The organism is uncultured Microbacterium sp., assembly GCF_947489255.1.
GTDB classification, from domain to species: Bacteria; Actinomycetota; Actinomycetes; order Actinomycetales; family Microbacteriaceae; genus Microbacterium; species Microbacterium phycohabitans.
This window is the reverse complement of the sequence record NZ_CANLCY010000002.1, coordinates 170,942-227,334: the sequence shown is the minus strand read 5'-3', so window position 1 is coordinate 227,334 and position 56,393 is coordinate 170,942. Positions and strand designations below refer to the sequence as shown.

52 protein-coding genes, 2 tRNA genes and 1 other RNA gene (2 of these 55 running past the window's edge) are annotated in these 56,393 nt (G+C 71.1%); 19 read left to right on the top strand and 36 right to left on the bottom strand.

The annotated features are described in order from the left end of the window. The 5 genes from Q0818_RS04990 to Q0818_RS04970 all read right to left on the bottom strand — a co-directional run. Positions 1-726, bottom strand: the 5' portion of a protein-coding gene (locus tag Q0818_RS04990) for an MFS transporter (RefSeq protein WP_298872210.1). Its footprint begins 531 nt before the window's first position; 726 of the gene's 1,257 nt are visible here — the first part of the coding sequence; the start codon lies at positions 724-726; the stop codon falls past the left edge of the window. Next, positions 719-1,486, bottom strand: coding sequence for a fumarylacetoacetate hydrolase family protein (locus tag Q0818_RS04985; protein ID WP_298872208.1), 768 nt, complete (start codon positions 1,484-1,486; stop codon positions 719-721). The genes Q0818_RS04990 and Q0818_RS04985 overlap by 8 nt, the downstream gene beginning before the upstream one ends. Before the next feature lie 183 nt (positions 1,487-1,669). Further along, complete coding sequence (locus Q0818_RS04980; RefSeq protein WP_298872205.1) at positions 1,670-2,776, bottom strand: branched-chain amino acid aminotransferase; 1,107 nt, start codon at positions 2,774-2,776, stop codon at positions 1,670-1,672. A gap of 54 nt (positions 2,777-2,830) precedes the next feature. Further along, positions 2,831-3,880: a 3-isopropylmalate dehydrogenase gene (locus Q0818_RS04975; protein ID WP_298872201.1), complete on the bottom strand. Its 1,050-nt coding sequence runs from the start codon at positions 3,878-3,880 to the stop codon at positions 2,831-2,833. Between the two features lie 25 nt (positions 3,881-3,905). Continuing rightward, positions 3,906-5,444 carry an MFS transporter gene (locus tag Q0818_RS04970; protein WP_298872198.1) on the bottom strand — a complete coding sequence of 513 codons (1,539 nt, stop codon included), beginning with the start codon at positions 5,442-5,444 and terminating at the stop codon, positions 3,906-3,908. Positions 5,445-5,523: 79 nt separating this feature from the next. Between Q0818_RS04970 and Q0818_RS04965 the strand changes: the two genes are divergently transcribed. Continuing rightward, positions 5,524-6,066, top strand: a complete 543-nt coding sequence (locus tag Q0818_RS04965) for a TetR/AcrR family transcriptional regulator (protein ID WP_298872195.1) — start codon at positions 5,524-5,526, stop codon at positions 6,064-6,066. A 511-nt stretch (positions 6,067-6,577) separates the two neighbouring features. Here Q0818_RS04965 and serA read toward each other — a convergent pair. The 9 genes from serA to otsA form a co-directional block, all read right to left on the bottom strand. Then, complete coding sequence (gene serA / locus Q0818_RS04960) at positions 6,578-8,182, bottom strand: phosphoglycerate dehydrogenase (protein ID WP_298872192.1); 1,605 nt, start codon at positions 8,180-8,182, stop codon at positions 6,578-6,580. Positions 8,183-8,615: 433 nt separating this feature from the next. Continuing rightward, complete coding sequence (locus Q0818_RS04955) at positions 8,616-8,954, bottom strand: bacitracin resistance protein (RefSeq protein WP_298872190.1); 339 nt, start codon at positions 8,952-8,954, stop codon at positions 8,616-8,618. Next, positions 8,951-9,541 (bottom strand): DNA polymerase III subunit gamma/tau, encoded by a 591-nt coding sequence (locus Q0818_RS04950; RefSeq protein WP_298872187.1) that lies wholly within the window; start codon positions 9,539-9,541, stop codon positions 8,951-8,953. Before Q0818_RS04950 ends, Q0818_RS04955 begins: the two co-directional genes overlap by 4 nt. A gap of 132 nt (positions 9,542-9,673) precedes the next feature. Further along, positions 9,674-10,699 (bottom strand): ketol-acid reductoisomerase, encoded by a 1,026-nt coding sequence (ilvC, locus tag Q0818_RS04945; RefSeq protein ID WP_298872185.1) that lies wholly within the window; start codon positions 10,697-10,699, stop codon positions 9,674-9,676. A 208-nt stretch (positions 10,700-10,907) separates the two neighbouring features. Further along, on the bottom strand, positions 10,908-11,417 hold the full coding sequence (gene ilvN, locus Q0818_RS04940) for an acetolactate synthase small subunit (protein WP_298872183.1): 510 nt from the start codon (positions 11,415-11,417) through the stop codon (positions 10,908-10,910). 1 nt (position 11,418) lies between these two features. After that, on the bottom strand, positions 11,419-13,227 hold the full coding sequence (locus Q0818_RS04935; protein ID WP_298872180.1) for an acetolactate synthase large subunit: 1,809 nt from the start codon (positions 13,225-13,227) through the stop codon (positions 11,419-11,421). Positions 13,228-13,270: 43 nt separating this feature from the next. Further along, entirely contained in the window at positions 13,271-14,989 is a 1,719-nt protein-coding gene (ilvD, locus tag Q0818_RS04930) for a dihydroxy-acid dehydratase (protein ID WP_298872177.1), read from the bottom strand. 252 nt (positions 14,990-15,241) lie between these two features. Continuing rightward, entirely contained in the window at positions 15,242-16,021 is a 780-nt protein-coding gene (gene otsB / locus Q0818_RS04925) for a trehalose-phosphatase (RefSeq protein WP_298872173.1), read from the bottom strand. Positions 16,022-16,067: 46 nt separating this feature from the next. Continuing rightward, a complete protein-coding gene (gene otsA, locus Q0818_RS04920) occupies positions 16,068-17,555 on the bottom strand; it encodes an alpha,alpha-trehalose-phosphate synthase (UDP-forming) (RefSeq protein ID WP_298872170.1) in 1,488 nt (495 codons plus the stop codon). 215 nt (positions 17,556-17,770) lie between these two features. Between otsA and Q0818_RS04915 the strand changes: the two genes are divergently transcribed. After that, a complete protein-coding gene (locus tag Q0818_RS04915; protein WP_298872167.1) occupies positions 17,771-18,025 on the top strand; it encodes a hypothetical protein in 255 nt (84 codons plus the stop codon). Between the two features lie 60 nt (positions 18,026-18,085). Here the strand turns inward: Q0818_RS04915 and Q0818_RS04910 are convergent, their stop codons facing one another. The 3 genes from Q0818_RS04910 to Q0818_RS04900 are packed head-to-tail and all read right to left on the bottom strand — an operon-like array spanning position 18,086 to position 20,776. Next, positions 18,086-19,273: an acetyl-CoA C-acetyltransferase gene (locus Q0818_RS04910; RefSeq protein ID WP_298872164.1), complete on the bottom strand. Its 1,188-nt coding sequence runs from the start codon at positions 19,271-19,273 to the stop codon at positions 18,086-18,088. Further along, complete coding sequence (locus tag Q0818_RS04905; RefSeq protein ID WP_298872162.1) at positions 19,270-19,935, bottom strand: CoA transferase subunit B; 666 nt, start codon at positions 19,933-19,935, stop codon at positions 19,270-19,272. The genes Q0818_RS04910 and Q0818_RS04905 overlap by 4 nt, the downstream gene beginning before the upstream one ends. Position 19,936: 1 nt before the next feature. Next, a complete protein-coding gene (locus Q0818_RS04900; RefSeq protein ID WP_298872159.1) occupies positions 19,937-20,776 on the bottom strand; it encodes a CoA transferase subunit A in 840 nt (279 codons plus the stop codon). Positions 20,777-20,885: 109 nt separating this feature from the next. Between Q0818_RS04900 and Q0818_RS04895 the strand changes: the two genes are divergently transcribed. From Q0818_RS04895 to Q0818_RS04885, 3 genes are all read left to right on the top strand, one after another. Continuing rightward, positions 20,886-21,707: an IclR family transcriptional regulator gene (locus Q0818_RS04895; protein WP_298873134.1), complete on the top strand. Its 822-nt coding sequence runs from the start codon at positions 20,886-20,888 to the stop codon at positions 21,705-21,707. A gap of 221 nt (positions 21,708-21,928) precedes the next feature. Continuing rightward, positions 21,929-22,399: a MarR family transcriptional regulator gene (locus Q0818_RS04890; RefSeq protein ID WP_298872156.1), complete on the top strand. Its 471-nt coding sequence runs from the start codon at positions 21,929-21,931 to the stop codon at positions 22,397-22,399. Further along, a complete protein-coding gene (locus Q0818_RS04885; protein ID WP_298872153.1) occupies positions 22,396-23,628 on the top strand; it encodes an MFS transporter in 1,233 nt (410 codons plus the stop codon). The genes Q0818_RS04890 and Q0818_RS04885 overlap by 4 nt, the downstream gene beginning before the upstream one ends. A 121-nt stretch (positions 23,629-23,749) precedes the next feature. Here the strand turns inward: Q0818_RS04885 and Q0818_RS04880 are convergent, their stop codons facing one another. Beyond that, positions 23,750-24,811, bottom strand: coding sequence for an alpha/beta fold hydrolase (locus tag Q0818_RS04880; RefSeq protein WP_298872148.1), 1,062 nt, complete (start codon positions 24,809-24,811; stop codon positions 23,750-23,752). 224 nt (positions 24,812-25,035) lie between these two features. On the opposite strand from Q0818_RS04880, the gene Q0818_RS04875 reads away from it, so the two are divergent. Beyond that, a complete protein-coding gene (locus tag Q0818_RS04875) occupies positions 25,036-26,622 on the top strand; it encodes an HNH endonuclease signature motif containing protein (protein WP_298872146.1) in 1,587 nt (528 codons plus the stop codon). Positions 26,623-26,861: 239 nt separating this feature from the next. Here the strand turns inward: Q0818_RS04875 and Q0818_RS04870 are convergent, their stop codons facing one another. Next, positions 26,862-27,395: an NUDIX hydrolase gene (locus Q0818_RS04870; RefSeq protein WP_298872143.1), complete on the bottom strand. Its 534-nt coding sequence runs from the start codon at positions 27,393-27,395 to the stop codon at positions 26,862-26,864. 356 nt (positions 27,396-27,751) lie between these two features. Further along, positions 27,752-27,827, bottom strand: a tRNA-Lys gene (locus tag Q0818_RS04865). 103 nt (positions 27,828-27,930) lie between these two features. Between Q0818_RS04865 and Q0818_RS04860 the strand changes: the two genes are divergently transcribed. Together Q0818_RS04860 and Q0818_RS04855 are read left to right on the top strand one after the other, a co-directional pair. Then, positions 27,931-28,758 carry an inositol monophosphatase family protein gene (locus tag Q0818_RS04860; protein WP_298872140.1) on the top strand — a complete coding sequence of 276 codons (828 nt, stop codon included), beginning with the start codon at positions 27,931-27,933 and terminating at the stop codon, positions 28,756-28,758. Further along, positions 28,755-29,372 carry a hypothetical protein gene (locus Q0818_RS04855; protein ID WP_298872136.1) on the top strand — a complete coding sequence of 206 codons (618 nt, stop codon included), beginning with the start codon at positions 28,755-28,757 and terminating at the stop codon, positions 29,370-29,372. Before Q0818_RS04860 ends, Q0818_RS04855 begins: the two co-directional genes overlap by 4 nt. 178 nt (positions 29,373-29,550) lie before the next feature. Here the strand turns inward: Q0818_RS04855 and Q0818_RS04850 are convergent, their stop codons facing one another. Continuing rightward, positions 29,551-29,847 carry a hypothetical protein gene (locus Q0818_RS04850; RefSeq protein WP_298872133.1) on the bottom strand — a complete coding sequence of 99 codons (297 nt, stop codon included), beginning with the start codon at positions 29,845-29,847 and terminating at the stop codon, positions 29,551-29,553. Positions 29,848-29,951: 104 nt separating this feature from the next. On the opposite strand from Q0818_RS04850, the gene Q0818_RS04845 reads away from it, so the two are divergent. Next, entirely contained in the window at positions 29,952-30,491 is a 540-nt protein-coding gene (locus tag Q0818_RS04845) for a YaeQ family protein (protein WP_298872130.1), read from the top strand. 242 nt (positions 30,492-30,733) lie between these two features. On the opposite strand, the gene ssrA is transcribed toward Q0818_RS04845, so the two are convergent. Next, positions 30,734-31,104, bottom strand: a transfer-messenger RNA (tmRNA) gene (ssrA, locus tag Q0818_RS04840). Positions 31,105-31,299: 195 nt separating this feature from the next. Here ssrA and Q0818_RS04835 point away from each other — a divergent pair. After that, entirely contained in the window at positions 31,300-31,953 is a 654-nt protein-coding gene (locus Q0818_RS04835) for an SIMPL domain-containing protein (protein WP_298872127.1), read from the top strand. A gap of 44 nt (positions 31,954-31,997) precedes the next feature. On the opposite strand, the gene smpB is transcribed toward Q0818_RS04835, so the two are convergent. The 4 genes from smpB to prfB form a co-directional block, all read right to left on the bottom strand. Further along, complete coding sequence (gene smpB, locus Q0818_RS04830; RefSeq protein ID WP_074696877.1) at positions 31,998-32,474, bottom strand: SsrA-binding protein SmpB; 477 nt, start codon at positions 32,472-32,474, stop codon at positions 31,998-32,000. Positions 32,475-32,548: 74 nt separating this feature from the next. Further along, positions 32,549-33,466 carry a permease-like cell division protein FtsX gene (gene ftsX, locus Q0818_RS04825; RefSeq protein ID WP_298872122.1) on the bottom strand — a complete coding sequence of 306 codons (918 nt, stop codon included), beginning with the start codon at positions 33,464-33,466 and terminating at the stop codon, positions 32,549-32,551. Beyond that, positions 33,463-34,485: a cell division ATP-binding protein FtsE gene (gene ftsE, locus Q0818_RS04820; protein ID WP_298872120.1), complete on the bottom strand. Its 1,023-nt coding sequence runs from the start codon at positions 34,483-34,485 to the stop codon at positions 33,463-33,465. The genes ftsX and ftsE overlap by 4 nt, the downstream gene beginning before the upstream one ends. Positions 34,486-34,610: 125 nt before the next feature. Beyond that, complete coding sequence (gene prfB / locus Q0818_RS04815; RefSeq protein WP_298872117.1) at positions 34,611-35,723, bottom strand: peptide chain release factor 2; 1,113 nt, start codon at positions 35,721-35,723, stop codon at positions 34,611-34,613. Positions 35,724-35,794: 71 nt separating this feature from the next. Between prfB and Q0818_RS04810 the strand changes: the two genes are divergently transcribed. Then, the gene (locus Q0818_RS04810; protein WP_298873132.1) at positions 35,795-37,027 is read left to right on the top strand and encodes an MFS transporter; all 1,233 of its coding nucleotides are present in this window, start codon (positions 35,795-35,797) and stop codon (positions 37,025-37,027) included. A gap of 107 nt (positions 37,028-37,134) precedes the next feature. Next, entirely contained in the window at positions 37,135-37,770 is a 636-nt protein-coding gene (locus Q0818_RS04805; RefSeq protein WP_298872114.1) for a DUF1275 family protein, read from the top strand. A gap of 112 nt (positions 37,771-37,882) precedes the next feature. Here the strand turns inward: Q0818_RS04805 and Q0818_RS04800 are convergent, their stop codons facing one another. Then, complete coding sequence (locus Q0818_RS04800) at positions 37,883-38,908, bottom strand: NADPH:quinone reductase (RefSeq protein WP_298872112.1); 1,026 nt, start codon at positions 38,906-38,908, stop codon at positions 37,883-37,885. Positions 38,909-39,057: 149 nt separating this feature from the next. Here Q0818_RS04800 and Q0818_RS04795 point away from each other — a divergent pair. Then, positions 39,058-39,139: transfer RNA gene (locus Q0818_RS04795), tRNA-Leu, on the top strand. Positions 39,140-39,187: 48 nt separating this feature from the next. Beyond that, a complete protein-coding gene (locus tag Q0818_RS04790; RefSeq protein WP_298872110.1) occupies positions 39,188-39,937 on the top strand; it encodes a VTT domain-containing protein in 750 nt (249 codons plus the stop codon). 270 nt (positions 39,938-40,207) lie between these two features. Here Q0818_RS04790 and Q0818_RS04785 read toward each other — a convergent pair whose 3' ends face one another. Next, on the bottom strand, positions 40,208-41,059 hold the full coding sequence (locus tag Q0818_RS04785) for a Ku protein (RefSeq protein WP_298872109.1): 852 nt from the start codon (positions 41,057-41,059) through the stop codon (positions 40,208-40,210). Between the two features lie 361 nt (positions 41,060-41,420). On the opposite strand from Q0818_RS04785, the gene Q0818_RS04780 reads away from it, so the two are divergent. Next, entirely contained in the window at positions 41,421-43,922 is a 2,502-nt protein-coding gene (locus Q0818_RS04780) for an ATP-dependent DNA ligase (protein WP_298872107.1), read from the top strand. 177 nt (positions 43,923-44,099) lie between these two features. Here Q0818_RS04780 and Q0818_RS04775 read toward each other — a convergent pair whose 3' ends face one another. From Q0818_RS04775 to murI, 5 genes are all read right to left on the bottom strand, one after another. Further along, the gene (locus tag Q0818_RS04775) at positions 44,100-45,017 is read right to left on the bottom strand and encodes a cation diffusion facilitator family transporter (protein WP_298872105.1); all 918 of its coding nucleotides are present in this window, start codon (positions 45,015-45,017) and stop codon (positions 44,100-44,102) included. Between the two features lie 68 nt (positions 45,018-45,085). Next, positions 45,086-45,904 carry a glycosyltransferase family 2 protein gene (locus tag Q0818_RS04770; RefSeq protein ID WP_298872101.1) on the bottom strand — a complete coding sequence of 273 codons (819 nt, stop codon included), beginning with the start codon at positions 45,902-45,904 and terminating at the stop codon, positions 45,086-45,088. A gap of 17 nt (positions 45,905-45,921) precedes the next feature. Next, positions 45,922-46,518 (bottom strand): RdgB/HAM1 family non-canonical purine NTP pyrophosphatase, encoded by a 597-nt coding sequence (gene rdgB / locus Q0818_RS04765; RefSeq protein WP_298872098.1) that lies wholly within the window; start codon positions 46,516-46,518, stop codon positions 45,922-45,924. Position 46,519: 1 nt separating this feature from the next. After that, the gene (rph, locus tag Q0818_RS04760) at positions 46,520-47,245 is read right to left on the bottom strand and encodes a ribonuclease PH (protein WP_298872095.1); all 726 of its coding nucleotides are present in this window, start codon (positions 47,243-47,245) and stop codon (positions 46,520-46,522) included. A 33-nt stretch (positions 47,246-47,278) separates the two neighbouring features. Next, complete coding sequence (gene murI, locus Q0818_RS04755; protein WP_298872092.1) at positions 47,279-48,097, bottom strand: glutamate racemase; 819 nt, start codon at positions 48,095-48,097, stop codon at positions 47,279-47,281. 460 nt (positions 48,098-48,557) lie between these two features. Between murI and Q0818_RS04750 the strand changes: the two genes are divergently transcribed. Continuing rightward, positions 48,558-49,883 (top strand): nicotinate phosphoribosyltransferase, encoded by a 1,326-nt coding sequence (locus Q0818_RS04750; RefSeq protein ID WP_298872090.1) that lies wholly within the window; start codon positions 48,558-48,560, stop codon positions 49,881-49,883. Between the two features lie 326 nt (positions 49,884-50,209). Here Q0818_RS04750 and Q0818_RS04745 read toward each other — a convergent pair whose 3' ends face one another. From Q0818_RS04745 to Q0818_RS04735, 3 genes are read right to left on the bottom strand one after another with little or no spacing between them, the layout of a single operon-like run. Further along, on the bottom strand, positions 50,210-50,476 hold the full coding sequence (locus tag Q0818_RS04745) for a DUF3039 domain-containing protein (protein WP_243498275.1): 267 nt from the start codon (positions 50,474-50,476) through the stop codon (positions 50,210-50,212). A 51-nt stretch (positions 50,477-50,527) separates the two neighbouring features. Then, positions 50,528-52,054, bottom strand: a complete 1,527-nt coding sequence (locus Q0818_RS04740; RefSeq protein ID WP_298872080.1) for a hypothetical protein — start codon at positions 52,052-52,054, stop codon at positions 50,528-50,530. An 11-nt stretch (positions 52,055-52,065) separates the two neighbouring features. Beyond that, positions 52,066-53,901, bottom strand: coding sequence for an ATP-binding cassette domain-containing protein (locus Q0818_RS04735; RefSeq protein ID WP_298872078.1), 1,836 nt, complete (start codon positions 53,899-53,901; stop codon positions 52,066-52,068). A gap of 142 nt (positions 53,902-54,043) precedes the next feature. Between Q0818_RS04735 and Q0818_RS04730 the strand changes: the two genes are divergently transcribed. The 3 genes from Q0818_RS04730 to Q0818_RS04720 all read left to right on the top strand — a co-directional run. After that, the gene (locus Q0818_RS04730) at positions 54,044-54,808 is read left to right on the top strand and encodes a hypothetical protein (protein ID WP_298872076.1); all 765 of its coding nucleotides are present in this window, start codon (positions 54,044-54,046) and stop codon (positions 54,806-54,808) included. Positions 54,809-54,833: 25 nt separating this feature from the next. Continuing rightward, the gene (locus Q0818_RS04725) at positions 54,834-55,526 is read left to right on the top strand and encodes a phosphocholine cytidylyltransferase family protein (RefSeq protein ID WP_298872073.1); all 693 of its coding nucleotides are present in this window, start codon (positions 54,834-54,836) and stop codon (positions 55,524-55,526) included. Between the two features lie 80 nt (positions 55,527-55,606). After that, positions 55,607-56,393 carry the 5' portion of a hypothetical protein gene (locus Q0818_RS04720; RefSeq protein ID WP_298872070.1) on the top strand. 167 nt of this gene lie beyond the right edge of the window, so the window shows 787 of its 954 coding nt (coding positions 1-787); the start codon lies at positions 55,607-55,609; its stop codon lies off the right edge, out of view.

Here is a 56,393-nt window from a genome sequence, read left to right as displayed (position 1 = left end):
CGACGCGGCGACGGCGAGCATCGCGAAGCGCGCGAGCGCGGGCCGGTCCGTCTGGGGTGCCACGGGGGCGGAGGCCGCCCTCTCGCGGTCGAGACGCTGGGCCAGCAGCAGCGGGTCGGGGCGCAGGACCAGGACGTACAGTGCGAAGGCGCACGCCTGAGCGGCGAACGAGAACAGGTACGCACCGGTGAGGCGCGGCATCCCGATGCTCGCCCCGAGGAGTTCGCCGGGCGCCAGCAGGAGCGGACCGACCACCCCGCCGACCGTGGTGGCCCACACGACCGTGGCGAGGTCGCGACCGCGTCGTGCGGTGGGAGCGAGGTCGGTCGCCGCGAATCGCGATTGCAGGGTGGCGGCGTTACCGGCCCCGATCAGCGCGATACCGACGAGCAGGAGGGGGAACGCCCGTGTCGCGGCCGCGGCGATGACGACGGCGATGCCCGTCAGCGCAGCAATGTTGCCGGTGGTCAGGGCGAGGCGACGCCCGCGGCGCGCGGCGAGTCGCGCGAGCGGGATCGCGGTGAGGGCGGCCCCCAGCGTGACCGACGCCGTGGCGAAGCCCGACAGGGCTTCCTGCCCCGACAGGTCGGCCGCGAGCAGGGCGCCGAGGGAGAGGGTCGCTCCGAACGCCACGCCGGTGAGCACCTGGCCCGCCGCGAGCACACGCACCGTGCGGCGCTGTGTCGCGGCGAGATCGATGCCCGCCGGCGCGGCGGTGTCAGGCATCGCGGGCGGTGTTGCGCAGCACCCCGATGCCGTCGATCTCGACCTCGACGACGTCGCCGGCGACGAAGGACCCGATCCCGGCGGGGGTTCCGGTGAGGATGAGGTCGCCCGGGAGCAGCGTGAACACGGCCGACGCGTAGGCGACGAGGGTGGGGATGTCGTGGATCATGTCGGACACGGGACCCTGCTGGCGCACCTCCCCGTTGACGCGAGTGGTGATCGACGCGGCGGACACGTCGAGATCGGTCTCGATGACGGGCCCGACCGGGCAGAAGGTATCGAAGCCCTTGGCGCGCGACCACTGGCCGTCGGTGCGCTGGAGGTCACGGGCCGTGACGTCGTTCGCGACGGTGTAGCCGAAGATGTACTCCCCCGCCCGTTCGGCGGGCACGTTCTTCGCGATGCGCCCGATGACGACGGCGAGCTCGCCCTCGTAGTCGGTCTGGGAGCTGAGGCTCGTGGGACGCACGATGACGTCGTTCGGTCCGATCACCGAGGTGTTGGGCTTGAGGAACATGAGCGGTTCGGCCGGCGCCTCGCCGCCCATCTCCGCCGCGTGATCGTGATAGTTCTTCCCGATGCACACGACTTTCGACCGCGGGATGACGGGCGCGAGCAGCGTCACGTCGGCGAGCGGGATGCGCTCGCCGGTGGTGCCGAACCCGGCGAACATGGGGTCGCCCTCGAGCACGACGAGGTGATCGTCGTCGACGATCCCGTAGCGAAGGGCATCCTGGTGGCTGAATCGAGCGATCTTCACCGGGCCAGCCTATCCGCGGGGTCCGACACCGGCCCGGGCCGCCCGCCTCTTCGCACGCTTGAACGCGATCCGCGCCGGGAAACACGAGGGCAGCGCGTCCATGCGTGCGACCAGGCCGATATCCCCGGCGCAAACGATGGAGGGGCCCCCGGCATCCGGGAGCCCCTCCGAGGACGACGCGGGTCAGGCGTCGAGGCGGTACAGCCAGCCGTGCTTGTCTTCGGCGCGGCCGTACTGGATGTTCGTGAGCTCCTCGCGCAGCTCCAGGGCGAGCGTGCCCGAGGGCTGCTCGTCGATGAAGTCGCGTCCCTTGAGCATGCCGATCGGCGTGACCACAGCCGCGGTGCCGCACGCGAACACCTCGACGATGTCACCGGATGCCACGCCCTCGCGCCACTCGGTCAGCGAGACGTTGCGTCCCTCGACGTGGTGGCCGCGGTCGCGCGCGAGCTGCAGGAGCGAGTCGCGCGTGATGCCCTCGAGGATCGAGTCGGACTGCGGGGTGACGATGGTGCCGTCCTTGTAGACGAAAACGACGTTCATGCCGCCGAGCTCCTCGACGTTGCGGTCCTGGTCGAGGAAGACGACCTGGTCGCACTCGTTCTCGTAGGCCTCGGACTGCGGGAGCAGGCTCGCGGCGTAGTTGCCGCCGGTCTTGGCCGCACCCGTTCCGCCCTTGCCGGCACGCGAATAGTCCTCGCTGAGCCAAATCGAGACCGGCTGCACGCCGCCCTTGAAGTAGGCGCCGGCGGGGCTCGCGATCAGGTAGTACGCGACCTTGTGCGCGGGGCGGACGCCGAGGAACGCCTCCTTGGCGAACATGAACGGTCGCAGGTACAGGCTCTGGTCTTCACCCGAGGGGACCCACGCGCCGTCGACGGCGATGAGTTCGCGCAGCGACTGCAAAAAGTAGGGAACGGGCAGCTCGGGCAGGGCGAGACGGCGAGCCGAGCGCTGCAGACGCCGACCGTTCTGATCGGGGCGGAACGTGTGGACCGAGCCGTCGGCGTGCCGGTAGGCCTTGATGCCCTCGAAGATCTCCTGGCCGTAGTGCAGCACCGCGGCCGCGGGGTCGAGGGAGATGGGGCCGTAGGGTGAGACGCGCGGGCGGTGCCATCCGCCACGCACCGACCAGCAGATGTCGACCATGTGGTCGGTGAAGTTCTGCCCGAAGCCGGGGCTGGCCAGGATGGCATCGCGGTCGGCCGCGCTCTTGGCGGCGAGGTTGCGGGTGACCGCGAACTCGAGCGGGTCGAGTCCGGTGTCGGGGTCGGTGTCGATGGTCGTCATCTGTGATCCAAAACTCTTCGTGTGCCGGGGGCGATGCGGGCCGATCGGTCCAGGTTACGCCTGGACGCGAGCGGCGATGGCGTCGCCGATCTGAGCGGTGGTGCGGGCGCCGTCACGGCTCGCGATGTCGTCCTCGACCGCGCGGGTGACGCGGGCGGCTTCGTCGGTCAGCCCGAGGTGATCGAGCAGCAGGGCGACGGAGAGGATCGCGGCCGTGGGGTCGGCCTTCTGGGATCCCGCGATGTCGGGCGCCGATCCGTGCACGGGCTCGAACATCGAGGGGAAAGCGCCGTCGGGGTTGATGTTGCCCGAAGCGGCGAGGCCGATGCCACCGGTGACGGCGCCGGCCAAGTCGGTCAGGATGTCGCCGAAGAGGTTGTCGGTGACGATCACGTCGAAGCGGCCCGGGTTCGTGACCAGGAAGATGGTTGCCGCGTCGACGTGCAGGTAGTCTACGTCGACCCCCGGGAACTCGGATGCCACGGCATCCACGATCCGCTTCCACATACCCCCGGCGTGCACGAGCACGTTGGTCTTGTGCACGAGGGTGAGCTTGTGCCGACGACGCTCGGCCAGGGCGAAGGCGTAGCGCACGACGCGCTCGACGCCGTACGCCGTGTTGACCGATGTCTCGTTCGCGACCTCGTGCGGGGTGCCGCGTCGGATCGCGCCGCCGTTTCCGACATAGGGGCCCTCGGTGCCCTCGCGCACGACGACGAAGTCGATCTCGCCGGGCTCGGCCAGCGGCCCGGTCGCCCCGGGGTAGAGCTTCGACGGACGGAGGTTGACGTAGTGGTCGAGCTCGAAGCGCAGCTTGAGCAGGAGACCGCGTTCGATGTTCGCGTCCTTCAGTCGCGGATCGCCCGGCACTCCCCCGACGGCGCCCAGGAGGATCGCGTCATGCGAGGCGATGGCGGCCAGGTCGTCGTCGGTGAGGGTGTCGCCCGTCTCGAGGTAGCGGCCCGCTCCGAGCGAGAACGGCGTCTTCTCGAACGTCACTCCCGAATCGGCGGTGACCGCGTCGAGGACCTTCACGGCCTCCCCCACGACCTCGGGACCGATGCCATCACCGGGGATGACGGCCAGCTTCACGACACGCGACATCGCTCTCCTCAGAGCTCGGGGCACGTCACTTCGTCGACGTGCCGCGGGACCCTCCCAGGGTAGTGGCAGCGATCACCGCGGCCACGACGATCAGGCCCGCGCCGATCAGCGCCGTGATCACGACACCGGAGTCGAACGCGTGCGCGGCGGCGAGACGCAGGGCCTCGGCCAGCGCCGGATCGTCGAGCGTCTGCGACACGGCGACGGCTCCGGCGAGGGTCTCTCGCGCCCCCTGGGCCGCCGCCTCCGGCAGCCCGTCGGGAAGGACGAGCTCCGCACGGTAGAACGCGGCCAGGATGCCGCCCAGCACGGCCGTGCCGAGCACGGCGCCCACTTCGTAGGCTGTCTCGGACACGGCGCTCGCGGCGCCCGCCTTGGCCGACGGAGCGCTGGAGAGGATGAGTTCGTTCGACACCGTCTCGGCCGCACCGATGCCGATGCCGAGCAACCCGAACGCCACGATGAGCTGGACGAGGTCGGCGGTGGACAGCGCCACCATCACGTATGCCACGACGGAGAACGTCAGCGCGACGGGCACGACCACGCGAGGCGCCATGCGTTTGGCCACGGGCACCACCGCCAGTCCGGCGACGATCATGAGCACGAGTCCCGGCAGCAGGGCGAAGCCGGCCACCATGGGTGAGAGCCCGACCACGAGCTGGAGATGCTGGGCGACGAAGTACAGGAACCCGACGAGTCCGACGACGCTGAGGAGATTGACCAGGATCGCACCGGAGAACGTGCCCCGGCGGAACAGTGTCATATCGAGCATGGGGGTGGGAAGCGAGCGCTGGCGGCGCACGAAGAGCCACCCGAAGACGATGCCGACGACGAACAGCACGGGGGCGAGCGAGAGCGGACCGTCGACCGCGAGCTTCTTGATGCCGTAGACGATCGGCACCATCGTCGCGAGCGACAGAAGCACGCTCGCGGGGTCGAACCGGCCCGGGTGCGGGTCGCGGCTCTCGGGCACGAAGAACGGGGCCAGGATCAGCAGCGGGACGAGAACCGGCACCGCCATGAGGAAGACCGACCCCCACGAGAAGTGCTCGAGGAGGAAACCGCCCACGATCGGCCCGAGCGCGGCGCCCGCCGAGAAGCCCGACGCCCAGATCGCGATGGCGAAGCGCCGCTGATCGCGATCGCGGAAGATGCTGCGCAACAGCGACAGCGTCGAGGGCATGAGCATGGCACCGAAGACACCCATGAGCGCGCGCCCCGCGATGAGGAGCGCCGCCGTGGGAGCGAAGGCCGACAGCGCGGACACCGCGGCGAAGCCGGTGGCGCCGATGAGGAGCAGCCGCCGACGACCGAACCGGTCGCCCAGGGTCCCCATCGTGACCAGCAGACCGGCGAGCACGAGCGGATAGACGTCGATGATCCAGAGCTGCTCGATGCTCGACGGCTGCAGCGACAACGCGATCTCGGGCAGGGCGAAGCTCAGCACCGTGTTGTCGACGGAAACGAGCAGCACGGGCAGCATGAGCACCGTCAGCGCGAACCAGCCACGCCAGCCGGCGCGGGTCACGGCAATCTCCGAGGTGGGCAACGACGAGGTGAGCATGCTTCCGATCCGTTTCTTAACCGTCCAGCCGGTATAGTAACAGAGAAGCACAGCCGTCCGCCATTACGATCGAGGAGTCATGAGCCGCCCCCCACTCGCCCGCGAAGCCGTCCTCGACGCGTTCACGAAGATCCTCGTCGACGAGGGTGAACGAGCCGCGACCATGGACGCCACGGCCCGCGGCGCCGGAGTGTCGAAGGGCGGGCTGCTCTACCACTTCAACTCCAAGAGCGCCCTCGAAGCGGCCCTCGTCGAACGCCTCGAGCGCCTGGCTCAAGAAGACGTCGACGAGATCGAGAAGTCCGCAGAGGGGGTCGTCGCCGCTCACCTGCGCTCGTCGCAGAACACCGGCTCGCCCCTCGACGTCACGATCCTCGCGGTGTCCCGTCTCGCGCAGAACGGCAACGACACGGCATCCGCCTCCCTCCGCCGCGTGCGGGAGCTGTGGGAAGAGAGCCTGCGTGCGCACACTCGCGACGAGACGGCCTTGCAGATGGTGCTGCTCGTCAGTGACGGTCTCTACTTCAACGCCGTACTCGACCTGAACGCGCTCCCCGGCCCGGCTCTCGAGGGGCCCGCGCTCGACGCGCTCATCGACGCCGTGGTCGCCGCGACCACCTGACGCAACGCCTCTTGCGTACGCGGCGGTGGTCGTCGCGACGGCTCAGCGGCATCGCATCCGCCGGTACGCGACTCGCGGCGTCGTGTCCGCGGAGCCCTCGGCGACGCCCCGCACACAACCTCCGCGATTCGCACAACCCCCGCCCGAACAGGACGCCGGCGACGGAGGTCGCGCACATCGCGGAGGTTGTGCTCACCCACCCCGCGCACACAATCTCGGTGATGCGCACAACCTCAGCCCCGAACGGGACGCATCCGACTGAGTTCCTGCACATCGCGGAGGCTGCACCCACCACCCCTCGGCTGCCCCGGACACAACCTCCGCGATTCGCAGAACCTCCGTCCGAACGGGACGCCTACGACGGAGGTCGTGCACATCGCGGAGGTTGTGCTCACCCACGTTTCGGCCCGTCCGCGAGCCTCGCCCCAACCGGCCCTCGGCCGCAACGCGCCGCCGGATGCCGAAGAGGGGGCCGCCCCAGCGACCCCCTCCCCCGTCACACGTTCGGGTCTCAGCCCTCGACGATCTCGATCTGACGGAACAGATCGGCGCCGACGGCCTCGCGCATCGCGCCGAGGATCTCGTCGGGAACCGGCGAGTCGACCGTGAGCACCGAGAGTGCGCGGCCCGTGGCATCCTGAGCCGCCACCTGGAGACCGGCGATGTTGATGCCGGCTTCGCCGAGCTTCTGGCCGTAGATGGCGACGATGCCCGGGCGGTCGGCGTAGCGCATCACGATGTGGTGCTGTTCGATCGGCACCTCGATGTCGTAGCCGTTGATCGCGACGACCTTGGGCACCATCCGGGTGCCGGCGAGCGTGCCCGCGACCGTGAGCGTCGAGCCGTCGGCGAGGGTTCCGCGCAGGATCGTGATGTTGCGGTACAGCGGGCTCTCGGCCTCGACCACGAGACGGGCCTCGACCCCGCGCTGCTCGGCGAAGAGCGGCGCGTTGACGTACGAGACGCTCTCGCTCACGATGCGGCTGAAGTATCCCTTGAGCGCCGCGAGGCGGTACACGCTCACGTCGTACTGCGCGAGCTCGCCGCGCACCTCGATGTCGAGGCTCGTGAGGGCGCTGTCGGCGAGGCCGCTGAAGAACTGGCCGAGCATCTCGACGAGCGCGATACCGGGGCGCACGAACGGGTCGATCGCGCCACCGGCGACGTTCACGGCATCCGGGACGAGGTCGCCCTCGAGGGCGAGCTTGACGCTGCGGGCGACCGAGACGCCGGCCTTCTCCTGCGCCTCTTCGGTGCTGGCACCGAGGTGCGGCGTGACGACGACGTTCGGGAGGTCGAGGAGCTTGCGGGCGGGGCCACCCTCGGCGGGGGGCTCGGTCGAGAAGACGTCGAGGCCGGCGCCGGCGATCTCGCCGGTCGTCAGCGCCTCGAACAGCGCCTCTTCATCGATCAGGCCGCCGCGGGCGACATTGATGACGTACGCGCTCTTCTTCATGCGGCGCAGCTGCTCGGCGCCGATCATGCCGGTGGTCTCGGGCGTCTTCGGCATGTGGATCGTGACGAAGTCGCTCTGCTCGAGAAGCTCGTCGAGCGAGACGAGCTGCACCCCGAGCTGCTGGGCGCGGGCGGCCGTGACGTAGGGGTCGTACGCGATGACGCGCATGTCGAAGCCCTGCAGGCGGGCGGCGATGAGGGCGCCGATGCGGCCGAGGCCGATGATGCCGATCGTCTTCTCGAAGAGCTCGGTGCCGGTGAACGAGCTGCGCTTCCACAGGCCCTGCGCGAGCGAGGCGTGCGCGGCGGGGATGCGACGGGCGAGGCTGAGCACGTGTCCGACGGTCAGCTCGGCGGCCGAGATGATGTTCGAGGTGGGGGCGTTGACCACCATGACGCCGGCCGCGGTGGCCGACTTGATGTCGACGTTGTCGAGGCCGACGCCCGCGCGGGCGACCACCTTCAGCGACGGCGCCGCGGCGAGGGCCTCGGCGTCGATCTGGGTGGCCGAGCGCACGAGCACCGCGTGGGCTTCGGCCAGGGCCGAGAGCAGCGCGGGGCGGTCGGTCCCGTCGACGTTGCGCACGTCGAAGTCGGGGCCGAGCGCGTCGATCGTGGCGGGAGAGAGTTCTTCGGCGATGAGCACGACGGGCTTCGTCACGGATGCGTCCTTCGAAACGGTGCTGGGGACCGGCGCGCACCGCCGCGCACCGCCGGCGCGAACCGGGCGCACGACCCGTGCGGGCCGTGTGCCAGCCTAGCGCGGCCCGGAATGCCCACCCGACCGTGTGACGCGCGACGCCGCCCTCCGCGGCGACAGCGCCGCCCTCGGCGATCCGCCGCCACCCCGAGCGCAGCGACCGCGCCGCGAGACGGCATCCCTCAGACCGCCAGGCGTCAGCCGGCAAGCGGGAGGTCCGCCGGCGAGCGGGAGGTCAGCCGGCAAGCGGGAGGTCCGCCGGCAAGCGGGAGGTCAGCCGGCAAGCGGGAGGTCCGCCGGCAAGCGGGACGTCGACCCCGCGCCGTCTCGCGGCGCACCCGGCGCACACCAGCCCGCGCTGGACGAATCAACGGATGCCGGGAACCCCGGCACCTCAGCCCCCGTACAGCCCGTACGACGTCGCTCCGTAACCGACGATCGCGAGCCAGAACGCCGCCGAGAGGGTGAGGCCCGCGAGCATCGCCAGAGCGAACTCCCCCGCGGCCCGACGCGCGCCGATCCCGAAGGCGACGGCGAACGCGATGAGGGGGAAGACGATCGGCAGGATGTAGACGACCCACCCGAGGGCGTTGAGGCCGAGAGGACCGGTGGCCTGCGTGATCAGCAGCGCGACCGAGCTCCATACGACGTAGGCGTAGAACAGTCCGAAGAGGCCGGCGATGGTGACCACCAGCCAGGTCGGCAGGACGCGTGTGCGGGTGGCGGTGCTCATGCGAGGGCTCCCACCGACAGGAACGGCCAGGGAACGAGGAGCACGATCCCCACGATGAGAAGCAGGAACCGCTGCCACGTGCGCCACGAGCGGGTGAGCACGAGGACCGCGACGAACCACACGAGCGGCGCGAGCACGGCTCCCGCGGTGAGGGCGATCACCGTGACGTCGGGGATCGGCAGACCGAGTTCGCGCAATCGCAGACCCGCGAAGAGCCAGCCGAGGGCGAAGAGCAGGAACGTCGCCGCGACCATGCCGATGCCGACGAGACCCACGTTGCCCAGCGGCGCCGAGGAATCGGCATCCGTGTCGTCGTCAGCGGCGACGGCGTCGTCCTGCACCGTCGGAGGCGCGACCTGCGGGCGTCGCGACGTCGCGGTCTCGGCCGGCTGCAGAGGCTCGGGCTCGGGAGTCGGTTGCAGCGGCTCGGGCTCGCCCGACGCGCGCTGCGCCCCACCCTGCTCCCGCGGCTCGAGACCGACGCGATCGTGCGGGACCGCCTCGGGCACGCGCTTGTCGCCGACGTCGAGCGTCGGGTCGTCGTCACCGCCCCACGAGAGGGCGTCGTCATCGCGCGGAGTGCTCACGGCTCCACGGTAGCGGGGCTCCCCCGCGACCGGGCCGCGCCCCGCCGATCACGGACGCTGACGGCCTCCGGACCCGGGGAACGGCGAACGCCCCGTGGCCGGAGCCACGGGGCGTTCGAGACGATCGACGGATCAGCGCGCGGCCGAGCCCTCGACGTAGTCGGAGTCCTGCTGCTTCCACGCGAACAGACCGCGCAGCTCCTTGCCGGTGGCCTCGATCGGGTGACCCTGCTCCTTCTCGCGCAGCGCGAGGAACTCGGGGGCGCCGTTGTCCTGGTCGGCGATGAAGCGCTCGGCGAACGCGCCCGACTGGATGTCGGAGAGGACGGCCTTCATGCTGTCCTTGACGTCGGACGAGATGACGCGGGGGCCCGAGACGTAGTCGCCGTACTCGGCGGTGTCGGAGATCGACCAGCGCTGCTTGGCGATGCCGCCCTCCCACATGAGGTCGACGATGAGCTTGAGCTCGTGCAGCACCTCGAAGTACGCGATCTGCGGCTGGTAGCCCGCCTCGACGAGGGTCTCGAAGCCGGCCTGCACGAGGTGGCTCATGCCACCGCACAGCACGGCCTGCTCGCCGAACAGGTCGGTCTCGGTCTCTTCGGTGAAGGTCGTCTTGATGACGCCGGCGCGGGTGCCGCCGATGGCCTTCGCGTACGACAGAGCGGTGTCCCAGGCCGAACCCGAGGCGTCGCGCTCGACGGCGATGATGTCGGGGATGCCGCGGCCCGCGACGTACTCGCGACGCACGGTGTGGCCGGGAGCCTTGGGGGCGACGAGGATGACATCGACACCCTCGGGGGCGTCGATGTAGCCGAAGCGGATGTTGAAGCCGTGCGCGAAGGCCAGCGTCTTGCCCGCGGTCAGCTTGTCCTTGATCGAGTCGGCGAAGATCGAGCGCTGGTGCTGATCGGGCGCGAGGATCATGATGAGGTCGGCCCACTCCGCGGCATCCGCCACGTTCTTGACCTCGAAGCCGTCTTCCTGCGCCTTGGCGGCCGACTTGGAGCCGTCCTTGAGCGCGATGACGACCTCGACGCCCGAGTCGCGCAGGTTCTGCGCGTGGGCGTGGCCCTGCGAGCCGTAGCCGACGATGGCGACCTTCTTGCCCTGGATGATCGAGAGGTCGGCGTCGTCGTCGTAGAAGATCTCTGCCATGGGGATGTTCTCCTTGGATTCAGGTCCCTGAGCGAGTCGAAGGGACCGGGGGTTGTGGGACGTACGAGATTCGGGGAGTCGGGCCCTTCGACAGGCTCAGGGACCGACGTGATTCGGGGAGTCGGGCCCTTCGACAGGCTCAGGGACCGACGTGATTCGGGGAGTCGAGCCCTTCGACAGGCTCAGGGACCGACGGGGGCCGACGGGGTCAGCCGCGAAGGACGCGCTCGGTGATGCTCTTGCCGCCGCGGCCGACGGCGAGGAGCCCGGACTGCGCGAGCTCCTTCACGCCGAACGGTTCGATCGCCTTGAGGAAGGCGCTCACCTTGCCCGAGTCGCCGGTGATCTCGATGACCATGGCGTCGGGCGCGTAGTCGACCACCGACGCGCGGAAGAGGTTGACGACCTCGAGCACGTTGGAGCGGCTGGCGTTGTCGGCGCGCACCTTCACGAGCACGTGTTCGCGCTGGACGGATGCCGCGGGGTCGAGCTCGACGATCTTGATGACGTTGATCAGCTTGTTGAGCTGCTTGGTCACCTGCTCGAGCGGGAGGCCTTCGACGTCGACGACGACCGTGATGCGCGAGAGCCCCGGCACCTCGGTGACGCCCACGGCGAGCGACTCGATGTTGAAGCCGCGGCGGGCGAAGAGACCGGCGACGCGGGTCAGCAGACCCGGCTTGTCCTCGACGAGGAGGCTCAGAACGTGACGAGACATCTCAGTCTTCCTGCTCGGCGAAGGCGGGCGAGTGATCGCGCGCGTACTGGACGTAGCTGTTGCTGACGCCCTGCGGGACCATCGGCCACACCATCGCGTCGGCGCTCACGACGAAGTCGATCACGACCGGGCGGTCGTTCGTGTCCAACGCTAGCTGGATGGCGGCGTCGATCTCGTCTTCCTTCTCGACGCGGATCGCGAGGCAGCCGTAGGCCTCGGCGAGCTTGACGAAGTCGGGGATGCGACGCGTGCCGTGACCGGTGTTCAGGTCGGTGTTGGAGTGGCGTCCGTCGAAGAACAGCGTCTGCCACTGGCGCACCATGCCGAGCGAGGAGTTGTTGATGATCGCGACCTTGATCGGGATGTCGTTGATGACGCAGGTCGCGAGCTCCTGGTTGGTCATCTGGAAGCAGCCGTCGCCGTCGATCGCCCACACGGCGCGCTCGGGCTGGGCGACCTTCGCGCCCATGGCCGCGGGCACGGCGTAGCCCATCGTGCCGGCGCCACCGGAGTTGAGCCAGGCGTTGGGGCGCTCGTACTTGATGAACTGCGCCGCCCACATCTGGTGCTGGCCGACACCCGAGGCGAAGACGCCCTCGGGACCGGTCATCTCGCCGATGCGCTGGATGACGTACTGCGGCGAGAGCAGACCGTCGGTGGTGGGCGTGTAGCCGAGCGGGAACTCCTCGCGGAGGCCGTTCAAGTAGGTCCACCACTCGGTGTAGTCGTGCGGGTGCTCGGCGTCGGCGGCGCGGAAGGCGGCATCCAGGTCGACGAGCACCTCTTTGAGGTCGCCCACGATCGGCACGTCGGCGGTGCGGATCTTGGAGATCTCGGCCGGGTCGATGTCGACGTGCACCACCTGGGCGTTCGGCGCGAAGAGCGCCGCCTTGCCGGTGACGCGATCGTCGAAGCGGGCGCCGAGCGAGACGATGAGGTCGCTCTCCTGCAGCGCCAGCACCGCGGGCACGGTGCCGTGCATGCCCGGCATGCCCAGGTGCTGCTCGTGCGAGTCGGGGAACGCGCCGCGCGCCATCAGCGTCGTGACGAGCGGCGCACCGGTCGCCTCGGCGAGGGCCTTGAGCTCGGCCGACGCCCGGGCGCGGATGACACCTCCACCCACGTAGAGCACGGGCTTCTGCGCGGTGGCGAGCAGCTGGGCCGCGGCCTGGATCTGCTTGCCGTGCGCCTTGGTGACCGGGCGGTAGCCGGGAAGGTCGATCTTGGGCGGCCACACGAACGGCGCCTCGTTCTGCTGGGCGTCCTTCGTGATGTCCACGAGCACCGGGCCGGGGCGACCGGTCGAGGCGATCTCGAAGGCCGCGGCGATCGCGCCGGGGATCTCCTCGGCCGACTTCACCAGGAACGAGTGCTTGGTGATCGGCATCGTGATGCCGACGATGTCGGCTTCCTGGAAGGCGTCGGTGCCCATGAGCGTCGAGAACACCTGGCCGGTGATGCACACCAGCGGCACCGAGTCCATGTAGGCGTCGGCGATCGCGGTGACGAGGTTCGTCGCGCCGGGGCCCGACGTCGCGATCGCGACGCCGACCTTGCCGGAGGCGGCGGCATAGCCCTCGGCCGCGTGGCCGGCGCCCTGCTCGTGCCGCACGAGGATGTGCCGGACGTGCTCGTCGTCCATGAGCGGGTCGTAGACGGGCATGATCGCCCCGCCCGGCAGGCCGAACACGTCGGTGACGCCGAGCAGGTCGAGGGAACGCACGACCGCCTGCGCTCCCGTCATCACGGGCGCCGGAGCGGTGCGGGCCGGCGGCCGGGGCACGGCTGCCGTGGGGGAATCGATGGACATGGGAGTACCTCGAGAACCGTAAGAAGGTGAAAGGGGACGGCCGTCAGCCCGTGACCGCGCCCTCCGCGGCGGAGTGCACGAGCTTGGAGTACTTGGCCAGAACGCCACGGGTATAGCGCGGGGGAAGCGGTTCCCAGCCGTCGCGGCGGGAACTCAGCTCGTCCGGCTCGACGATCAAGTCGAGAGTGCGAGCGGCGATATCGACCCGTATCAGATCACCATCGCGCACGAAGGCGATAGGACCTGCGTCCACCGCTTCGGGAGCTATGTGGCCGATGCACAGTCCGGTTGTGCCGCCTGAGAATCGACCGTCCGTCAAGAGTAGTACATCTTTTCCGAGGCCCGCGCCCTTGATGGCGGCGGTGATCGCCAGCATCTCGCGCATGCCGGGGCCGCCCTTGGGACCCTCGTAGCGGATGACGACGACGTCGCCGGCGGCGATCTCGCCCGCCTCGAGGGCGTCCATTGCGCCGCGCTCGCGCTCGAACACGCGGGCCGGCCCCTCGAAGACGTTGCCGTCGAAGCCGGCGGACTTCACGACGGCCCCCTCGGGAGCCATCGAGCCGTGCAGGATCGTGATGCCGCCGGTGGCGTGGATGGGGTCGTTGAACGAGTGGATGACCTTACCGTCGACGGGGTCGGGGTTCAGGTCGGCCAGGTTCTCGGCGAGCGTCTTGCCCGTGACGGTCAGCGCGTCGCCGTGCAGCAGGCCCTCGTCGAGCATCGCCTTCATGATCACGGGGATGCCGCCGTGACGGTCGACGTCGTTCATGACGTACTGGCCGAACGGCTTCATGTCGGCCACGTGCGGGGTGCGGTCGCCGATGCGGTTGAAGTCGTGCAGGTTGAGCTCGACCTCGGCCTCGTTGGCGATGGCGAGGAGGTGCAGCACGACGTTCGTCGAGCCGCCGAGGGCCATCGCGAGGGCGATGGCGTTCTCGAACGCCTCCTTGGTGAGGATGTCGCGCGTGGTGATGCCCTGGCGCAGCAGGTTGACGACCGCTTCGCCCGAACGGTGGGCGAAGTAGTCGCGGCGACGGTCGGCCGACGGCGGGGCCGCCGAACCCGGGAGGCTCAGACCCAGCGCCTCGGCGACCGAGGCCATGGTGTTGGCGGTGTACATGCCGCCGCACGCCCCCTCACCCGGGGCGATCGCGCACTCGATGCGCTTGAGGTCGGCCTCGCTCATCTTGCCCGCGAGGCACGCGCCCACGGCCTCGAACGAGTCGATGATCGTGACGTCCTTCTCGGTGCCGTCGCTGAGCTTGACCCAGCCCGGAGCGATCGAGCCGGCGTAGAGGAAGACGCTCGAGAGGTCGAGGCGGGCGGATGCCATGAGCATGCCCGGGATCGACTTGTCGCAGCCCGCCAGCAGCACGGAGCCGTCGAGGCGCTCGGCCATCATGACGGTCTCGACGCTGTCGGCGATGACCTCGCGCGAGACGAGGGAGAAGTGCATGCCCTCGTGGCCCATCGAGATGCCGTCGGAGACGGAGATGGTGCCGAACTGCAGCGGATACCCGCCACCGGCGTGGACGCCCTCCTTGGCGCCCTGCGCGAGGCGGTCGAGGCTGAGGTTGCAGGGGGTGATCTCGTTCCAGCTCGACGCGATGCCGATCTGGGGCTTGTCCCAGTCCTCGTCGCCCATGCCGACCGCGCGGAGCATTCCGCGCGACGTGGTGGCTTCGATGCCGTCGGTGACGACGCGACTGCGGGGCTTGATGTCGAACTCGCCGGTGTTCGGATTCTGCGGTGCGGGCATTCTCGAAGTCTATTGCGAGCGACACGCGCCTGCCGCCGCACGGCCGGTGAACGGGGGATTCATAGACCGACGCGGCTGCGCTCCCCCGGCTCGGGCCGTGGGCGCGGCGGCGCGTTCCTGCGTCGGGACGATCTCGCGGTGACGCTCCCCCGCCTCGAGCCGCGCGCGCCGACCCGCCCCGGGCTCAGTCGGTGTGGGCGCGCCGACCCGCCCCGGGCTCAGCCGGTGTGCGCGCGCCGACCCGCCCCGGGCTCAGCCGGTGTGGGCGCGCCGCAGCCGGGCGATCTGCTCGAGAACGGTCACGAACCCCGCGATGTCGTCGACCCGCAGAGTCGCCGCCGTCTCTCCCCCGCCGATGCGCACACCGAGGTCGCCCGCTCCGAGCGAACGCAGGGCGTCTTCGTCGGTCACGTCGTCGCCGGCGAACAGCACCGCGCTCGCCCCCAGTCGCTCGCGCAGGTGGGCGACGGCGGAGTCCTTGCCCTCGTGCCGGAACGAGAATTCGAGGATGTCGTGACCGGTGCGGCGCCGCCACGACGGGGCTTCGGCGGCCAGGATGCCGTCGGTCGCCTCCTGCGCGGCACGGGCGGTCTCGGCATCCGCCGTTCGAGTGTGCAGACCGAGGCCGAACTCCTTGGGCTCGACGCGCACGCCGGGGAGGTCGGCGACGGCGTCGCGGATCGCGGCGGTGAGCCGATCGCGCAATACGCGGTCGTCGGGGTCGTCGCCCACGTCGACCGCTCCGGCGCCCGGCTCCCACGATTCGGCGCCGTGCGAGCCCATCAGCCACCACGAAGAGGAATCGTCGTGCTCCGCGATGACCCGGAGGTCGGCGAGCGTGCGGCCCGACACGAGCGCCACGGTCGTCGACGGAATGCCGGCGAGCTCGTCGAGCACGGCGCGGGCGTCGGGCGTCATGCGCGCCGACATCGGCTCGTCGACCAACGGCGAGAGCGTGCCGTCGAAGTCGAGGGCGATCAGCAACGCCTCGGTGGTGGCCACGGCCTCGACGGCGGCGTCAGCGGCGGTCATGCGGCATCCTTCCTCTCCGTCCAGGTGAACCGGGGCGGGGTGCGGGTCATCCGGCATCCGTCTCGTCGATCGGTTCGTGCTCGGGGGCGGAGCCGTCGTCGTCACGGGTGACCTCGGCGGCGGCCGCGGCCGTGGAGGCCTTCTCGTGGAACACCGACAGCGCCTGGAGGAAGTCCTGCGACCAGTCCTCGACGTCGTGGTCGCGCACGCGTTTGCGCAGCGCCCGCATACGGCGGCCCTGTTCGGCGGCGGGCATCTCGAGGGCGCGGACGATGGCGTCCTTCATGCCGTCGATGTCGTGCGGGTTGATGAGCAGGGCGCTGCCCATCTCGTCGGCGGCACCGGCGAACTCGCTCAGCAGGAGCACTCCGCGATTGTCGATGCGGCTGGCGACGTACTCCTTGGCGACGAGGTTCATGCCGTCGCGCAGCGCAGTGACGAGCATGATGTCGGCGGCGAGGAACAGCGCCACCATCTCTTCGCGCGGGTACGACTGGTGCAGGTAGCGGATCGCGGTGTGCGTGGTGGTGTCGTGGTCGCCGTTGATGCGCCCGACGGTCATCTCGATCTCGTCGCGCAGCTGTACGTAGGCGTCGACGCGCTCACGGCTGGGGCTCGCGACCTGCACGAGCGTGGCGTCCTCGACGGTCGCACGTCCGTCCTCGAGCAGCTCGCCCCAGGCCTTGAGGCGGTGGCGGATGCCCTTGGTGTAGTCGAGACGGTCGACGCCGAGCAGGATCTTGCGCGGGTTGCCGAGGCCCTCGCGGATCTCCCTCGCGCGCTGCTGGATCTCGGGCTTCTGCGCCAGCTCGATGTAGGAGTCGGCGTCGATCGAGATCGGGAACGCCTTGGCCAGGGCGACGCGCGTCGTATCCCCTTCGGGGACCAGGATGCCGCTGGCCTTGGTCTCGTAGCGCAGCTGTCGCCGGACGGCGCGCGCGAAGTTGCCCGCGTCGGCGACGCGCTGGAAGCCGATGACGTCGGCGCCGAGAAGACCCTCGAGCACCTGCTTGCGCCACGGCAGCTGGGCGTACAGGCCGTAGGCCGGGAACGGGATGTGGTGGAAGTACCCGATCGTGAGGTCGGGACGGAGCTCCCGCAGCAGCTTCGGCACGAGCTGCAGCTGGTAGTCCTGCACCCACACGATGCCGCCCTGCGCCGCGACCTCTGCGGCGGCTTCGGCGAAGCGCTTGTTGACCTTGACGTAGGCGTCCCACCACGCGCGCTTGTAGGTGGGGGCGGCGATGACATCGTGATAGAGCGGCCAAATGGTGTCGTTGGAGAAGCCCTCGTAGTAGAGCTCGACGTCGGAGGCCGACAGGGTCACGGGAACGAGGTGCGTGCCCTCGAAGTCGAACGGCTCGAGGGTGGCGTCGGCTTGACCGGCCCACCCCACCCAGGCGCCCTCGGCGCGCCGCATGACGGGTTCGAGGGCGGTGACGAGCCCGCCGGGCGAGCGGCGCCACCCCTCGCCGTCGGGGGTGCGGTCGACGGGCAGGCGGTTGGCGACGACGACGAAATCGGCCTGGGTCACAGGTCCTCCTCGGGGATCGTCCTCAGGCTAACAGCGGGCTCCGCGCGCGCACCGGGGGTAGACGCGGAGCGCGGGGGGCAACCGCTCGATAAACGGCGTCCGTGCCGGAACACGGCGCGTGGCCGCGTGTCTCGACACGAACGGCGTTTATCGGCGGGGGTGGGGCGCGGTGTCAAGGTGCGGCGGCCGATTCCGCGGCTCGATAGGTTGGGCGCATGCGGCAGTACATCTTCGGAACCGGTCTCCTCAGCGCCATCACCGGTGGCGTCACGCTCCTGCGCGGACTCAAGAACGACGAGCCGTTCACCTGGCGTACGGCGCTGGCGTGGCTGAGCTGGGGCATCACGCTCGCCCTGGCGATCGGCGCCGTCGTCGACACGCGCCGCGCACGTCGCGGTCGCGTCATCGCGGGCGACTCCCCCGTTCAGAAGAAGCAGGCCAAGCTGCTCAAGAAGCGCCTCACGCGCTGAGCGCTCCCCTCGACGGATCACGGATGCCGCGGCCTCGGGGCCGCGGCATCCGTCTGTGCATCAGCGGGTGAGAATGAGCGCGTCGCCCTGACCGCCGCCACCGCACAGCGCGACGGCCGCCGTGCCGCCGCCGCGACGCACGAGCTCGTGGACGGCGTGCACGACCAGGCGATTGCCCGAGGCGCCGATCGGGTGACCGATCGCGATGCCCCCGCCGTGCGGGTTGACGATCTCGTCGGAGAGCCCGAGTTCGGCCTGGGACCGGGCCACGACCGCTCCGAACGCCTCGTTGATCTCGACGAGGTCGAGGTCGGAGGCCGAGAGCCCCTGCTTCTGCAGCGCCTTCTCGATCGCCCGCGCCGGTTGGGCGTGGAGGGAGTTGTCGGGTCCGGCGACCTGACCGCTCGCCCCCACGACCGCCAGCACGTCCCAGCCGTGTTCGGCGGCGACGGCGCGCGTGGTGACGACGACAGCGGAGGCCCCGTCGGAGATCTGCGAGGCGTTGCCGGCGGTGATCGAGCCGCCCTCGGCGAACGCCGGACGCAGCTTCGCGAGGGTCTCGACCGTGGTGTCGGCGCGGATGCCCTCATCGGCCGAGACGATCACGGGATCGCCCTTGCGCTGCGGGATCTCGACCGGCACGATCTCGGCCTCGAACACCCCGGCCGCCTGCGCCGCGGCGGCGCGCTGGTGCGAGCGTGCCGAGACGGCGTCCTGCGCCTCGCGCGTGACCTCGTACCGGGCGTTCGCGCGTTCGGTGGAGGCGCCCATGCTCTCGCGGTCGTAGGCGTCGGTGAGACCGTCGAACGCCATGTGGTCGAGGACCTCGACGGAGCCGTACGCGTATCCGTCGCGCGAGTTCATCAGCAGGTGGGGCGCGCGCGTCATGGACTCCATGCCGGCCGCGACGACGACGGTCGCGTCGCCGAGACGCAGCATGCGCGCGGCGTCGATGACCGCGGTCAGCCCCGAGAGGCACACCTTGTTGATCGTGGCGCTGTGCACGTCCCACCCGATGCCCGCGGAGATCGCGGCCTGGCGCGCGGCGTTCTGCCCCGCCCCGGCCTGCAGCACCTGTCCGACGAGCACCGCGTCGACGGTCTCAGCGGGGATGCTGCCGCGCTCGAGCGCCCCGCGGATGGCGGCGGCGCCGAGCTGGACGGCGGTGAGCGGCGCGAGCTGTCCCTTCAGGCGCCCCTGCGGGGTGCGGGCGGCGGCGACGATGACGACGTCGTTCTCGGTGGTCATGCGTTCTGCTCCTCGGTGAGCTTCTCGGTGAGTTCCACGGTCAGCGGGGGCTCGGTGGCATCCCGCACCTCGTCGACGCTCACCCCGGGGGCGAGCTCGACGAGCACCAATCCATCCTCCGTCACGTCGATGACGGCGAGGTCGGTGATGATGCGGTCGACGACGCCGCGACCGGTGAGCGGCAGCGAGCAGTGATCGACGATCTTGGGGGTGCCGTCTTTCGCGACGTGCTCCATCAGCACGATCACGCGGGCGGCTCCGTGGACGAGGTCCATCGCTCCGCCGGGACCCTTCACCATCTTCCCGGGGATCATCCAGTTCGCCAGATCGCCGGATGCCGACACCTGCATCGCCCCGAGGATCGCGGCGTCGATCTTGCCCCCGCGGATCATGCCGAAGCTCAGCGCCGAGTCGAAGAAGGCGGAGCCGGGGAGGGTGGTCACCGTCTCCTTGCCGGCGTTGATGAGATCGGCATCCACCGCGTCTTCGGTCGGATACGGACCCACGCCCAGGATGCCGTTCTCGGACTGCAGCACGACGGTCACCCCGTCGGGCACGTGGTTGGGCACGAGCGTGGGCAGGCCGATGCCGAGGTTGACGTAGGCACCGTCGGCGAGCTCGCGGGCGGCGCGGGCCGCCATCTCGGTGCGTGAGAGGGCCATGTCAGCTCTCCTTCGTGGTCGAGGTCGTGATCGGGATCGTGGTCGCTGAGCCCGTCGATGCGACCGGCTCCCCCGGACGCTCACGGACGGTGCGCTTCTCGATGCGCTTGGTGATGTCGGGGCCGACCTCGACGATGCGGTGCACGTACACGCCCGGGAGGTGCACGGCATCCGGGTCGATCTCCCCCGGCTCGACGAGGTGCTCGACCTGCACGATGCAGGTGCGGCCGGCCATCGCGGCGAGCGGATTGAAGCTGCGCGCGGCCTTGCGGAAGACGAGGTTGCCGTGGCGGTCGCCCTTCCACGCGTGCACGAGCGAGAAGTCGGTGGTGATCGCCTCTTCGAGGACGAACTCGCGCGGCTGCCCGTCGACGTCGAAGGTGCGCACGTCCTTCGCCGGGGAGGCGAGGGCGACCCCGCCCGCCCCGTCGTAGCGCTGGGGCAATCCGCCCTCGGCGACCTGGGTACCCACCCCGGTCTGGGTGTAGAACGCGGCGATCCCCGACCCGCCGGCACGCAGCTTCTCGGCCAGCGTCCCCTGCGGGGTGAGCTCGAGCTCCAGCTCTCCGGAGAGGAACTGCCGCTCGAACTCCTTGTTCTCGCCGACGTACGACGAGGTCATCTTGCGGATCCGACCGGCGCCGAGCAGGATGCCGAGTCCCCAGTCGTCGACGCCGCAGTTGTTCGAGACGACCGACAGATCGCGCGTCCCCTGCGCGAGCAGGGCCTCGATGAGGGCGATGGGGTTGCCGGACAGGCCGAACCCGCCGACGGCGAGCGAGGCTCCGTCGGGGATGTCGGCGACGGCCTCGGCGGGTGAGGGCCAGGTCTTGTCGATCACGCGGACTCCTTCGTAACGGCGTTCTCCCACGGTGCACCTCGGTCCCGCGGCTTCGCGACCGGGTGCTTGTCATGTGGATGCCGACGGGCCTAGTGTCCACATCGTGGACATCCCCGTTCTTCCCGACGCCCCCCGTCCGCCCCGGGCCACCGGGGGATCGAAGGGGCCCGTCGCCGGGGCGCAGGTCATCGCGCGCGCCGCGCACCTGTTGCGGCTGGTCACGGCCGCCGGTGTCGACGGCGCGACGGTCGGCGACCTCGCACGCGAAGCGGACCTGACCCGCCCGACCGTGCATCGCCTGCTCAGCGCCCTCCGCGTCGAGGGCCTCGTCGATCGAGAGGAGGCGTCGGGACACTGGCTCCCGGGGCCGGAGCTGTACCTGATGGGCAGCGTCGCGGCATCCCGGTTCGACATCACGGCGACGGCGCGCGACATCGTGCGATCCCTGGCGGTGCGGACGGAGGAGAGCGCGTTCCTCTCGGTACGCCGCGGCGACGAGACCGTGTGCCTGGTGCGGGAGGACGGCAGCTTCCCGATCCGCTCGTTCGTGCTGTCGGAGGGCGTGCGCTTCCCGCTCGGCGTCGCCTCGGCGGGGCTCGCGATCCTCGCGTTCCTCCCGCCCCAGGATGTGGACGCGTACCTCGAGCGGCATCCGGAGCTCGTCGAGAAGTGGGGATCGTCGCACTCCCCCGCGCGCCTGCGGACCCGCATCGCCGACACACAGGCCCGCGGGTACGCGGTGAACCCGGGGCTGATCGTCGAAGGGAGCTGGGGGCTCGGGGCCGCGGTGTTCACGCGCGCCGGCGACCCGCAGTGGGCGCTGAGCCTGACGGGGGTCGAGTTCCGGTTCGGCGGCGAGCGCCTCGCCGAGCTCGGGCGCATCCTCCTCGCACACGCGCACCAGCTGTCGACGCGGATCGCGGCGCGGTAGCCGGTCGCCGTCGCCGCGGCGAGCGCATCCACGTCGCGCACGCCGGCTGTCCACGCGGATCGCGGCGCGATAGCCGGTCGCCCGTCGCCGCGGCGAGAGCATCCGCATCGCGTACGCGTGCCGACGCGGGTCGCGGTGCGGTGACGAGCGTCGGAAGGGTACGCGCGGGCGATCGACCCAGATAGATACCCTAGATATATAACAGGGGTATACTTATAGACATGACCCGCGACGACGACCTGCAGAGACTCCTGCTCGCGGTGCACGCCCTCACGCGCATCGCGGCCATCGACACGCAGAACGACGCCCCCGCCGCGCAGTGGCGCACCCTGACGCTCCTGCGCGACCACGGTCCGCAGCGGCTGGGCGATCTCGCCACCCTCAGCCGCATCAGCCAGCCCGGCATGACGCGGCTCGTGCACCAGATGGATGCCGCGGGCCTCGTCGAGCGCGCAGCGCACCCCGGCGACTCGCGGGTCAGCGTCGTCGCCGCGACCGCGAAGGGCCTCGACGCCCTCGAGCGCTGGTACGAGCAGTTCCGCGCCGCCCTCGCCCCGCACGTCGCCGACCTGTCGGACGACGAGTGGGACGCGGTGAGCGTCGCCGCGGGCGCGCTGTCGTCGCGGGTGGGCATGGCACCCGCCGCATCCGCACAGATTTCCCCGAAGAAGCAGAAGGAGGCCGTTCGGTGACCACCGGTACCGCATCAGCACCCAGTGTCTGGAAACAACCCGCCCAGGTGTGGGCCGTCGCGTTCGCGTGCGTGGTGGCGTTCATGGGGATCGGCCTCGTCGATCCGATCCTGCCCGCGATCGCCGACTCGCTGAAGGCGACGCCGGTCGAGACCGAGCTGCTGTTCACCAGCTACCTCGTGGTGACGGGACTCGCGATGCTCGTCACGAGCTGGATCTCGAGCCGCATCGGCGCGAAGGCCACCCTGCTGGTGGGGCTCGGGCTGATCGTCGTCTTCTCGTTCCTGTGCGCGATCAGCGGCAGCGTCGACGCCGTGATCGGCTTCCGAGCCGGGTGGGGTCTGGGCAACGCCCTGTTCATCTCCACGGCGCTCGCCACCATCGTCGGTGCGGCCTCGGGCGGAAGCTCTGCGGCCATCATCCTGTACGAGGCCGCCCTGGGCCTCGGGATCGCCGTGGGGCCCCTGCTCGGCGGCATCCTGGGCGAGGTCAGCTGGCGCGGCCCGTTCTTCGGCGTCGTGGTGCTGATGGCGATCGCGTTCGTCGCGGTGCTCGTGCTGTTGCGCGGACCCGCTCCGGCGCGCACCCCCCTGCCCTTCAGCGCGCCCTTCCGGGCACTGGGTCGCCCGGCGCTCGCGATCCTGGCGGCGACCGCCCTGTTCTACAACATCGGCTTCTTCACCCTGCTGGCGTTCTCGCCGTTCCCCCTCGGTTTCGGAGCGATGGGCATCGGACTGACGTTCTTCGGCTGGGGTGTGGGTCTGGCCATCACCAGCGTCTGGGTCGCCCCGCTCCTGCTGCGTCGCCTGCGGCTGACGACCGTGCTGCTGATCGCGCTCCCGCTGCTGGCGGTCGATCTGCTCGTCGCGGCGTTCATCGTGTCGTCGGCGGCGGCTCTGGTGGTCTGCATCATCGTCGGCGGTCTCGTGCTGGGCGTGGTGAACACGGCGCTCACCGAAGCCGTCATGGAGGCCACCGACCTGCCGCGCTCGGTCGCGTCGTCGGCCTACTCGGCGGTGCGCTTCCTCGGCGGCGCGGTCGCCCCGCCGCTGGCCGCGCTGCTGTGGCACGCGTACGGCGCCGGTGTGCCGTACGTCATGGCCGCGGTGTCGGTGGCGATCTCGGCCGCCTGCATCCTGTTCGGTCGTCGACTGCTCGCGCACGTCGACCACAGCCACCCGGATGCCGCGGACGAAGGCGCCGCGGTGCTGGTGGGCGACGCGGCGTAAGGCTGCTCAACGCGAAGGCCGCTCCTGCTTCGGCGGGGGCGGCCTTTCGTGCGTCCGCGTCGACGGGCTACGCGTCCGCGCCGCTCCCCGTTTCGGTGGGGGCGGCCTTTCGCGTGTCGAGCTACTGCCCTCCGTCGCGCCGTACCTCTTCCACGACCGCGCGCGCTCCCTCGGGGGACATGACGATCGAGTAGTGGTCGACGGACTCGACCCGGGTCGCCGAGCGGAGTCGCGGATGGGACCTCTCGATCGACGGAAGGTCCGGATACAGAGGCGGATCCTCGCCCCGCAGCCCCCGTTCGGCCGCCAGCAACCGGGTGGGCCGCGGCATCCGCTCGAGAGCTCCGGCGATCGCGTCGCCGGTGTTCTGGTCGATCGAATCGGCCTCCACGGTGGCGAACGTCGTCGCGGGCCGCAGCGCGGGCTCGACCCCCGCGAGGTCGTAGGCGAAGTAGTCGTCCAGGAGCGCGTCCTCCCGGCCGACGAACGCCGGGTGCGCGCGCCAGAAGTCGCGGTACGCGGCGACGCTCTCGAAGCGCATGTCCAGCCGCGCGGCGGTCGGACCGAGCACGTACCGCACGGCCTCGCGCGGATCCATCCCGACGGGCAGGTCGAGCGGCAGTCCCCCGTCGACCAGCACGACCCTCTCGACGCGGTCCGGATGCCGATCAGCGAACACCGCCGAGACGAACGCGCCCATCGAGTGCCCGACGACGACCGCGCGATCGACACCCCTCGCGTCGAGGACGGCGACCAGATCGTCCGAGTGCTGCGCCAGACCGGTCCGTCGGCTCGACGCCGTGCTGCGGCCGCGGCCGCGCAGATCCGGGGCGATCAGCCGCGCATCGGTCTCCCGCGCGACCCACGCCCACGCGAGGTGCGAGGCCGTGACACCGTGCACGAGCAGCCACGGCGCGCCCTCGGCATCCGGATGCCATTCACCGACGCGCAGAGTCCCTTCTTGCACGACGACGCGGTGCGTGCGATCGGTGCGGGGCGCGGCATCATCTCGGTCCCGCGCGGAGGCCGCGCCGTGCGCGAGGTCGACGCCCGTTCCCGCGGAGGGGGTGTTCCTCGCCCTCACAGGGGCGCGCGGTGTCCGCTCGACCGCCGACTCGAGAGCATCGCCATCTTCTGCGTGCGGCTCGCCGTTCACGGCTCCGTCGGTACCGGAGGGGGTCATCACGTCATCCTCGCGGTCGCCGCGCGCGAGCGCGAGGGGTGCCGGTGCGGACGGGGCGATCGCCCCGTCTTGTTCGCCGGCGCCGGATGGGAGCGCGAGGGAGGCCGGTGCCGACGAGCGATCGCCCGGGCCCGTTCGCCGGCGCCGGGGCCGTCACGATGACGCGTGTCGAGCGCCGCGTGAACACCGAGAGCAATGTCGGAGGTCGGCGATACCGTTTCGACATGAGCCTCACGCCGCGCGGCAACGACCGGGTCGCCCCCACTCCGCGTCCCGCCACGCGCACGGAGGACGTCCGCCACGGCGCGCTTTCCACGGCGATCTGGCACGACGCGCCGCCGATGACGGACGACGAACTTCGCATCGCCGCCGACAGCGCGTGGGCCATCGAGCTCGGTCTCGACGATCCGGAATGGCCTGTCGAAGACCGCGACGACGGAGCCGCCGACAGCGACACTGATCCTCGCACCGTCGCCGACCGTCCTTCCCCCGGCGATGCCGCCGACCTCGCCCTGCACTCTCTCGAGGCCGTCGCCCGCGAACGCCGTCGCACCGCCGCAGAGGAATCCCGGCTGATCGCGCTCATCCTCGACGAGGCCAGGGCGCAACCCGAGCCGTGGGTCGGTCCCGATCCGACGCTTGATCTCGACGCAGAAGACGCGCGTCGTCGGCGTGTGGCGACGACTCGGCGCGATCGGCTCGACATGGCGGAGCGAGCGGCTGTCGCCGAGATCGCCGTGCGTCTGCGCATTTCCGAGCAGACCGTGCGGATCCGCGCGGACCAGGCGCGGACGCTTCAACAGCGCTGTCCGTCCACGTGGGCGACGTTCCTGGTAGGCGACACCTCCGAGCGGCAGGCGTCCGAGACCGCTCGACTCGCCGCCTCTCTTCCCGATGACGACGCCGTCGCGTGGCGGGCCTTCGACGAGGGCGCGGCAGACCGTGCCCGCCGCCTCACCCCCGCCCGCTTCGCCGTCTCCGCCCGCACCCTCCGCGAGCGCGTGCACGGCGAATCCCTCGAGGAGCGTCACCGACGCGCGGCCCGTGATCGCGGTGTCTGGCTCACCGCTGAACTCGACGGCATGACGACCCTCACAGCTCTTCTGCCCGCGGATCGCGCTCACGCGGCGATGTCGCACATCGATCGCGCAGCGCGTCAACTCGCGAGCGTCCCCGACGAGGATCGCTCCCTGGCCCAGCTCCGGGCTGACGCCTTCGCCCAGATGCTGACAGCGGATGCCGCCGCGACCCCCAGGTCGCGGACGAGAACCCCCTCCGGAACCATCCGAGATGATCGCCGCGGCGACGACGATCCGCCCAGCGGCGCACCGCGACGCGCCACGGCCTCCATCGTCGTCACGGTCCCCGCGCTCACCCTGCTCGGGGAGAGTGACGATGCGGCGATCCTCGACGGCTATGGTCCCATCGACCTTGACACCGCCCGCCGCCTGGCCGGCGAGGCGACGTCATGGGTGCGCCTGCTCACGCACCCGGTGAGCGGCGCCCCACTCGCCCTCGACCGCACGACGTACCGCGTCACCGCGGCCCTGCGCCGCTGGCTCGGCGTCACCTCTCCGACCTGCATCTTCCCCGGCTGCGGACGCTCGGCGCGCGCCTGCGACATCGACCACCTCACGGCGTGGGCCGACGGAGGCCGCACCGATATCGACAATCTCGAGCCGGAATGCCGACATCACCATCGACTCCGTCACGAAACCGTCTGGACGCCCACGCGCGACGCGCAGACCGGCGTCGTCACGTGGCGGTCGCCGCGCGGGCACGAGACCGAACCGGATCCGCCGCCGTTCTGACGAACCGGCGCTGCGACCCGACGAGGCAGGCGCAGGTCTTTCTGCGTCGTCGACAGCCCCGCGAGTCGGGGCGGGAGCCCTCGGCGTCCTACACCGACGAGCCGATGCAAGGCGGGCGCCCTCGGCGTTCGACACCCCGACGCGCCGAGGCGGGCGCCCTTTCGCACCACCGACAGCCCGACGAGCCCAGGCGGGCGCCCTTCTGGGTCACCGACAGCCCGGCGGACTGCCAGTCGCACTCACCGCCGCGGAGCCGTCACCTCCGCAACCCGCGTGGTGAGGACATCCCACAGCTCGGCGAACCTCGCGTTCCACGATGTCGCGAACGATCCGTCATCCCACCGCTGTCGCACGTCGTCGAGCGTCGCCCATTCGGCGTGCAGAACCTCTTCAGGATCGATCCGCGGGGTCGGTTCCCCCTCGACGGCAGCCACCCAGAGATCGAAGAGGGCACGCTCCTCAACCACGCGGCCGACGAGCACGAGATCGTCCGGCGCGAGGGCGATCCCCACCTCCTCATCGACCTCGCGAACCGCCCCGCGACGGCTGGACTCGCCCCGCAGCGCGCTCCCCGCCGGGAACTCCCAAGCCAGCGGATAGTCCTTGCCCTCCGCACGCCTGCTCATCAGCACCCGCCCCGCGTCGGAGACGATGCACACGGATGCCACGACGTGGAACGAACCGGCCGGCACCGGCCCGTCGCCGCGGCGATGGAGGCCGCCCGTCGGCGTGCCCTGCACGTCGGTCACGTCCCAGATCTCGTCATCGGCCATGCTGCACCTCCGGATCCTGGCGCGCCGAGCGCGCGCGATGCGTCCATCATCGCCGAGGATGTCACGCCGGCGGCCCGGCCGCGTCGCCACGACGTCGCCACGCTCATCGGCGGGAACCCGTCGGTCGCCTTCCCTCTCCCCTATTCAGCGGGCGTGGCGGCCTCGAGAACGACGTCCACGTAGACGCTGTACGGAAGGGACCCTGACCCGGCACTCTCGCCGAATCGGCCGCGGGAAGGCGAGAGCTGAGCCCCGGGGCACGGAGAGGGCACGACGGCGAATCTCGTGCCCTCCGGCGGGCCCAGAGGAGTCAGCCCGGACGCAGAAAAGGCCCGGTTTCCCGGGCCTTTTCGCTGTGGTGCACCCCCTGGGACTTGAACCCAGAACCCACTGATTAAGAGTCAGTTGCTCTGCCGATTGAGCTAGAGGTGCGTTCCGTTCGGCCGGAGATTCGCTCTCCGCGCCGAGGAATGACATTACCAGCCGTGACGCGAGCACACCAAATCGAGCCAGGAGCGCCGGTTATCCTGGAGCCGTGTCCCGCATCGAAGAGCCCGCCGCGACCCCCGCGGACCCGACCGACGATCTCGCACTCGCCCTCCGCCTGGCCGACGCCGCCGACGCGGTGGCCATGCAGCGTTTCGACGCCGCCGACCTGCGCATCGACACCAAGCCCGACCGCACGCACGTCACCGAGGCCGACCTCGCCACCGAGCGCGCGATCCGGCAGATCCTGGATGCCGAGCGCCCCGCCGACGCGATCCTGGGCGAGGAATACGGCAGCTCCGGCGACACGTCACGACGCTGGGTGATCGACCCGATCGACGGCACCCACAACTACATGCGCGGCATCCCCGTCTGGGCCACGCTCATCGCCCTCACCGTCGACGGCGTCCCCACCGTGGGGGTCGTCAGTCAACCCGCGATCGGCCGCCGCTGGTGGGCCGCGACCGGCCATGGCGCCTGGACGACCACCGCGACGGGCGACACGCGTCGCATCCACGTGTCCGGCGTCGACGACATCGCCGCGTCGAGCATCAGCTTCCAGAGCATCGAGCAGTGGGACGACGTCGACCTCCTCCCCACCCTCGAACGCCTCGCGCGCGCCGTCTGGCGCGACCGCGCCTACGGCGACGCGCTGCCCTACATGTGGCTCGCCGAAGGGCGACTCGAACTCGTGGCCGAGTTCGGCGTGAAGGAGTACGACATCGCCGCGATCGCCCCCATCGTCCGCGAGGCCGGCGGCACGTTCACCGCCTACGACGGAACCGACCGCCTCGACGCGGAGTCATCGCTCGCGACGAACGGCGTGCTGCACGACGCCTTCCTGTCGCTGCTGCACCAGGGCGAGGACTCCCGATGATCCGCCCCTCCGCCCTCGCACGCCCGCGCTCCGCCCGCGCCCGCGTCTTCGCGATCGCCACCAGCGGTGCCCTGGCCGCCCTCGTGCTCGCCGGATGCTCCTCCCCGGCGCCCGAGCCCACCCCCGCCGCCGACGCGCCCTCCTCGGCCGCGCCCGTCTCGGGCGTCGAGACACCCGCTCCGTCGGCGTCACCGTCGGGTTCGGCGACCCCGCCCGCCGACCCCACGTGCGAGAACATCATCCCCCAGGCCACCGCCGACGACTTCCGCAGCCTCGGCTGGACGTCGCAGGAGGATCAGTTCCGCATCGGCGCCACGGCCCTCGACGACGGCATCCAGTGCAAGTGGGGCGACACGAAGATCGCCTCCGACCGCGTGCAGATCTTCGGCTGGGCGCCCATCGACGACGACACCGCGAAGACCGCGCAGAAAGACCTGGTCGCGGCGGGATGGAAGGTCGAGAAGGATGCCGACGGCACCTACGTCACCGAGAACCCCGACTGGCTCAATGGACGCGGCGCCGACGGCTACGGCCTGACCTACTTCTTCGGCGACGGCTTCGTGAAGCTCGCCGACACCCGGCAGAGCCTGATCCTGGTCCAGGGGCCGCGGTAATCGAGCGGTGGGGGCAGGTCCCCGAGGGCACGATCGGTCACCGCCGCGGTCCCGCCCGTGACCGGTAGAAGCTCCGTCATCCGCGACGGCGCAGTCGGTCACCGCCCCGGATCCGCCCGTCGCCGCTGAAGGTTCCGCGCATCCGCGACGACGCGATCGTCACCGCGTATATCCACCGTCACCGATAGGGGTTCCGCGCCTCCGCGTCGCGCGCCGCCGAGAACCCCTCGTCCCACGCGTCGCCGCGGGCCTCCGCGTCACGCGAGAGGGCATCGACCTGCAGCACCCGGTGGGCGAACGCGACCCAGTCGGTCCACCCGGCGGTGATGCGCCCCGCGTCCGACTCGCCGTCGTCGAGGCCGGATACCGCATCACTCCCGCGCCGCTCCTGCGCAGCGGTCCACGTCGGGGCATCGGGCGTCGGGGCGAGGTGGAACGGACCGACGTCGATGCGGAGGGCGCGGGGGTCTGGCATCCCTCGACGCTAGGCGGCCCGGGGGCATCGGGGCAACGCCTCCCCTCGGATGCCGCAGTCCCGGCGGCACGAGCGGAGCGGGCTCTCCCGTAGGCTCGATCCTCATGGCTATCGGCGCGACCATTCACACGTTCACCGTGCAGCTCTCCGACGTCGATCGCGGCGTCTACGACGAGCTGCAGCTGCGGGTCGCGCGGCATCCGTCCGAGACCGCGCCCTACATGCTGACCCGCGTCCTCGCGTACTGCCTCGAGTTCGAAGACGGCATCGCGTTCAGCGAGGGCGTCGCCGCGACCGACGAGCCCGCCGTCATGGTGCGCGATCTCACCGGCGCGCTCGTCGCCTGGGTGGAGGTGGGAGCTCCGGATGCCGCCCGCCTGCACACCGGCAGCATGAAGGCCGAACGCGTCGCCGTGTACACCCACCGCGATCCCGAGAAGGTCGCCGCCGCGTGGTCGGGCAAGCGCATCCACCGCGCAGAAGACGTGCTGCTGCACAGCTTCGACCCCGGGTTCGTCGAGCGCCTCGCGGAGGCGATCGAAAGACGCAACACCGCCACGCTCACGCGCACCGAGGGGCGCGTCTACCTCGAGCTCAACGACGCCTCGGGCGAGACCGACATCCACACGCGCAGCGCCGCCTGAGGGACGGCGGCGCACACACCGGCCGGCTGAGGGGCAGCGGAGCACAGTCCGGTCGCACGGCGACGACGCAGTCCGCTCACACGGTGGCGATCGAGCAACGGCATCCCCACCCAGGCCGCCATGCGGCTGTGCGCACCCCGCGCACGCGGTAGGTGCGACCCGCTGACACGCGAAAAAGCCCTCGCCCCCGCCGAAACGGGCGGAAGCGAGGGCTTTCGTGACGAACTCACCGTGACAACGGCTCGTGGAGCTGGGGGGAATCGAACCCCCGTCCAACGCTGGGTCTCCGCGTTTTCTCCGGGCGCAGTCTGTGCAGACGTTCTGCTCGGCTCCGACCTTTGTCACAGACACCTAAGTCGACGAGCCCAGCCTGGGAAAAGTCCCGCGTGACGTCCAGACGCCGTCACACAGCAAGACCCCTAAATGACGCCAGAATCCGTGGCGGGGTCACACACGGTCTGACGGACTATCGGGCTCGCTTACGCAGCGAGGGCGAAGTCAGTGCGCTTAGCATTGGCACTTATTGTTTTGCAGGGAGCGTTTACGAGATAACCCCACATCCTCGGCCCGCTTTCTCGCGGGTTCGCAGACGCTGTCGAAACCGATCAGCCCCGGGAACTCCGTCAAGGAGCGGCCGTTGTCACGCTGTTGAGTTGCCACGCCGGGAACCGAAGCACCCGAGCATCACAGTCTACAACGCATCGCGGACTCAGAAATTCCTCCGCACCGTCCGAGCCGGCCGCGGACCCGGCGCCCGACGGTCCCGGCGACCCCGGCGACGAGGTCCACCCTCGCGTAGGCTCACCGCATGAGCGACGTCGTCATCACCGTCCGAGGCGAGAGCAGCGCCCGCGTGCGCGCCGAGGAGGCCGCCGTGCGGGTCACCGTCTCGGTCGACGGCCCCTCTCGCGGCCCCGTCGTCGAGCAGGCGCAGGAGCGGGCCTCGAGCGTGCAGGACGGCCTCGTCGCGCACCTGCGTTCGGGCGAGGTGTCGGAGTGGTCGAGCGCCCGCGTCTCGGTCTGGTCCGACCGGCCGTGGAACGCCGAGGGAGCACAACTCCCCCTCGTCCACCACGCCACCGTCGAGCTCTCGGCCACGTTCATCGACGCCGGCGCCCTGTCGTGGTGGCTCGGCGACGTCACCGAGTCCGACGACGTGCAGGTCACCTCCGTCGACTGGCGTCTCTCCCCCGAGACCCGCGCGCGCACCGAGCGCGAGGTCGCCGCCGAAGCCGTGCACGTGGCCGTCGAGCGCGCCACCGCCTACGCCGATGCGCTGGGCCTGGCATCCGTCGCCGCCGTCGAGATCGCGGATGCCGGGCTGCTCGCGACCCGCCCCGAGGCACCCGCCCCGATGGGTGCGCGCCTGATGGCGGCGTCCGCGGGAGGATCGTCGTTCAGTCTTCAGCCACCCGAGATCGTCGTGACCTCGGTCGTGGAGGGACGCTTCCGCGCGGAGTGATCGCGCCGGCCGTGAGGAGCCCCGACCGCCTCAGCGGCTCTGGTTCACTCGCCGAGGCGGTTCTTCGTGCGCATCGCGCGCTCGGCCTCGCGCTTGTCTTCGCGCTCGCGGATCGTCTGCCGCTTCTCGAACTCGCGCTTGCCCTTCGCGACCGCGATCTCGACCTTCGCGCGTCCGTCGAGGAAGTACAGCCGCAGCGGCACAAGGGTGTACCCCCCGGCGGAGACCGCGTGCGAGAGCTTGATGATCTCCTCCTTGTGCAGCAGCAGCTTGCGCGTGCGCTTGGCGGAGTGGTTCGTCCAATGCCCCTGCGAGTACTCGGGGATGTGCACGGCGTCGAGGAACGCCTGACCGCCGTCGATGTACGCGTAGCCGTCGGTGAGGTTCGCGCGCCCCTGGCGCAGTGACTTCACTTCGGTGCCGGTCAGCACGAGACCGGCTTCGTACGTCTTCTCGATGGCGTAGTCGTGGCGCGCCTTCTTGTTCGACGCGATGAGCTTCTCACCCTGCTCACGAGGCATGGTGCCACCTCCTCATGATCATGGGCACACAGAGCCCCTCAGCTTACCGGATCACCGCCGCTGCGGCACCGCGCTCAGGCGCGCAGCCAGCGACGGATCGCGAAGCTCGCGCTGAGCGCGGCGAGGATCACGCCGATCACGACGATGACGGGGATGACGAAAGCGACGTCGCCGACCCCCACCCACGAGGTGATGAACCCGATGCGGTCGCGCAGGTACTGGTTGACGCCCACGCCCACGATCGCCCAGACCGCCACGCTCGCCAGAGCCGACCCGATCAACGCCGCGAGCACGCCCTCGACGATGAACGGCGTCTGGATGAAGCGGTTCGACGCCCCCACGAGGCGCATGATGCCGAGCTCGCGACGTCGGGCGAAGGCCGAGAGGCGGATCGTGGTCGCGATCAGCAGGACGGCGGCGATCAGCATGAGCCCCGCGATGCCGACCGCGACGTAGGTCGCCACCGTCAACGCCTGGAACAGCGGCTCGAGGTACTGCATCTGATTCGTGACCTCTTCGACGCCCGCCTGGCCGCTGAAGGCCTCGATGATGACGTCCGACTGATTCTGGTCGACGAGGTTGATGCTGAAGGTCGCGTTGAACTGGTCCGCCGTGACGACGCCGATGATGTCGTCGGGCAGCAGGCCCTTGGCGTTCTCGAACACCTGCTCGCTGGTGGCATAGGTGTAGTCGCGGATCAGGGGGGCCAGGGCATCGCCGTCGAGCTTCGCCGTCACCGCGTCGATCTGCTCCTGCGTCGCCGCCTGACCGGTGGTGCACGTGTCGACGTCCGACACCGTGGCGCACATGGAGACCGCGACCTGAGCCCGATCGGCCCAGTACGACTGCATCTTGCCGATCTGCATCTGCATGAGCATCGCGGCGCCGACGAAGGTGAGCGACACGAAGGTCACGAGGATGACCGAGATCACCATCGACGCATTGCGGCGAAGACCCGTGAAGGCCTCCGAGAGGATGAGCCCGAACCTCATGACGTGGGTCCCACTTCGTCGTTGCGGTCTGTCTTCGCGCCGAGACCCAGGCGGTCGGCGACCCCGAGGGCCTCGACGTCGGGAGTCGTGACCGGGATGGAGCGTGTGTTGGTGCCGGGCTCTCGCGCGGGTTCAGCCGCGGGCGTGGTCGCTGCGGGGGCGGAAGCCGCGGCATCCGGAGCGGGGGCGGGGGCGGGCCGCGTGACGGCCGACGGCAGCGGCTCCACCGGACCGGTCACGCTCGTCACCTCGCGCTGCACCTCCAGCACCGCGGTGAGGGCGGCCACCGCGGCGGCGCCCTTCTCGACCTCGGGCGCGAGCCGGGGCAGGCTGGCGGTGTCGCCGTAGCCGCCGTGACGCTCGTCGCGCACCATCTCTCCCCCGCGCAGTTCGATCACGCGGCGCTGCATCTGGTCGACGAAGCCGGCCTCGTGCGTGGCCATGACGACGGTCGTCCCGCCCGCGTTGATGCGCGCGAGCAGGCGCATGATGTCGATCGAGGTGCCGGGGTCGAGGTTTCCGGTCGGCTCGTCGGCGAGGAGCACCTGCGGGCGGTTGACCAGCGCGCGCGCGATCGCGACGCGCTGCTGCTCCCCACCCGACAACTCATGCGGCAGACGCTTCTCTTTGCCGTCGAGGCCGACGAGCGCGAGCACCTCGGGAACGGCCTGCTGGATGAAACCGCGCGAGGCGCCCGTGACCTGCAGCGTGAACGCGACGTTCTGGTGGACGGTCTTGTTCGGCAGCAGGCGGAAGTCCTGGAAGACCGACCCGATGTGCCGGCGGAAGTAGGGGACCTTGCGGTTCGACAGCGTGCGCAGGTCGCGGCCGAGCACGACCACGCGCCCCTCGCTCGGGGTCTCCGCCCGCAGGATGAGCTGCAGGCACGACGACTTGCCCGAACCCGAGGCTCCGACGAGGAAGACGAACTCCCCGCGCTGCACCTCGAAGTCGACGGCGTTGAGGGCGGGCTTCGCGGTGCCGCGATACCTCTTGGTGACGTTCTCGAACCGGATCATGGCTCGACGAGCCTAAGCGCGGGTGCGGGGCAGCCCGTCAGGACGCGCCGTGTCGCCAAACCGAGAGAGTCCTATGGATGCCGGGTCAGCGGCATCCACAGGACTCTCGACGAACGGGGGGACGATCAGTCGTCGTCGTCTTTGCGCTTGCGCCAGCGGATGCCGGCCGCGATGAGACCGTCGAGGTCGCCGTCGAAGACGACGGCCGGGTTGCCGACCTCGTAACCGGTGCGCAGGTCTTTCACGAGCTGCTGGCCGTAGAGGAAGTAGGAGCGCATCTGGTCGCCCCAGCTCGCGGTGATCGTGCCGGCGAGCTCCTTCTTCTTCGCAGCCTCTTCTTCGCGCTTGAGCAGGAGCAGACGCGTCTGCAGCACGCGCATGGCGGCGGCACGGTTCTGGATCTGCGACTTCTCGTTCTGCATCGACACGACGAGGCCGGTCGGCAGGTGGGTGATGCGCACGGCGGAGTCGGTCGTGTTGACCGACTGCCCACCGGGGCCCGACGAACGGAACACGTCGACGCGGATGTCGCCCTCGGGCACCTCGACCTCGACGGCCTCCTCCATCACGGGGATGACCTCGACCGCGGCGAAGCTCGTCTGGCGCTTGTCGGCGCCGCCGAAGGGGCTGATGCGCGCGAGCCGGTGGGTGCCGGCCTCGACCGACAGCGTGCCGTAGGCGTAGGGCACGTCGACCTCGAAGGTCGCGGACTTGATGCCGGCGCCCTCGGCGTAGGAGGTGTCCATGACCTTCACGGGGTACTTGTGGCGCTCGGCCCAGCGCAGGTACATGCGCAGCAGCATCTCGGCGAAGTCGGTGGCGTCGTCGCCGCCCGCTCCTGAACGGATCGTCACGACCGCGGAACGCGGGTCGTACTCGCCGTCGAGGAGCGTCTGCACCTCGAGCTGGCCGATCACGTCTTTCAGCGCAGCGAGCTCGCGACGGGCCTCGTCGGCGGAGTCCTCGTCGTCCATCTCGATCGCGAGCTCGACGAGCACCTCGAGGTCGTCGAGGCGCTGCTCGATCTCCGACACGCGCTTGAGCTCGGCCTGCCGATGGCTCAGGCGGCTGGTCACCTTCTGAGCGTTCTCGACGTCGTCCCAGAGGTCGGGGGCACCGGCTTCTTCGCTGAGGCGATCGATGTCGGCTTTGAGTGCGTCGACGTCGACCACGGCCTGGATATCGGCGAAGGTCGAGCGCAGCGCCTGGATGTCGGCGGTCAAATCGAGTTCGAGCATGAGACGGCAAGCCTATCGTGGAGACGGTGACAGCCGACTCTCCCCGGAACGTGCTCGTGCGCTTCGCACCGATGATCTACGGCCCCACCCTGCTCTTCGCGCTCGGAGAGGGGGCCGTGATCCCCCTCATCCCAGTCATCGCGAACCGCCTCGGCGCCGATGTCGCCGTGGCCGCTCTCGTCGCCGCCGCCCTCGTCGTGGGCCAGCTGTGCGGCAACATCCTCGCCGGTTGGGCGGTCGCCCGGTTCGGCGAGCGCCTCACGATGGGCGTGGCCGGGATCGTCGTCCTCGCGGGGCTGACCGGGATCGTGTTCGCGCAGTCGCTGGCGTTCTTCGCCGCCGCGGTGTTCCTCATCGGCTTCTGCGCCGCGTCGTTCGCGCTCGCCCGCCACTCCTTCATGACCACGCGCGTCCCGCTGACCTTCCGTGCGCGGGCGCTGTCACTGCTGGGCGGAACGTTCCGCCTGGGGATGTTCGTCGGCCCGTTCATCTCGGCGGCCCTCCTGGCCGTCTTCGGTGACGAGACGGCATCCATCGTCTTCTTCGCCGTGTGTCAGGTCGCCACGATCCTGCTGGTGTTCTTCGGTCCCGACCCCGAGAAGGCGGTGCCCGTGGGCGCGGGGGCGCGCCGTGCCGACGGCGACTCCCGCGAGGCGGAAGACACCGGTGAACCCGTGACGGGCGCGATCCCGACCGTCGAGCGCGCCGGGGTGTTCCGCACCATGTGGCGGTTCCGGGGCGTGCTGGCGCGCCTGGGCCTGGCTGCGGCGTCGCTGTCGGCGGTGCGATCGGCGCGGCAGGTGGTGCTGCCGCTGTGGGGCGTGTCGCTCGGGCTGGACGCCGGCACGATCGCGGTGGTCGTGGGGGTGTCGGGCGCGATCGACTTCGCGCTGTTCTACGCCAGCGGCCAGGTCATGGACCGCTTCGGGCGTCTGTGGGCGGCCCTGCCCGCGATGATCCTGATGGGGGCGGGGTTCTTCGCCCTGTCGTTCACGCACGATCTGGGTTCCGCGGCCATGTGGTACGCCATGTTCGCCGCGGTGCTCGGTGTCGGCAACGGTCTGTCCAGCGGCATCCTGCTCACCCTCGGGGCCGACATCGCCCCGCCGAACGAACCCGCGGCGTTCCTCGGGTCGTGGCGCACGCTGACGGATGCCGGTGGCGCCGTCGCGCCGCTGATCGTGTCGGCGCTCACCGCGGTGGCGTCGCTATCGGTGGGTGTCGGCGCCATGGGCGCCGTCGCGGTGCTCGGAGCGGTGGGGTTCATCCGCTGGGTGCCGCGGTACGTCCCGCGGACGCGCTGACACGAGAGCACCACCCGCGCGGGGTGTGCCGGCGGATTTGCCCGGCGGGCGGTTCCGGGACGACGATGGAGCGCCTCGAACTCCACGGCCCGGGGCGAGGAGGCACGGTGCAGCACGTCGGACGCGGAGCCCTCGCGCTGTCGGCCGGCCTCGCCGCGGTCGCGGGCTTCGTCGACGCCGTCGGCTACCTCGACACCGGCGGGCTGTTCGTGTCGTTCATGAGCGGCAATTCCACGCAGGGCGCGGTCGACGTCCCGACCTCGCTCGCCCTCGCGGCCGTGCCACTGGGCCTCATCGCGGCGTTCGTCTCGGGTGTCGTCGTCGGCGGCGTCGTCCGCCCGCGGTCGCGTCGCGCACAGGCCGGGGTCATCGCCGGCTCGGCCCTGGCGGTAGGGCTCGTCGCGCTGCTCGCGACCGCCGGACCCTCCACGCTGTGGCGGGCGGGCCTGCTCGCGGCGGCGATGGGCGCGCTCAACACGCTCTTCCTCGCGGAGGATCGGGCGCGCGTCGCGATCACCTACTCCACCGGCACCCTGGTGAGCCTCGGCCTGGGGCTCGCCGCCCTCTTGACGGGCCGTTCGCGGACGGCCTGGCGTCGTCCCCTGCTGCTGTGGGCCGCGCTCGTCACGGGCGCCGTGCTGGGTGCCTTCGCCCACCAACTCGGCAGCCCCGCGGCGCTCGCGGCAGCGGCGGCGGTGATGCTGGTGGCGGCGGTCGTCGTGTGGCGGGCTGGGCGGACCTGAACACCACTGCCCGCGATCGGCGCCGGCATGCTCGCTCTCGGGCTGATCGTCGCGGTCGGAACGGTGATCGCCCGCCGCCGCCCCCAGCACTGATCGGTTCGTCGTGACGGGGTCACTCCCCCTCGGCCACGCGGATGAGGACCTTGCCCGTGGCGCCCTGGGCGACGGCGTCGTGCGCCGCGGCGGTGTCGGCGAGATCGAACCACGTCAGCGGCAGACCGTGGGCCTCGCCGACCGGCAGCGCACCGTCGGCCACCGCCGCGGCGACGTCTTCGGCGGCCGCGGCGAGCGCGCGCTCCCCCACCGTGTAGAGCAGGAGTCCCTGCCAACGGACGTTCTTGGCGAAGCTGACCCGCACGGGGGCGGTGAAGGTGTCGCCGCCGTTGTCGGCGTAGTAGCCGATCGTGCCGTGGTTGGCGACGACCTCGACGTCGAGAGCGGCGTTGTCGGCGATGGCGACCTCGACGATGTGCTCGACCCCGTCGGGGGCGATCTCGCGGATGCCGTCGGCCAGCGACGCGCTCGGGTACTGCAGCACGTGGTGGGCTCCGGCCGCGCGTGCGAGCTTCTCTTTCTCGTCGCTGCTGACCGTGGCGATCACCGTCGCGCCGGCCCAGACGGCGAGCTGGATCGCCGCGTGGCCCACGGCCCCGGCGCCGCCCTGCACGAGCACGGTGCGGCCGGCGAGCGCGCCGGGTGCGAGACGCGAGGGACCGTCCTCGTGGACGGTGAGGGCGCGGTGGGCCGTCATCGCGGGCACGCCGAGGCTCGCGCCGAGCTCGAACGACGCACCGTCCGCGAGGGGGACGGCCCGCTCCGCCGGGAGGATCGAATACTCGGCCGCGGTTCCGGTCGGGCGCTGGTGGGCGGCGAGGTAGACCCAGACCCGCTGGCCCACCGAGAGGTTCTCGACGCCGGAGCCGACGGCATCCACCATCCCCGCTCCGTCTTGGTTCGGGGTGATCTCGTCGAACGGGAGGGGGCGTCCGGCGCTCTCGCGCGCCTTCCAGTCGGTGGGATTCACCCCCGAGACCGTGATGCGCACGCGCACCTCTCCGGGGCCGGGTTCGGGCAGCGGCCGCTCCACGAGCGAGAGGACGGAGGAGTCACCGGGCTGGGTATACGTGATCGCCTTCATACGGGAATGAAACCCCGTCGGCGCGCGGGCATTCCCCGGGGCGTGTCGACGCGCCGTCGGGTCGGCGGTCGTCGCGGGTGAGATCGCGCACGTTTGACGGCTCGTTCACATCGAGCGCACGCACGCTCGCGCTTAGACTGATCCCACTCGCGGGAGTGGTGAAATCGGCAGACACGCAGGATTTAGGTTCCTGTGCCTTCGGGCGTGGGGGTTCAAGTCCCCCCTTCCGCACGTTCCACGCTTCGCCAGCACCGACTCTCCGACCCGAACGGGACCGATGTGATCCACACCACCGCCGCACTGCTCCCGTGGCTCGACCCCGCGACGATCATCACGAATTCGCAGCCCTGGGCGCTGCTGGTCGTCTGCTTCATCATCTTCGCCGAGACCGGCCTGCTGATCGGCTTCCTGCTTCCGGGCGACACGCTGCTGATCATGGCGGGACTGCTCTCGCACGCCACGCCCGCCGCCCCCAACGGCGTCTTCGGGATCAACGCCTGGTGGGTGGCCCTCGCGATCGGCGTCTCCGCGTTCGTCGGCGGCGAGGTCGGCTACTACATCGGGCACAAGGCGGGGCCCTCGATCTTCGAGCGCAAGGACTCCGGCATCTTCAGCAAGAAGAACGTCGAGCGCACGAACGCGTTCTTCGAACGCTTCGGCGGGCTGACCGTCATCCTGGCCCGCTTCGTCCCGGTCGTGCGCACCTTCGCCCCCATCGCGGCGGGCGTCGGACACATGCCGTGGCGCAAGTACACCCTGTACAACTTCATCGGCGCGGTCCTCTGGGGAATCGGCCTGACGATGCTCGGCTACGCCGTGGGGTACATCCCCTTCATCCGCGACATCGTGACGGAGTACATCGACGTCATCCTGCTCGCCGCCGTCGCGGGCACCGCGCTCTTCGTCGCGATCCACTTCTTCCGCGAGCGCGCCGCCGCCAAGCGCGAGGGCGCGGTCACTCCCGCGGAGGCCCAGTCGCTCACGCTCGACCCGAAGACCCTCGAAGACGGAGACCAGCCGACCCGCTGATCCCCCGGGCGCCCAGGCGTCTCCGAGCCGCAGCACCAACGGTCTCTGAGCATCAGTCCCGCAGGTCCCTGAGCATCAGTCTCGCGGGTCCCTGAGCCCCCGCCCCGCAGGTCCCTGAGCCTGTCGAAGGGACCGGGCCCCTCCGCGCGCCACCGGACCCCGCGCCGGGCGGTCGCGACGCCCCGAAGCCCTGAGCCCCCGCCCCACAGGTCCCTGAGACTGTCGAAGGGACCGGGCCCCTTCGACCACGGCCGGACCCCGCGTCAGAGGTCACGACGCCTTCGACGTCTTCTTCTTGGCCGGGGCCTTCTTCGCGGGCTCGGCCTTCTCGCCTCGCGCCGCTCGGGAGCGCTCGACGCTCGCCCGCAGGGCCTCCATCAGATCGATGACCTCGCCGCCGTCGTCGTCCTCGGCCTTCCCGAAGGTGGCATCCGTGTCGAGGGCGTCACCCTGCTCGAGTTTGGCGTCGATGAGGGTGCGCAGCTCCTGCTGGTACTCGTCGGTGAACTCCTCGGGATCGAAGTCCTTCGAGAAGCTGTCGACGAGGGATGCCGACATCTCCAACTCCTTCGCCGAGATGCGCACGCTCTCTTCAAGCGCCGGGAACGCGGCTTCGCGCACCTCGTCGGCCCACAGCAGCGTCTGCAGCACGAGCACGTCACCGCGGACGCGCAGGGCAGCGAGCCGCGTCTTCTGGCGAAGGGAGAACCGGACGATCGCCGTGCGATCGGTCTGCTCGAGCGTCTTGCGCAGCAACACGTAGGCCTTGGGCGACGACGAGTCGGGCTCGAGATAGTAGGCCTTGTCGAGCGTGAGCAGGTCGACCTGCTCGCTGGGCACGAACTCGACGACCTCGATCTCGCGGCTGCGTTCGCTCGGCAGCGAGGCAAGGTCGGCTTTGGTGAGCACCACCGTCTGCTCGCCGTCGTCGTAGGCCCGGTCGATGTCCTGGTAGGGCACGACCTCGCCGTCGATCTCGCAGATGCGCTGATAGCGGATGCGCCCGCCGTCCGCGTTGTGCACCTGGTGCAGCGAGACGTCGTGGTCCTCGGTCGCGGAGTACACCTTCACGGGCACGTTGACGAGGCCGAAGGTCAGGGCGCCTTTCCAGATCGATCGCATGTGCCCAGTGAACACCCGAAGGGGGGTGGATGCCGAGACCCTTGCGCCGGCGAGGGGGTCCCGGTCCCTTCGACAGGCTCAGGGACCTCTCGTGCGCAGGTGGCTGAGCTCGTCGAAGCCACCGGCGCGCAAGGGGTCCCGATCCCTTCGACGGGCTCAGGAACCTTACGTGCGGAGGTGGCTGAGCCTGTCGAAGCCACCGAGACCGCAACGGCGCCCGGTCCCTTCGACGGGCTCAGGGACCTCCCGTGCGCGGGCGGCTGAGCCTGCGCAGGTGGCTGAGCTCGTCGAAGCCACCGGGGCCGACGCCGGACCGCAACCCCTCCGGCATCCCCCACCTCCTCCGCCCTACGCTGGGGCGATGACGGAGCAGACGGTGCGCATCGGCGGTCGCCGGCTGCGACTGTCGAACCTCGACAAGGTGCTGTACCCCGAGACGGGCACCACCAAGGGCGAGGTGATCGACTACTACTCCCGCATCGCCCCGCGACTGCTCCCCCACATCGCCGATCGGCCCGTCACCCGCAAGCGCTGGCCGGACGGGGTGGGCACCGAAGCCGATCCGGGCACGCCGTTCTTCGCCAAGGCCCTCGAGCCCGGAGCGCCGACGTGGGTGCGGCGCCTGCCGATCGACCATTCCTCCGGCGCCAAGGACTACCCCCTCGTCGACGATCTGCCCACCCTCGTGCACCTCGCCCAGGTCGCGAGCCTCGAACTGCACGTGCCGCAGTGGCGCTTCACGCGCGACGGCGAACGGCAGAACCCCGACCGCCTGGTGCTCGATCTCGACCCCGGTCCGGGCGTGGGCCTCGCGGAGTGCGCCGAGGTCGCCCGGTGGGCGCGGGAGATCCTGCGCGACATCGGGCTCGATCCGCTGCCGGTCACCAGCGGCAGCAAGGGCATCCATCTCTACGCGCGCCTCGACGCCCGGCAGTCGAGCGAGGCGGTCAGCGCCGTCGCGAAAGAACTCGCCCGCGCGATCGAGGCGGACCACCCCGACCTCGTGGTCAGCCAGATGGCCAAAGCCGCCCGGCCCGGCAAGGTGTTCATCGACTGGAGCCAGAACAACGGCTCCAAGACGACGATCGCGCCCTACTCGCTGCGCGGGCGCCCGCAGCCCACCGTGGCGGCTCCCCGTACCTGGGCTGAGCTCGACGATCCCCATCTCCGGCATCTGCTCTTCAGCGAGGTGCTCGACCGGGAGGGTGATCCGCTCGCGCCCGTCGAACGGGATCAGGAGCCCCTCCGCGCATATCTCTCCAAACGCGCGGCCGGGCGCACCCCCGAGCCGATCCCCGAGGCCCCCGCCGGGGCGCCCGCCCCCGACGGTGCACCCCGGTTCGTCATCCAGGAGCACCACGCCTCGCGCCTGCACTGGGACCTGCGTCTCGAACGCGACGGCGTGCTCGTCAGTTGGGCGGTGCCGAAGGGAGTGCCGCCGACGACGGCCAAGAACAGCCTCGCGGTGATGACCGAGGACCACCCGCTCGCCTACCTCGACTTCGCGGGAGAGATCCCCCGCGGGGAGTACGGCGCCGGCACGATGACCGTGTGGGACACCGGCACCTACGAGCTCGAGAAGTGGCGCGACGACGAGGTCATCGCCACGCTCACGGGCCGCTCCGGAGGACCGCTCGGCCGCGTGCGCCTCGCGTTGATCCGCACGGAAGGACGCGGCGAGAAGTCGCAGTGGCTGCTGCACCGGATGAAGACGGATGCCGAGGGGCGCGCACAGGCCGAGGGCAACCCCGTGGTGGCTCGCGATCACTCCGCCCGAGTCGACCCGAGCGCGTCGCACGCCGACAACCACGACACGGCGACGGGCGCCGGGGGCGCGACCAGGGCGGGGACGCGACGCCCCGCGGAGGATCCGGCCGGACCGCCGACCGTGGCGGATCTGCGCCCGATGCTCGCCACCTCCGCCACGCCCGGGATCGCCCGGGCCGCCGCGTCCCGCTGGGGCGGCACCCCGTGGGTGGAGATGAAGTGGGACGGCATCCGGGGTGTCGGGATCTGGGACGGGACACGCCTGCGGCTGCGCTCGCGCAACGGCAACGACCTCACCGCCGCGTATCCCGAGCTGACCGGCGTCGATCTGGGACTCGGGGCGGACCCCGCCGTGTTCGACGGGGAGATCGTCGCCCTGGACGCGAAGGGGCGGCCCAGCTTCCCGCGGCTGCAGAAGCGCATGAACCTCCTACAGCCGCGCGAGATCGAGCGCGAGGCGAAGCGCACCCCCGTTCACCTGTACCTGTTCGACGTGCTCTCGGCGGGTGGGCGAGAGGTGGCATCCCTGCCGCTGTCGGAGAGGCGCCGGGTGCTGGAGGACCTCGCGGGCGGAGCCGACGCGCCGGTGGTGGTGCCGCCGGTCTTCGACGACGTGGATGCCGCGGTGTCGACGAGCAGCCGCTTCGGCCTCGAGGGCGTCGTAGTCAAAGACCCGGGGTCGACGTACCAGCAAGGGGTGCGATCGGAGCAGTGGCTCAAGGTGAAGCACTCGCGGACGCAGGAGGTCGTGATCGGCGGCATCCGGCCGGGGAAGGGCAACCGCGCGGGCGCGATCGGATCGCTGTTGGTGGGCGTCCCCGGGGCCGACGGGCTCCAGTACGCGGGGCGCGTCGGATCGGGGTTCGGGGAGAAGACGCTCGCTCGATTGAGCGCGCTGCTCGAGCCGCTCCGCACCGACGCGGATCCCTTCGTCGGCGTCCCCGCCGCGGATGCGAGCGACGCCCTGTGGGTGCGACCGGAGCTGGTGGGAGAAGTGGAGTTCGCGGAGTTCACGCCCGGCGGCATCCTGCGCCAGGCGCGCTGGCGGGGCCTGCGGCCCGACAAGAGCCCCGGTGAGGTCGTGCGGGAGGAGTGACGGGTCCGGTCCCTTCGACGAGCTCAGGGACCTCGGTTGCGAGGTCAGGGACCTCGGTCGCCAGTCCGAGGGCTTCGGTTGCGAGACCCGTGCGAGTCGTGCGGCGGGGCGGGCACAGCGCGCGATGCGGACCCGCAGAGAGGTGGCTGAGCCTGTCGAAGCCACCGGGATCGACGGCTACGCGTGGCGCGAATCGTGCTCCACGTGGCCCGCGGGCTCGAGCTGGAACGTCGAGTGCTCGACGTCGAAGTGATCGGCGAGGCACGTCTGCAGGGATGCCAGGATCGCCGCCGCCCGACCGTCGGTGAGCGCCGCGTCGTCGACGATGACGTGCGCGCTGAACACCGGAGCCCCACGGGTCAGCTGCCACACGTGCACGTCGTGCACGTCGACGACACCGTCGGCTCCGCGCAGGTGCTCGCGGATCTCGGCGACGTGCACGCCCACGGGAGCGGACTCGGTGAGGACGACGACCACTTCGCGCAGCAGACCGATCGCGCGCGGCACGATCAGCACCGCGATGAGCAGGGAGGCGAGGGCATCCGCTTGCGTGAACCCCGTGGTGACGATGACGATCGCCGCGACGATCACCGCGATCGAACCGACGAGATCGCCCAGCACCTCGAGGTATGCGCCGCGCACGTTGATGCTGCGCTTCTGAGCCCGGCTGAGCAGCCACATCGACACCGCGTTGGCGACCATGCCGACGGTCGCGACGACGAGCATGAGCCCGCCCTGCACCTCGGCGTCGGCGGGCGCGAGGAGCCGCTGCACCGCCTCGACGCCCACCCACGCGCACAGCACGATCAGGATGACGCCGTTCGCGAGCGCCCCGAGCACCTCGGCGCGCTGGTACCCGAACGTGCGGCGGTCATCGGCCGGGCGCGCGGCGATCGCCGTGGCCACGAGCGCGACGACGAGGGCAGCGGCGTCGGTGAACATGTGCGCCGCATCGGCGAGCAGGGCGAGCGACCCGGAGAGGATCGCGCCCACGATCTGCACGAGCATGACGGTGACCGTCAACGCGAGCGCGGTGGCGAGCAGGCGCCGGTTGCCGGCATCCCGGATGCCACCGGAGGGCGCGTGATCGTGCATGGTTCCAGGCTAGGCGCGGTGCGATGCGGCCCGCGTGTTCCCGCGGAACTCGGGAATGAGAACCGCCCTCAGGACCGCAGGGCGTTCAGCTGCGCCTGGATGCGGCGGTGCGCGTGCAGCGCCGGGTACACGCCCAGGAACACCGCCATCGGCGCCCGCAGCCGCAGGTCGCGGATGCCGTGCGCGCGGTAGGTGTTCTCGAAGCGGTCGATGTAGCGCCGGAAGTCGCGGGGTCGGTCGTCGAGGCGTCGCGCCGACATCCCCGCCACCATCTCGGAGCGGTAGCCGATGCGGTGTCCGCCGAGCGCGAGGTGGATCGCGATGTCGAGGTCTTCGTGCATGACGTCGGCCAGGTCGTCGCAGAGGAACTCCCGCACGTCGAGCCACGCCGACCGCCGCACCGCCATGTTGCTGCCGAACAGGAAGACGAAGTCGCCGGCGAGGCGCACCTGCAGCCGGCGCAGGCGGTCGTCGATCTGCTGACCGATGCTGCGCAGCGGCAGGTCGTAGTACTCGACCGGCCCCGAGGCGGCATCCACCTCGCCCGAGGCGAACGTCTCGCTCACCCGCTCGACCCAGTCGGGCATGATCGCGGTGTCTGCGTCGATGCGCCCGAGCACGTCGCCCGTCGAGGCATCCATTCCGAGGTTGCGGGTGGGCACCAGACCCTGCCGCGCGTCCTGGTGCAGGAGCCGGATGCCGAGGTGCGGATGCCGCGCCATCGCCCGTTCGACGATGGCGCACGTGTCGTCGGTGGAGCGGTTGTCGACGACGAGCACCTCGTGCGGGGCGAGCGTCTGCCGCGCGACCGCCTCGAGGCATCGGCCGATGACGGACTGCTCGTTGAAGGCGGGGATGACGATCGAGATCGACGGCACGGCGGTCATCCCCCGGGTCTACACGCTCAGAGTGTCGCGAGGAGGGGCGCGAGGTGACCGAACGCCCTCGCCCGGTGCGATTCGGCGTTCTTCTCGGCCGCCGTCCACTGCCCGACCGTGCGCTCGGCGTCGGCGGGCTGCCCGTCGGGGATGAAGATCGGGTCATACCCGAAGCCACCCGGCCCGGCGGGCCGCGTCGCCAGGCGACCGGGCCAGCGGCCCTCGACGGTGTCTTCCGCTCCGTCGGGGCGCACGAGCGCGATCACCGACACGAACTGCGCGGTGCGGTGCGGGTCGGCGACGTCGGACAGCTGATCCAGCAGCAGCTCGAGGTTGGCCGTGGCGTCCTTCTTGTGCCCCGCCCAGTACGCCGAGAACACCCCGGGCGAACCGCCCAGCACGTCGACGGCGACCCCCGAGTCGTCGGCCAGGGCCGGCAGCCCCGTGTGCGCCGCGGCCGCGCGCGCCTTGATGAGCGCGTTCGCCGCGAACGTCACTCCGTCTTCCACGGGCTCCGGGCCGTCGTACGCGACGACCTCGAGATCGGGGCGGACGGCGGCGAGGATCGCCTGGAACTCCTCGACCTTGTGCGCGTTGTGCGTGGCCAGGACGATGCGCGCCATCTCAGCGCTCGAGGGCCGCGGTCTGGATGCCGCGCAGCTCGGCGCAGCCGTTCACCGCGAGCTCGAGCAGGCTGTCGAGCTCGGCCTTGTCGAACGGCGCGCCCTCGGCGGTGCCCTGCACCTCGACGAACAGGCCGCGGCCGGTGACGACGACGTTCATGTCGGTCTCGGCGCGCACGTCCTCGACGTAGGCGAGGTCGAGCATCGGCTCCCCGTCGATGATGCCCACCGACACCGCGGCGACCGAGTCGCGCAGCACCTCGGCCCGCTGGCCGATGAACTTCTTCTCGCGGCCCCAGGCGATGGCATCCGCGAGAGCCACGTAGGCCCCCGTGATGGCCGCGGTGCGCGTGCCCCCGTCGGCCTGCAGCACGTCGCAGTCGATGACGATGGTGTTCTCGCCCAGCGCCTTGGTGTCGACGACGGCGCGCAGGGCCCGGCCGATCAGGCGCGAGATCTCGTGCGTGCGACCGCCGACCTTGCCCTTGATGCTCTCGCGGTCGTTGCGGCTGTTCGTCGCGCGCGGCAGCATCGCGTACTCGGCGGTGACCCAGCCCTTGCCCTTGCCGGTCAGCCAGCGCGGCACGCCGTTGGTGAACGACGCGGTGCACAGCACCTTGGTGCCGCCGAACGTGATGAGCGCGGAGCCCTCGGCGTGCGCCGACCACCCGCGTTCGATGGTCACGGGGCGGAGCTGGTCGGTGGTGCGGCCGTCTTTACGGGTCACGGGTCCTCCTCGGGACGGGATGGATGCCACGCCTCAGCGCGGCAGGTCGATGGCGCCGGTCTGCACGAGCTGCACCTCGCGCACCTCGCGGCCCATGAGGCGGTGCGCCAGGCGCAGGAAATCGTCGGCGGATGAACCGGTGGCCTCGTAGCGGTGGCTCGGCACGGCATCCGGGCTCGCGAGCAGATCGCGCGAGACGAGCTGGCGGTAGACGTCTTTGGCGGTCTCGCTGTCGCTGGAGACGAGGCTCACGTCGGGGCCCATCACATAACTGATCGCGCCCTCGAGGAACGGGTAGTGCGTGCATCCGAGGACGAGGGTGTCGACCTCGGCATCGCGCAGCGGCGCGAGGTATCGCTCGGCGGTGGCGAGCACCTCGGGCGAGTCGGTGACGCCGGCCTCGACGAACTCGACGAAGCGCGGGCACGCCTCGGCGAAGACGGTGAGACGCTCGTTGACCTCGAGCATGTCCTGGTAGGCGCGCGAGCCGATGGTGCCGGCGGTGCCGATGACGCCGATGCGGCCGTTGCGCGTGGTCGACATCGCCGTGCGTACGGCCGGGCCGATCACCTCGACGACGGGCACGTCGTAGCGCTCGCGCGCGTCGCGCAGCATGGCCGCGGAGGCGGTGTTGCACGCGATCACGAGCATCTTCACACCCTGATCGACGAGGGTGTCGAGCACCTCGAGCGAATACCTGCGCACGTCGGCGATGGGCTTCGGACCGTAGGGCGAGCGGGCGGTGTCGCCGATGTAGAGGATCGACTCGCGCGGCAACTGCGCCGACACGGCCCGGGCGACGGTGAGACCGCCGACTCCCGAGTCGAAGATCCCGATCGGCGCGTCATCCATAGGGGTCAAGCCTACCGGGCGGGGTCGGAGCGGCGGATGCCTCGACGCGCAGGTGGGGAGGGGGCGGAGGGCTGTACCCGCACGCGGGGCGACGGCGGAGGGCACGGACGGACGCCCGGACTCGCGCATGGGGCGAGGGCGGAGGGCACGGGCAGAGGACGCGGGGCGGAGGGCTCTACCCGCGCGCGGGGCGAGGCCGGAGGGCACGGGCGGAGGACGCGGGGCGGAGGGCTCTACCCGCACGCGGGGGCGCGGGGAGAGGCGCGAACGGACGCCCGGGCCCGGGCGCGGGGCGAGGCTGGCGGCGCCCTGCCCGGTCGAGCACAGCTCCTGCAGAATCCGGCCGGCGGCGTCAGCCGGCAGCCTGCGGGCCGGATTCTGCAGGAGTCCTGCAGCGGACCGGGTGTCAAGCGGGGTCGCGACGCCCGGGCACTCCGGGGCAGCGCAATAGGCTGGCGCGATGACGCGCAGCACGGCCTTGCACACCGACCGCTATGAACTCACGATGCTCGATGCGGCGCTGCGCGACGGCACGGCCCAGCGCCGGTGCGTGTTCGAGGTCTTCGGGCGACGCCTGTCGGGCGGACGCCGCTTCGGCGTGGTCGCCGGGACGGGCCGCCTCCTCCACGCCATCCGGGATTTCCGTTTCGGTGACGACGAGCTGCGCTACCTCCGCGATGAGAAGGTCGTGGATGCCACGACCCTCGACTTCCTCGCCGACTACCGCTTCACGGGCTCGGTGACCGGCTACCGCGAGGGCGAGGTGTACTTCCCCGGGTCCCCCCTGCTGACCATCGAGGGCACGTTCGCCGAGGCCGTGATCCTGGAGACGTTGGCGCTGAGCATCTTGAACTACGACTCCGCGGTGGCGACCGCCGCGGCGCGCATGAGCGTCGCCGCCGGAGACCGGCCGCTCGCGGAGATGGGCTCGCGCCGCGCGAGCGAAGAGGCGGCGGTCGCCGCGGCCCGCGCCGCCTACATCGCCGGATTCTCGGCGACCAGCAACCTCGAGGCCGGCCGGCGCTGGGGCGTGCCCACCATGGGCACTGCCGCCCACGCCTGGACGCTCCTGCACGACAGCGAGGAGGACGCGTTCCGTTCTCAGGTCGACGCCCTCGGCAGCGGGACGACCCTGCTGATCGACACCTACGACATCGCCGAGGGCGTGCGCACCGCCGTGCGGGTCGCGGGCACGCAGCTGGGCGGCGTGCGCATCGACTCGGGGGATCTGCCGATCGTCGCGGGAGAGGTGCGGGCGCAGCTCGACGAACTCGGCGCGACGGGCACGCGCATCACCGTCACGAGCGACCTCGACGAGTACGCCCTCGCCGCCCTGGCGGCATCCCCCGTCGACTCCTACGGCGTCGGAACCTCGGTCGCGACCGGGTCAGGGGTTCCCACCGCGGGTCTGGTCTTCAAGCTGGTGGCCCGTGAAGCCGCCGACGGCTCCTGGGTGGGCGTGGCGAAAGCCTCGGCGCAGAAGGCGTCGCACGGCGGCCGCAAGGCCGCTTTCCGCACGCTCGACGCCGGCACCGCCACCTCGGAGCTCATCGTCGTGAGCGACGGCTTCGAGGAGCTGTCGACGGCGGCCGAACACCCCGACGCCCGCCCCCTGCAGACGACCCTCATGCACAACGGCGAGGCGGATGCCGCCGCCCTCGGCACCGCGGGCGTGCAGGCGGCGCGGGCCCACCACGCACGCGTGCGCGAGGAGCTGCCCGTGCGGGCGCTCGCGCTGAGCAAGGCCGACCCCGCCCTGCCCACGGAGTACCGCGAGGCGGTCTGACCCGCGAGCCCGTGAAGGGCACGACCTTGGGGCGCCCGGCGAGCCTCCTCGCCCGCCCGCGCGGCCGGCGATCGCCGTTACCCGTGCGTGGGAGCGTGACGGCGCGCGGACGGTGACGGACCTCGGGCGCCCGGCGAGCCTCCCCGCCCGCGCGGCCGGCGATCGCCGTCCCCGTGCGTGCGGGCCTGACGGCACGCGGACGGCGACGGACGCCCCGCGCGCCGCACCGTTCGCAGCCGGCGATCATGGCACCAAGCGGTTCGCGGCCGCGAGAACGGCCCCTCACGCGCGGAGGCGCGGAGGGGCCGGATGCGGGGAGAGGCCGCTCAGTTGATGAGCGACTCGTAGATCTCTTTGCACTGCGGGCACACCGGGAACTTCTCGGGGTCGCGACCCGGTGTCCACTTCTTGCCGCACAGCGCGCGCACCGGCTTGCCGGTGATCGCCGACTCGAGGATCTTGTCCTTCTTCACGTAATGCGAGAAGCGCTCGTGATCGCCGGGCTCGATGTTCTCTTCGCGGATGAGCTCTTCGAGCTCGCGATCGAGGGTCGCGAGACCCCCGCTGTCCGGTCTGTCGAGAGGCGTGCTCATGGAGAGCCAGTGTAGCCGCGACCCCGCCTGACGGCTCGGTCGGGTTCGTGCTCAGGTCGCCTCGGCGAACTCCATGAGCCGCGTCGCCCGGTGCTCGAAGAGCGCCGCGCCGACCGCGACGCCGACGATGAGGACGACGCCACCCGCCCCGACGCCCACCCACATCGCGAACATCGCGTCGATCGTGTCTCCCCCGATGGCCCGCCAGGTGAGCAGGATCGACGGCAGAGCAGCGGCGATGGCTCCCGCCATCACGAGGCCCTGCGCGACGACGCCGCCCGAACCCGTGCGCTGCGGCTGCTGGAACGGGCTGTCTCCCGGCCGCGACACCGCGTACGGGGCGAGCACCGACGACACGCTCGACAGCCCGAGACCCGCGAGGAAGAGCGCGGCGCACACGCCGATCATGGCGGGCAGGATGGCCCACCGGCCGTGGGCGACGACGGCGAGCGGAAGCGACACGGCGAGCACGGGGATGCCGATGAGCAGCACCGGAACGAGACGGCCGATGCGATCGGGCGCGCCACGCATGCCGCTGGCGATGTGCATCCACAGGGCTGTCGAGTCGTAGGCGAGGTCGTTGTGCGGGAGCCATCCGAAGAACAGGGCCATGATCGGCACCGGCAGCAGCACCGCGAGCTCGAACGGCACGCCCGCGACGAGCAGGGGAACGGTCGAAACGACGGCGGCGATCGGTACGACGACCACGTTGACGATGTAGCGGCGATCGCGCAGCCAATACGACAGGCTGCGCGCGGCGACCGCTCCCCCGGGCGTCCCGGGGAGGATCGCGAACCATCCGAGGCCGCCGCGCTCGCGCACCGCGGCCGGACGACGCGTCGTCGTGAGCAGCGCGGTCACGAGGGCGAACCACGCCAGCCCCAGCAGCGCGATCGTCACGAGGGCGACGACGAGGCTGCCGACGGCGGCGCCCGCGGTGGGGGCCAGCGCGATGCCCCACGCGGCGCCGATCGGCGTCCACGCGAGAATCTCGGCGGCCGAGGCCAGCTGCGAGGGAACGGCGCCGCGCCACTCGAGCGAGCCGAGGAACACCCCGACCGGCACGACGACGACCAGCACGGCGACGAGGTACACGCCCATCAGCTCGCGGGACTGCCGCGGTCGCTGCACGAGCGCGCCGAGGGCCATGCTCACCCGGGCGAGCAGCACGCAGGTGGTGAGGCCGAGGATCACGGATGCCACGCTCGCCACCGCCGGAGCACCGTGGGCGCTCCAGGCGACGGCGAGGCTGATCCCGAGGACCAGGACGACCAGGACGGGGACGCTGAGGAAGCCGGCGAGCAGGAGGGCGCCCGCGAGCGGACGCGGCTCGGGTCCGACGACCGCGAACCGGCGGGGATCCAGTGGATCGACCGAGGCGGTCACCGGGGGCCCCACGGCGAAGCCGAGCGTGACGGCGGACCCGGCGAGCACCGTGACGACCGCCGTGGTCAGACGATCGGCGTCGGCGAGGCCGGCGGCGCTCACCGCGGCGACGGCCGTCGCGGCGATCAGCAGGACCACGCCGACGGCACGGCGCACGACATCGCGCGGGTCGCCCCTAAGGGCGCCCACCATCATCGCCAGTCTCAGGCGGAGAACGTGTGCAACCACTCGAGGCCCTCCACGTCGCCCAGGCCACCGGCCAGCTCGAGGTAGCGCTCCTCGAGGCTCGCCTCGCCGCGGACCTCGTCGACCGTGCCCTCGGCGAGCACCTGACCGGCGACGATCACGGCGACCCGCGAGCAGACCCGCTCGACGAGCTCCATACCGTGGCTGGAGAGGATCACCGTTCCGCCGTGGTCGACGTACGAGCCGAGGATGTCGAGGATCACACCGCTGGAGACGGGGTCGACGGCCTCGAAGGGCTCGTCGAGCACGAGCAGACGCGGCGAATGGATCATGGCCCCGGCCAGCATGACCTTCTTGGTCATGCCCGCGGAGTAGTCCGACACGGGGCGCGCCAGCGCGTCCACGAGGTCGAACGCGCGGGCCAGATCGGCCGTGCGGCTCTCGACGAGCGGTGCGGGCAGACCGCGGAGAGCGCCGTAGTACGACAGCAACTGTCGACCGGTGAGGCGGTCGAAGGTCCGCAGGCGGTCGGGCAGGACTCCGATGAGCTTCTTCGCCTCGCGCGAGCGCTTGGTCGCGTCGACGCCGTTGATCGAGACCGAGCCCGAGTCGGCGCGGAGGAGACCGGCGATGATCGACAGCGTGGTGGTCTTGCCCGCACCGTTCGGGCCGACCAGACCGTAGAACGATCCCGCCGGCACCGTCAGGTCGATCGCGTCGACCGCGCGGAGCTCTCCGAACGACTTCGTGACGTTGCGCAGGCTCAGCACCGGGACGGCGTCGGGGTCGACCGCCGCGGCCGCACCGTGAGTCAGCACGGCGGTGTCGGAGAGGGGTGCGACCTCGCCGGGGAGCGCGGTGTCGGAAGCGGCGGGCTCATCGGCACCGGGCTCATCGGCACCGGGTTCATCGGCACCGGGCTCGTTCGAGAGCGGCTCTTCGACCGCGGGAGCATCCGGGCTCGCGACGGGCGTGTCGTCGACGATCAGCTCGTCGACGCGCACCTCGGGGGGCGTGGGATCTTCGCCGTCGGCGGCTTCCCCCACGGGAACCTGCGGCGCGTGGAGGAGGTTCTCCGGCGCGTCGGCCGAGACGGCGTCGCGTTCACCCTCTGTGATCGGGCCTGCGCCGTCGAGCTCTTCGGAGTCGGACGAGCCGCCATCGGACCGGCCCTCATCCGCTGCCGTCTCGGACGCCGGCGCGGCGCGCGTCTCCCCCGCGACGGCGGGATCTTCGACGAGGGACTTCTCGACGACGGGCTCCTCAATCGCGACATCGGCGGGCGTCGGGTCGGCGGGCTCCTCGACCGCGACATCCACGGGCGTCGGGTCGGCGGGCTCCTCGACCGCGACATCCACGGGCGTCGGGTCGGCGGGCTCCTCGACCGCCGGCTCGCCGGGGACGGGCTCCTCGACGACGGGCTCCTCGACCGCGACATCGGCGGGCGTCGGGTCGGCAGGGGTCGGGTCGGCGGACGCCGGATTCGCTCCCGTCGCACCCGCGGGCGCGTCGGGACGCGGGTCGGTGTCGACTTCCCCGAGCGCAGCCGCGGTGGCATCCGGGGCGACGGCAGCCGGCTCCGAGCCGGACACGTCGGAGCCGACCGCGTCGGGCACGTCGGGCGAGGCGGTGTCCGTCGCGGCAGCATCGGACGCGGTGATGTCGGGCGCAGCGACCCCGGGCGCAGCGACCTCGGGCTCAGCGACGTCGGGCTCTGCTGCCCCGTCCGACGACACGGGCTCGACGGGGTCCCGCGCCTCATCCACGGCCGGGGCCTCGCCGGCTTCCGGAGCGGGATCCGCGATCACGGACCCGGGCTCGCCGGCATCCAGCCGCGCGTCCGTGAGGGACAAGGCATCGGCATCCCGTTCCACCGGTGCGTCCGTGTCGACGGCCGCGGATTCGACGGGCGCGTCGTGGGAAGCGGGGCTCGCGGACGGAACGGGGAGCGGGGGTCGCGGGGGCACCACGATGCCGTCGGGGAGGGCGACGGGCGTGACCGATTCGCGCCCGGTGGCGGCGATTTCCTCGTCCGGTGTCGAGACAGAGGCGTCGGCGACGGGGTTCGGCAGCGCGGTCGGGTGGGCGGGTGCCGACGCCGCGGAGTCCGATGCTCGGGGCGTGGCGGGCTTCTTCGCGGCCGGACGCTTGGCTGAGGGCTTGGGGGCCGCCGGCTTCGGGGCCGCGGACTTCGAGGCGGCCGCCTTCGCCGCGGGGGCCTTGGCGGTCGACGTCTTCGCCGTCGAGGCCTTCGGCGCGGCCGGCTTCTTCGCGGCGGGCGTGCGAGGCGCCGAGGACGTCGTCGCAGAACTGTTCGCGCGGGGGGCACGGGGGGCGCGCGGCTTCGGAGCCGCGGCCGCGGATTCGTCGGCGCTCTCGACGGCGTCGCCCGCCTTCGCGGCCGTGGCGGCGCCGGGAGCGCGCCGCGGCGCGCGCGGCGTCGTGCTCCGGGGCGACGTGGTGCGCGGGGTGGACGAGCGCGGAGCCCGTGGCGTGCGCGGCTTCGACGCCGAAGGTTCGACGCTCTCCGAACCACCCTCGGAGGAGGAAGAGGACGGTTCAGGCGATTCCGGCAGCGAGGCTGTCATCGCACCAAACTATCAACGACCTCCGACACCGCCCGCAGGCTGGTCGCGCGGCGCAGTGATCCACCGGCATCACGAAACCACAACGACCGGCGCGAATCATGCCACCTCCCAGGCCCCTCTCGCTACTGTTGATCGAACACGAAGGCGTGACATTCCGGTGAACCGGACATGACGACTCATCCCCCCAGGAGCCAGCCTTGACAGTTCAGATCGTGATCCTCGCCGCGGGCATGGGCTCGCGCCTCGGCCGCAGCCTGCCGAAACCGCTCACGGCCCTCGCCGACGGCCGCAGCATCATGCAGCAGCAGCACGACAACATCCACGCGGCCTTCGGCGCCCAGGCGCGTATCACCACGGTCGTCGGCTATCGGGCCGAGACGATCGTCGATGCCTTCCCGCGGGTCGACTACGTCTACAACGACCGCTACGACCAGACCAACACGTCGAAGAGTCTGCTCCGCGCCCTCGCCAAGACGGGTCGCGGCGGCGTGCTCTGGATGAACGGCGACGTCGTCTTCGACCCCCTCGTCCTCCGCCGTGCCGCGCGCCTGGTCGCCGACGACCGCTCGTTCGTCACGGTCGACACCGCCAAGGTCAGCGACGAAGAGGTCAAGTACACGGTGGATGCCGAGGGCTTCATCCACGAGCTGTCGAAGGTCGTCGTCGGCGGCATCGGCGAGGCCGTGGGCATCAACTACATCGCCTCGCGCGACAAGAAGACGCTCCAGCGCCACCTTCAGCGGGTGGGCGACCAGGACTATTTCGAGCGCGGTCTCGAACTCGCCATCGCCGAAGACGGTCTGCGCGTGGAACCGCTCGACATCTCCGACCTCTACGCGGTCGAGGTCGACTTCGCCGAAGACCTGGAGCGGGCGAACCTCTTCGTCTGATCGCGGGCGCGGGCCTGTTGCGCGCTTCGGTGCCGGCGTCACCTCACCCGCCGCTCAGGCGAGCGGGAGAGGATGACCTCATGGCCGAGAAGGTGCATCGCATCCATTCCCTCCCCCCGGACGCCCCGTGGAAGGGCGGGCTCCCTCCCGTCGGGTCGGAGGAGCACCCGCGCACGATCCGCATGCTCGACCGCGTGCTGTCGGTGCAGCGACCCGTCGTGCTCGCTCATCTGCGCAGCATCCGCCTCCGGCATCCGCGTGCCTCCGCCGACGAGATCCTGAGGATCCTCGAACGCCGCTACCTGGCCGCCGTCACCACGGGCGGTGCGGCCGTGGGCGCGACTGCGGTCGTGCCGGGCATCGGAACCGGGGTGACCCTCGCCCTCAGCGGCGTCGAGACCCTCGGTTTCCTCGAGGCCACAGCGCTGTACGCGCAGTCGGTCGCCGAGGTCCACGGCGTCGCGGTCGACGATCCCGATCGCGCCCGCGCCCTCGTGCTCGCCCTGATGCTCGGCAAGGAGGGCGTCGACCTCGTCTCGCAGCTCGCCCAGCAGGCCTCCGGACGCGGCATGACCCGCTCCACGTACTGGGGTGAGCTCGTCACCAAGACGCTCCCGCGCGCGGCCGTCGGCCCGCTCGTCGACCGCCTCAAGACGATCTTCGTGCGCCAGTTCGCCACCCGCGGCGGCGCCTCCTGGGTGGGCAAGGCCCTCCCCTTCGGCGTCGGCGCCGTGGTCGGCGGCGCCGGCAACCACGTCCTCGGGCGCCGGGTGCTCGTCAACGCCCGCCGCGCGTTCGGCTCCCCACCGCCCGAGCTGCCGGCCGACCTCGAACCGCGCCCGGGAGCCGAGCGTCTCGAGAAGACCA

Bases quoted from the DNA above. Each gene is read 5' to 3' on its own strand.
- Q0818_RS04980 (WP_298872205.1), bottom strand. From the start codon at position 2,776: ATGACGACCATCGACACCGACCCCGACACCGGACTCGACCCGCTCGAG.
- Q0818_RS04975 (WP_298872201.1), bottom strand. From the start codon at position 3,880: ATGTCGCGTGTCGTGAAGCTGGCCGTCATCCCCGGTGATGGCATCGGT.
- Q0818_RS04970 (WP_298872198.1), bottom strand. From the start codon at position 5,444: ATGCTCACCTCGTCGTTGCCCACCTCGGAGATTGCCGTGACCCGCGCC.
- Q0818_RS04965 (WP_298872195.1), top strand. From the start codon at position 5,524: ATGAGCCGCCCCCCACTCGCCCGCGAAGCCGTCCTCGACGCGTTCACG.
- Q0818_RS04955 (WP_298872190.1), bottom strand. From the start codon at position 8,954: ATGAGCACCGCCACCCGCACACGCGTCCTGCCGACCTGGCTGGTGGTC.
- ilvC (WP_298872185.1), bottom strand. From the start codon at position 10,699: ATGGCAGAGATCTTCTACGACGACGACGCCGACCTCTCGATCATCCAG.
- ilvN (WP_298872183.1), bottom strand. From the start codon at position 11,417: ATGTCTCGTCACGTTCTGAGCCTCCTCGTCGAGGACAAGCCGGGTCTG.
- Q0818_RS04935 (WP_298872180.1), bottom strand. From the start codon at position 13,227: ATGTCCATCGATTCCCCCACGGCAGCCGTGCCCCGGCCGCCGGCCCGC.
- ilvD (WP_298872177.1), bottom strand. From the start codon at position 14,989: ATGCCCGCACCGCAGAATCCGAACACCGGCGAGTTCGACATCAAGCCC.
- otsB (WP_298872173.1), bottom strand. From the start codon at position 16,021: ATGACCGCCGCTGACGCCGCCGTCGAGGCCGTGGCCACCACCGAGGCG.
- Q0818_RS04915 (WP_298872167.1), top strand. From the start codon at position 17,771: ATGCGGCAGTACATCTTCGGAACCGGTCTCCTCAGCGCCATCACCGGT.
- Q0818_RS04910 (WP_298872164.1), bottom strand. From the start codon at position 19,273: ATGACCACCGAGAACGACGTCGTCATCGTCGCCGCCGCCCGCACCCCG.
- Q0818_RS04905 (WP_298872162.1), bottom strand. From the start codon at position 19,935: ATGGCCCTCTCACGCACCGAGATGGCGGCCCGCGCCGCCCGCGAGCTC.
- Q0818_RS04890 (WP_298872156.1), top strand. From the start codon at position 21,929: ATGACCCGCGACGACGACCTGCAGAGACTCCTGCTCGCGGTGCACGCC.
- Q0818_RS04880 (WP_298872148.1), bottom strand. From the start codon at position 24,811: ATGACCCCCTCCGGTACCGACGGAGCCGTGAACGGCGAGCCGCACGCA.
- Q0818_RS04875 (WP_298872146.1), top strand. From the start codon at position 25,036: ATGAGCCTCACGCCGCGCGGCAACGACCGGGTCGCCCCCACTCCGCGT.
- Q0818_RS04870 (WP_298872143.1), bottom strand. From the start codon at position 27,395: ATGGCCGATGACGAGATCTGGGACGTGACCGACGTGCAGGGCACGCCG.
- Q0818_RS04855 (WP_298872136.1), top strand. From the start codon at position 28,755: ATGATCCGCCCCTCCGCCCTCGCACGCCCGCGCTCCGCCCGCGCCCGC.
- Q0818_RS04850 (WP_298872133.1), bottom strand. From the start codon at position 29,847: ATGCCAGACCCCCGCGCCCTCCGCATCGACGTCGGTCCGTTCCACCTC.
- Q0818_RS04845 (WP_298872130.1), top strand. From the start codon at position 29,952: ATGGCTATCGGCGCGACCATTCACACGTTCACCGTGCAGCTCTCCGAC.
- Q0818_RS04835 (WP_298872127.1), top strand. From the start codon at position 31,300: ATGAGCGACGTCGTCATCACCGTCCGAGGCGAGAGCAGCGCCCGCGTG.
- smpB (WP_074696877.1), bottom strand. From the start codon at position 32,474: ATGCCTCGTGAGCAGGGTGAGAAGCTCATCGCGTCGAACAAGAAGGCG.
- ftsX (WP_298872122.1), bottom strand. From the start codon at position 33,466: ATGAGGTTCGGGCTCATCCTCTCGGAGGCCTTCACGGGTCTTCGCCGC.
- ftsE (WP_298872120.1), bottom strand. From the start codon at position 34,485: ATGATCCGGTTCGAGAACGTCACCAAGAGGTATCGCGGCACCGCGAAG.
- prfB (WP_298872117.1), bottom strand. From the start codon at position 35,723: ATGCTCGAACTCGATTTGACCGCCGACATCCAGGCGCTGCGCTCGACC.
- Q0818_RS04810 (WP_298873132.1), top strand. From the start codon at position 35,795: ATGATCTACGGCCCCACCCTGCTCTTCGCGCTCGGAGAGGGGGCCGTG.
- Q0818_RS04800 (WP_298872112.1), bottom strand. From the start codon at position 38,908: ATGAAGGCGATCACGTATACCCAGCCCGGTGACTCCTCCGTCCTCTCG.
- Q0818_RS04785 (WP_298872109.1), bottom strand. From the start codon at position 41,059: ATGCGATCGATCTGGAAAGGCGCCCTGACCTTCGGCCTCGTCAACGTG.
- Q0818_RS04780 (WP_298872107.1), top strand. From the start codon at position 41,421: ATGACGGAGCAGACGGTGCGCATCGGCGGTCGCCGGCTGCGACTGTCG.
- Q0818_RS04775 (WP_298872105.1), bottom strand. From the start codon at position 45,017: ATGCACGATCACGCGCCCTCCGGTGGCATCCGGGATGCCGGCAACCGG.
- Q0818_RS04770 (WP_298872101.1), bottom strand. From the start codon at position 45,904: ATGACCGCCGTGCCGTCGATCTCGATCGTCATCCCCGCCTTCAACGAG.
- rdgB (WP_298872098.1), bottom strand. From the start codon at position 46,518: ATGGCGCGCATCGTCCTGGCCACGCACAACGCGCACAAGGTCGAGGAG.
- murI (WP_298872092.1), bottom strand. From the start codon at position 48,097: ATGGATGACGCGCCGATCGGGATCTTCGACTCGGGAGTCGGCGGTCTC.
- Q0818_RS04750 (WP_298872090.1), top strand. From the start codon at position 48,558: ATGACGCGCAGCACGGCCTTGCACACCGACCGCTATGAACTCACGATG.
- Q0818_RS04745 (WP_243498275.1), bottom strand. From the start codon at position 50,476: ATGAGCACGCCTCTCGACAGACCGGACAGCGGGGGTCTCGCGACCCTC.
- Q0818_RS04740 (WP_298872080.1), bottom strand. From the start codon at position 52,054: ATGGTGGGCGCCCTTAGGGGCGACCCGCGCGATGTCGTGCGCCGTGCC.